Genomic DNA, 45,376 nt, shown 5'->3' with positions numbered 1-45,376 from the left:
ATGCGGCCGAGAGGACTTGAACCTCCACGGGGTTTCCCCCACTAGGCCCTCAACCTAGCGCGTCTGCCGTTCCGCCACGACCGCGCGGAAAAAACAAAAGTGAGCCATGAAGGATTCGAACCTTCGACCCTCTGATTAAAAGTCAGATGCTCTACCAACTGAGCTAATGGCTCGTAAATGGCTGGGCTAGCTGGATTCGAACCAGCGCATGACGGAGTCAAAGTCCGTTGCCTTACCGCTTGGCTATAGCCCATCGAAATAGTTATCTTCTTTTCAAAGACAAATGTTATTTTACCATAATGTCCAATAAAAAACAACTGCTATATAGCAGAAGTTAAAATGGCGGTCCCGACCGGGGTCGAACCGGCGATCTCCTGCGTGACAGGCAGGCATGTTAACCACTACACCACGGGACCATTTGGTTGCGGGGACAGGATTTGAACCTGCGACCTTCGGGTTATGAGCCCGACGAGCTACCGTACTGCTCCACCCCGCGATAATATTATTTATATAATTTATATGGTGGAGGATGACGGGATCGAACCGCCGACCCCCTGCTTGTAAGGCAGGTGCTCTCCCAGCTGAGCTAATCCTCCGAAGTGGTGACCCGTACGGGATTCGAACCCGTGTTACCGCCGTGAAAGGGCGGTGTCTTAACCACTTGACCAACGGGCCAATATGTATGGCAGAGAAGAAGGGATTCGAACCCTCGCACCGCGTTAGCGATCTACTCCCTTAGCAGGGGAGCCCCTTGAGCCACTTGGGTACTTCTCTGTATGGCTCCGCAGGTAGGACTCGAACCTACGACCGATCGGTTAACAGCCGATAGCTCTACCACTGAGCTACTGCGGAATAATGAAGACAATTTGTATCTTATAAAAATTCTCATCGTAAGTCAAGAAGTTTTTTCAGAACATCTTGCGCAAACGTGACATGTTTATAATATACTGGATTGCGTTTTCACTGTCAAGATGTTTTCACTACCAGTTTTAGTTGTCCTTTACACTTTCCACATACATATCTTTGTGTATTTATTTGACGTCTTCTTACATATTGAAAAGAACACCCCATACATTCATACATAGAAACTCTCGTTTCCTCCTCACTAATCATTCGTTTACAAAAACGTGGTGCACCTACTTTCTTTAATAACTCCCGAAAATCTCTATCTCGATGCTTATACCCTTTTCCTGTGATATGTAAGTGATAATGACAAAGTTCATGTTTAACAATCCCGACTAACTCTTCTTTTCCATATACTTCGTAATATCGATAATTCAATTCAATATTATGATTCTTCAATAGATAGCGCCCACCAGTTGTACGTAACCTACTATTAAACATCGCTTTATGTAAAAACAGCATTCCAAAGCATTGTAACGATACCTCTTCCACTAACCGCTGAATTTCTTGCTCATCCATTCTCATTCCTCCTAAACTAAAAAATATTTCCACACTTTTCTCCCTTCTTATACATATAGTAAATAGTACATATACCCATCCTCATTCAAGAAGCGTGATTTCTAAAAATGCAGCATTGCTAGAAATCCACTCACCAACCTCTCATCAAAGTTACTTTAACTAAAAGGAGCTACTTTTTTTGAGAGCAGGATTAAACAAGGAGGGATTCCTATGCCCACGTGGCTAAAGAAACAAATGCAACGTGCATATTTCGAGAAAAACCGGTATCAAATCAAGTTACTAAATGAATGCTGGTTTTATTATAGTAAAATACATCAAAGCTCATAATCAATTAAACTTTCCAGTTCATAAAAAGAGAGCAGTTTCATCTGCTCTCTTTTCTTACTATTCAATCGGTAACATTGATAATGCAACACGACCTTTTTTCGTATCAATATCATCTACCCATACCTTTACAATTTGTCCCACGGATACAATATCTAATGGATGCTTTACAAATTGTTTGCTTAGTTTAGAAATATGTACTAAACCATCTTGCTTCACACCAATATCAACAAAGGCACCGAAATCAACAACATTGCGGATCGTTCCCTCTAATTCCATACCACGCTTTAAATCTTCTAATTTTAAAATCCCCTTTTTCAAAAGTGGCTTTGGCAACTCATCCCTCATATCTCGCTCCGGGCTAATTAAAGCATCCATAATATCAACTAATGTCGGCTCACCAATCTCCGTCTCTTGAGATAATTTAGAAATATCTACTCCTTCGAAACTCTTTTGCAAGTTTGGTTTCCCCACATCATTCTTTGATAACCCTAAGCTCTTCAATAGCAATTCAACATTTTTATATTGTTCTGGATGAATCCCTGTGCGATCTAACGCATTCGCTCCTTCTAATATACGTAAAAACCCGATACATTGTTCATATGTTTTTGCACCTAAACGTGGGATTTTCTTTAATTCAGTACGCTTCGTGAATTTCCCATCTTCCTCACGCTTAGCTACAATGTTTTTCGCAACTGTTTTTGATAATCCCGAAACATATTGCAACAATGCAACTGAAGCTGTATTTACATTAACACCAACTCGGTTAACTGCTGTCTCTACTACAAATGTTAATGATTCATTTAATCTCTTTTGAGATACATCATGTTGATATTGTCCCACCCCAACAGATTTAGGGTCAATTTTCACAAGTTCTGCAAGTGGATCTTGAAGACGTCTCCCAATTGAAACAGCACTTCTTTCTTCAACCTGTAAATTTGGAAACTCCTCGCGAGCTACATCAGATGCTGAGTACACACTAGCACCCGCTTCATTTACAATAATGTAAAATACATCTCGCTCTACATTTTGTAATACATCTACTATAAATTCTTCCGTTTCCCTCGAAGCTGTACCATTTCCAATCGCTATCATTTCAACTTCATATTTATCTATAATTGAAATGATTTTCGTTTTTGCATCCTCATATTTACGAGCAGGCGGATGCGGATAAATAACATCTATGTGAAGAACTTTTCCTGTATCATCTACTACAGCTAATTTACAACCGGTTCTATATGCCGGATCTACCGCTAACACAACTTTCCCTTTCATCGGAGGTTGTAATAATAAATTACGTAAATTCTCAGAGAAAATATGAATCGCTTGTTCTTCGGCCGTTTCCATTAATTCTTTACGAATTTCTCTTTCTATTGAAGGTTGAATTAATCGCTTATATCCATCTTCCATCGCTAATTGTACATAATGCGCACTTTTAGAAGCTTCATCAAGAATCATTTTTTTATGTAAAAACTGAAGAATTTCTTCAATTGGCGTGATAACAGAAACTCTTAATACGTCTTCCTTTTCACCACGATTCATAGCTAGTACACGATGCGGCACTACTTTTTGCAACGGTTCTTCATAGCCATAATACATTTCATATATATTCTTTTCATCTTTTTCTTTATCTTTTACAGATGAAGACATAATCCCTTTTCGGAAAGTAGTATTGCGAATCCAACTACGATATGCCGCATTATCCGAAACAAGTTCCGCAATAATATCTTGCGCACCTTGCAACGCATCTTCTGCAGACGCCACTTCCTTTTCTGCATTAACAAATTCCATAGCCTTCTCTGCTGGATTTTCTTTTTTATATAATAATAGCCACTCAGCTAACGGTTCTAATCCCTTTTCTTTAGCAATTGTAGCTTTCGTTCTTCTTTTTTCTTTATATGGACGATATAAGTCTTCTACTTCTTGAAGTTTTGTTGCAGCAACAATATGACGACGCAACTCTTCGGTTAGTTTACCCTTTTCACCAATAAGACGAAGAACCTCTTCTTTCCTATCTTCTAGTTGCATCATATATTGCCATCTTTCTAAGATTGCACGAATTTGCACCTCATCAAGAGACCCTGTCCATTCTTTTCGGTAACGAGCGATAAATGGAACTGTGTTACCTTCTTCTGTTAATTGAATAACATGACGAACTTGCTTTTCTGTAAAGCCTAATTCTTTCACTAACATTTTCATTAACCCTTGTCGATTATCTACCATTTCCATATCCAACCGTAACCTCCTCTATAATAAAAAAAAGTTGCCCTGTAAAGAGAGCAACTTAAACTGCCGATTTAAAAATCTATTAGTCCTAAACTAATTTGTAACGCTTCATCTACACGACTCATCATCACTTCATCCAAATGAGTGATTTTGTCCGTTAAGCGTTGCTTATCGATTGTTCGAATCTGCTCAAGTAAAATAACAGAATCCCTCTCAAAACCGTACTTTTTCGCATCAATTTCCACATGAGTGGGTAATTTCGCTTTTTGAATCTGTGCAGTAATAGCCGCTACAATCACAGTCGGACTAAAACGATTTCCGATGTCATTTTGAATGACAAGAACCGGACGAACGCCTCCTTGCTCAGAACCAACAACTGGGGAAAGGTCTGCAAAATACACGTCGCCGCGTTTTACAATCAAAATATTACCCCCCGCTAACTAAGCGTTCTACTGTATGAGCTGCTTCATACTCTGCTAAGAAAGCTTCAGATGCAATACCAAGATTAATTTTTCCCATTTCAATGTACCCACGTCGCATTGATTCATGTTGGTAGCGTTTCTTCGTCTTATGTTGACGCAATAACAGTTGTGTTGCCTGGCAAATTAGTTCATGGCGATTCTTATTCTCTTGTTTTCCAATTCCGTCCAATTCCGTTACCATTTGCTTTGGCAACCGAACCACGATTTCAGTAGTTACACTTGATTCGGACACAAAAATACACCTCCACCGTCAACTACACACCCAAATATATATATGACACCTATTGTAATAATACCATTGTATGGAGCCTGTTGCAAAGACTTCCTTATTCCTTGCTTATGTTTTCCAATTCATAAATAAAACATTCATCTTCTTTTACTTTTTATCTCTTTCAAACAAGAAATAAAGCAATCCTTCAGTAATATTTCATTGCAACTTATATTAATAACAAGTATAAAAAGAAGCTCCCCAGCGAAAAAGAGCCTATTCTTTATTAGTGAAACTCCTCCAAATGACGAGATACTGAGTAATATTACCTTCTTCTATATATCGTTCAAATAATTGATTACTTCTACAACTTTACCGTGTCGTATAAATATTCTCGGTACACGGAAGCTTATCGTTGCAATAATTTCATAATTAATAGTCCCGGAATATTCAGCAACCTCGGTAGCACTAATATACTCATCACCTTGTCTCCCAATGAGTGTAACTTTCGTACCAAGTGGCACTTCACAAGGAAGATGTATCATGAATTGATCCATTGTCACTCGCCCTACAATCGGTACTCTTTCACCGTTTACAAGTACCTTAAACCCTTGCAATCTTCTAAGCCAGCCATCTGCATACCCAATCGCAACTGTCGCAATCCATTCTTCGGTTCTCGTTCGGTATGTGACATTATAACTAATCCCATCCCCTTTAATCACTTGCTTAATATGAGCAACTTTCGTATGAAGTGACAACGCCGGTTCCAATTTAAACGGTAAAAAAGGACGTATTTCTACAGATGGGGATAGTCCATACATCGCAATACCAATTCGCACTGCATTAAATGTAATCCCTTGAAATCTTAACGTTGCAGCACTATTGGCTGTATGGACAAATTTAGGATTCACTCCAAATTCTTTCAACCAACGTAACTGCTGCAAAAATGTATTATATTGCTTATCAAAGTAAGAAGTCTCAACCTCATCCGCTGTTGCAAAATGCGTATATACTCCTTCTAACTCTAAAAATGGCGCACCTTCTAAACTCTTTAAGAACCCTTTTAATTCTTTTCGTTCACGTATTCCGATTCTCCCCATACCACTATCAAAATTAATATGGAATTTCATTATTGATGAACCATCCCAGAGCTTTATCGCTTCTTCCACCCATTCTTTTTGAAAAACAGTTAATGCTACATCATTTTCAGCAGCTACATTTACATCACGGGGCGGGGAAGGACCTAATACTAAAATCGGTGCAGTAATACCAGCCCTCCGAAGCACTAAAGCTTCATCTAAAAAAGCAACTGCTAATCTTGTTGCTCCTGCTTCTAATGCAGTTTTAGCCACCGGTACATAATCGTGCCCATATGCATTCGCTTTAACTACAGCAAAAATCTCTACATCACTTGGAATGTACTCTTTAATATGTGTAACATTGTTATAGATCGCATCTAAATCCACTTCCACCCACGTGTCACGGTAAAACGGTGCTTCTTCCATAAATACACTTCCTTATACACGATATGCGAAGCTTATTCTTTTATATGCTTCTTTTATGAAATCCACCTTCAAACTAAGAAAAGACGTGGTGCACATATATCACCACGTCTAAGAAGTTTACTTCACCTGCTTCGCTGTAACCGAACGAGCAACCATCAACAACTCATTCGTCTCTAAACCTTTAGACACGAGCATATATTCTACTCCGTTATGTGACCACGTTACAGAGTCTTTCGTCAATGCACCAATCGTGAAACCAAGATCAACCGGCTCTCCACTTACACTTACCGCCGATGAGGCCTCTGCAACTTTTGACTTTTCTTGTATTAAAGTAAAGGATTTCTTACTTCCAGTGTATGTGAGTATTGCACGCTTGCCACTGTCTGTCTTCAACTCTTCTTCCTCTTTCAAAGTCATACCTTGCGGTGTATCACGTGGATACAAAATAGCAAACGGTTTGTCTTCTTTCGCTGCCGTCTGAACATCCACTTGTGCTCTAGACATATTTTGTTTCGTATCAAATGCACCTTTATCAAACTTTGCATCAAACTTTACTTTAGTGAAATCTACTTTTACAAGGACATTTTGATCATTATCCATCAGTTTCACAGAAACTGGTGTTAAATCACTTTTATTCAGCTTAATTTCTTGTTTCGGCAACATATTTTGATGTTGATAATTTGTTTTTGTTTTAAACACATAATACTTATCTGTTTTCTCGAAAGAGAGATTTTTCTTATCTTGCAAAATATCTCTTACAAGTGATTCATATAAATAAGCCTGGCTACTATTTTGCGGCCAATCACTTTGAAAACGGAAACTCTTATTAAGTGCCGGTGTTAATACAAATACACCTTCATCATTCCTTAAAATAATTTGACTCTGATCCTTTTTCGCATTCTGCAAATTCACACGATAATACGAAGGTTCTTTATGCCAAATTTCTACATTGTACTCTTGAGGTTCATTTCCTGTTTTAATAGATAATTTCGCTTCAGCTTGATAACTCTTCATACTTTTAACTTTCGTTTCTAAATCTCTCACAACATCTTCCTGTTTCTTTTCCATACAACCCGCCAACACAAAAACGGTCAATAAACCGACAAGAACTAAAAACAGACTCCTTTTCATCACTTCAGCCCCTTTGCCCCTATAAATGAATGGAAGATATGCCTTCCTTATCGCTACCTCAAATATATGAGACAAAGATATAAAATATGCAGACTAGCGTGACGAGCTTTCCAAAACAACTTGAGCAACGGCAAATTCTTTACTATGACTAATTGATAAATGAACAATATGCTCTGTATTTGTAATGATAATCGGCTTACCTCTATCATCATTCCTTACTTCAATATCTAAAAAACTCACTTCTTTCCCGATACCGGTCCCTACCGCTTTAGAATACGCCTCTTTTGCTGCAAATCTTCCAGCTACAAATTCTGTAAGACGACTTCCTTTCAGCCCCTCAGCAACACCACGTTCTCTTTCAGTTAAAATACGTTCCATAAATTTAAGCTTTCCATCTAGCATTTTTTCAATTCGATTTAACTCAATAATATCGATTCCAATCCCTACAATCATTTCAAAATCCCCTTCTTCTATTTAGCTTTCTTCATTCATATTGTAAGAATAACAGAGAATCTTTCTGATGCAAAAGGAGTGATACTAAAAACATGCTAATACCATCCACTCGCATTTCCTTACAACCGATTATCATTTCTTTACTTCTTATACAATTAGTCATGATTATATTGAGCGACTTTTCCCTCTTTCACCTGGCAGCCTACAATGAATATATCGCTAAAGGAGAATGGTGGCGTGTCATAACTTCCTTACTTGTACACGTAGACTTACAACATTTCCTTTCTAATAGTATTTGTTTATTCGTATTTGGTTCTTCCATCGAAAAACAACTAGGACACTTTTCTTTCATCATTATTTTTTTCCTTTCTGGCATTCTCGGGAATATTTCTTCTTATATTATTATGCCTCTTGAATATATTCACGCCGGAGCATCTGGTGGTATTTTCGGATTACTAGGCGCCCAATTATTTTTATTGTATAGTCGATATCGTTCTTCAAAACCAAGAGACATCGCTATTTTTTCAATAATGATACTTATATTACTACTATTTACTTTCTTTAATCCCTCTGCCAATCCTATAAGCCATTTAACAGGACTGATCATCGGCGGCATGTGCACCCCTTTTTTAACAAAAAAAAACGATGGCGCAGAGCTTATTTAATATAGAAGCTCGCACCATCGATAATTTCCACATCTGTTTGTTTACTTAACTCTCTCATTAGTTGAAATAAAGACTCGTCCTTTTTCTTCGCCTCAATCATACAATCAATTCGCGGAACACTCCCCTTTATCTTTTTCAAAAAAGATAAGAAAGTATCTACATCAATAAAATCTGCATGTGCTCTCGGGTTTTTTCCATCTCTAGGACTGGAGATGTGCATTTTAACCGGTAACAAAGACGATTCCCACGTATGTACAACACGCGCCCAATCTTCATGCCAATCTTCCTGGTCATTATTCATCATATGATGGTGCAAATCAAACACGACTGGAATGTCTAATTTCTCACCTAAATACAATGTTTCTTCTAAAGAAAAGGTCGTGTCATCATTTTCTAATATAATCATCTCTTGAATACCTCTTGGAACAGTTGACCAATTTTCTATAAAGCGTTCTAATGCAAGCTCCTTATCTTTATAACCTCCTCCCACATGTAATACACATCGTTGCTTATGTTCAATTCCCATACCCTTTAACAATTTTTTGTGCATCTGCAATGTCTTTACAGATTGTTTGAGAATACTCTCCTCAGGTGAATTTAGTACAACAAAGTGATCTGGATGGAAGTCAATTCGCATATTCATACGAATTGCATATTCACCTAATTCTTTCAGATTTTCTTTTAACGGACGAATATAGTTCCAATCTAACAACTCCTCATGATTCGCTAAAGGAATAAGCTTGGAACTAAGTCGAAAGAAAGATATATCATGCCCTTTATTATGTTTTAATAACCGTAAGCAATTTTCCAAATTCGAATTAGCGATTCTTTCAAGTTTACGAATCGCAGCCTCTCGATCATCAATCCGCTGAAACTGTGCATACGTCATCGTTTGAGATGGAGAAGCATTCTTCAAATGTACACTCATCGCAACATACCCAAGTCTTACAAGCATATAGCACCTCATTTCTATACGAGTTACTATGTAGTATGCACAATTACAGAAATAAAAAAAGAGAATGCCAGCAAAGGGCATTCTCTTTTTTATTAAGCTTGTGGACGGCTATGATGTTTTCTTTCGCCGCGTCCATTTGAAGATCCAGGGCGACCTTCACCTTTACGACCACGGTTGCCATCACGGCTACCAGCATCACGGCTACCGCCATCACGATTACGATCACGGTTACGACCATCGCCACTTCCGCTTCCACGTCCATCACGATTGCGATCACGGTTACGACCATCGCCACCGCCGCGTCCATCACGACTACGATTACGGTTACCATCACGGTATCCACTTCCGTTACCACCGCGTTTTTTAGAACCGCCACCGCCACCTCTTGAAACAACTGGTGGTTCTGATGTTAAAGCGATCGGAGTTGTATCCGGCTCTTTTGTCATCATTTTTAAAGCAGCAGCTACTACTGTTACAGAATCATTCTCTTCTAACATTTCTTCTGCAATACGCTTGTAGTATGATAAGTTATCATTTTCAATTGTGCTTTGAAGTTTTTCAGCGATTAAACGTTGTTGACCTTCTAACGCCTCGTCAAGTGTCGGTGCGTCCATACGATCAACTTTACGTTTTGTTGTACGCTCGATATTTTTTAATTGTCCTGATTCACGTGGTGTTACAAATAACATTGCAATACCTTTTTTACCGGCACGGCCAGTACGACCGATACGGTGAACGTATGATTCTGGATCTTGTGGGATATCGAAGTTGTATACGTGTGTTACGCCTGAAATATCAAGACCACGTGCAGCAACGTCTGTTGCAACAAGAACTTCAATAGTACCTTCTTTAAATTTACGTAATACAGACATACGCTTCGCTTGTGTTAAGTCACCGTGAATACCTTCTGCTGCATAACCACGTAAGTTTAATGCTTCTGATAATTCATCAACACGACGCTTTGTACGACCGAATATGATTGCAAGCTCTGGAGATTGAATATCTAGTAAGCGTGTTAACACGTCAAACTTTTTCTTTTCTTGCACTTCTAAATAGAACTGCTGAATGTTTGGCATTGTTACTTCTTTTGCTTTTACTTTAATGTGTTGAGGCTCAGTCATGAAACGCTCAGCAATACGACGGATTGGATCTGGCATTGTCGCTGAGAATAATAATGTTTGATGTGTTTCTGGCACATCTGTTAAAATCGCTTCAATATCTTCAATGAAGCCCATGTTTAACATTTCATCCGCTTCGTCAAGAACAACAGTCTCTACGTTTTGTAAGCGAAGTGTTTTACGGTTGATATGATCTAAAATACGACCCGGCGTACCTACAATAATGTGTGGGTGTTTTTTTAGAGCACGAATTTGGCGGTTAATATCTTGACCACCATAAATTGGTAGAATACGAACACGTTTATGTTTACCAATTTTGTATAGCTCTTCTCCAACTTGAATTGCTAATTCACGCGTTGGCGCGATAACAATACCTTGAACTGCTTCTTTATTTGTATCCACTTTATCTAATAGTGGTAATCCGAATGCTGCTGTTTTCCCTGTACCTGTTTGCGCTTGCCCAATAATATCCTTACCTTGCAATGCATGTGGAATTGTTTCAGCTTGAATCGGCGTAGCCTCTTCAAAGCCCATACTTTCAACAGATTGTAGTAAAGACTCACTTAATCCTAGTTCTCGAAATGTTGTCAATGTTACTTCTCCTTTTCTATCCTATACTTATCATTTAAAAAAAGGCGTTTTCCGAACTTGCGGAAAAGCCATTTTCCTGAATACTTACGTATATAACCGGGCGTATATTCTTCACGAAAATACTTCTAAACGTTATTACACTTTATCAATTATAAGTTTTGTAGGTGTAAAAAGCAAACCCCAACTGTTACCTTATTTCATATTCAGAGCTTTTTTCTTTACTTTTATTTTTTTATCGTTTACTGTAAGCGCTTATTATAAGTTTCCACTATTTTCGTGGCTATCATCCCTATTTATATACACCAATTATTTCAACATCGTAATTACTTCTTCTAATTTCATGCCGCGAGATGCTTTTACTAATACAACATCTTTCGTACCGACTACTGCTTGCAACTCTTTTATTAACTCTTCTTTACTATCATACGCTTTTACACGGTCTTTAGGGAAATTAATTTTTGCACCTTCAGCAATTTGAGCCCCTAATTTACCATATGTGAATACATATGAAATTTTTGCTGGATCAATTAATTTACCTACTTCATAATGAAATTGCACTTCTTGATTTCCAAGTTCTAACATATCACCAAGCACAACAATTTTTTTAGCAAATCCATCTAAACCATTCATTAGGTGGAACGCAGCTTCCATAGCTGTTGGACTAGCATTATAAGCATCATTGATAATTGTTAAACCACTATCTGTTTTTACAATTTCCATACGCATACCTGTCATTTGAAGTGTTACTAAACCTTGTTTCATTTCTTCCCACGTTACACCAAAATGTTTTGCAATTGCCATTGAAGCAAGCGTATTATATACATTATGCTTTCCTAGTACTGGCAAATAGAATGACGAAGTTTCATCCCTGTTCATCTTAAAGTGTGTCCCAGTAGCCTGCAATGTTACAGTAGTTGGATAGTAATCATTTGCTCTCGCATCACCAAATGTAACTGTTTCAGCTGCTAAATTCATTTCTGGAACACGATTCGTTAATAGCGGCTCATCTCCATTATATACGAACACGCCACCCTTTTGTAAACCTGTAACAATTTCTAACTTCGCTTCAGCAATCGCCTCACGAGAGCCTAAATCCATTAAGTGCGCCTCACCAATGTTCGTGATAATAGCTGCATTAGGGCGAGCTAACTTAGATAGAAATTCAATTTCTCCTCGGCTTGACATGCCCATTTCTAATACAGCTACTTCTGTATTTTCCTCTAAATTTAAAATAGTAAGAGGTAAACCGATGTGGTTGTTGAAATTACCTTCTGTTTTTTGAACTTTAAATTTAGTCGCAAGAATACTTGTTACAATATCTTTCGTAGATGTTTTACCATTACTACCCGTTACACCAATAACTTTTACATCCAATTGATCACGATAGTTTTTCGCTAACATTTGCAATGCTGCTAGTGTATCTTCTACAAAAATAACCGGAAGATTTTCAGGTGGGTTTTCTACATCTTTCATCCATAATGTAGCAATCGCCCCATTTTCAACAGCTTTGTCTACAAAAGCATGTCCATCGAAACGTTCACCTTGAATTGGAACATATAAATTTCCATTTTCAATTTTCCTCGTATCAATAGACACTCCTTGTATAGTAATTCCCTCATACCGCTCTGCTAATCCAGTACCATTTATCATCTGCTCTACTTGTTTTAACGTTCGATTTATCATGAAAACACTCCTTACATAGAGGAAGCACTATTCCTTCGAATAGTGCTTCCTCCTTTTTTGTTAGATTGTATATTTAATTTTTTGTTTTTCTTCGTGACGCTCAATCGCTAAGCGAATTAGCTCTTCAATTAATTCCGGATACGGTAAACCTGTATGTTGCCATAATAGAGGGAACATACTAAACGGCGTGAATCCTGGCATTGTGTTTACTTCGTTAATATATACTTCTCCATCTTTCGTTAAGAAGAAATCAGCTCGTGTTAAGCCCGAACCATCTAATGATTGGAATGCGATAATTGCATCTCGCTTAATTATATTAGACTCTTCCTCTGTCATTTCAGCTGGAATAATTAACGCTGTATCACCATCGATGTATTTCGATTTGTAATCATAAAAATCTTTTTTCGGTACAATTTCACCTACAACTGAACATTTCGGCTCATCATTACCTAATACACCAACTTCTACTTCACGACCTACAATATTTTCTTCTACAATAATTTTACGGTCAAATTGGAATGCCTCTTCGAATGCATTCTCAAGCTCTTCACGATCATTACACTTATTAATACCAACACTTGAACCAAGATTTGCTGGTTTTACGAAGCAAGGATATCCTAATACTTCTTCTACTTTTTCATATGCTGTTTCACGATCTTTTTCCCATGCGCTACGAATGAAAGATGCATATTTCGCTTGTTTCAATCCAGCTTCTGCAAAGATATTTTTCATAACAACTTTATCCATACCAGCAGATGATGCTAATACACCGTTACCTACATATGGAATGTTTAGTAATTCTAATAACCCTTGTACTGTTCCATCTTCACCATTCGGTCCATGTAATAATGGGAAAATAACATCAATTGCATCTTCTTGTTTAGAAGTTGCAGTTGGGATAATTTCTGTACTTAATGATACAGGAGAGATTGTATTCTCTTCCCCACTCATTTGTAATGCCTCAACATTTTTTACTTCGCCTTCAATACGCTCTCCACGCATCCATTGGCCTTGTTCTGTAATATAAATTGGATGAATCTCGAATTTATCTTGATTTAATGCTTTAATAGCAGCAAGAGCCGTTTGTAACGAAACTTGATGCTCAGCTGATTTTCCACCGTATAATAAACCTAATTTAATTTTTGTCACTGAAATCACCCTAACCAATTGTTTTCATTTTTCTATTTTAGCACTTTTTATAAAAATAGGTAGTTCCTATTTGAAATAAAATGTAACTTCCACAAATAATTAAAAGACACCACTTATTGGTTTTCTACACTTTTTCTCTTTAATTTCTACACACCTAAACAAAATTAAACTTTAAAGCAAAATTGCTATCTAATCTAGTTATGTACCTAAAATATGTAGAAATCCACTTTGTGTGTATGTCATCTATATTACCCTACCATTTGTGGAGGGTGAAAAAACATTGATTAAAGTTTCATTTTATTAAGAAGACTGTTTTGTAGGCGTATCTTTTTGCCTCTGCTCAACAAGACGATCTAAAGAAACATATACAAAGCCTGCAACTACACACCCTACACTTAAAATTGTAAATAAGTAGTGACCAAGCAAACGATCCAATAGAAAACCACCAAGAAGTGGACCGAATGCACTTCCTGTAATCCACTGCAAACTCGCCGCCCCCATATAGGTTCCTCTCAAATGCTCAGGGGCCAAATTCGCTACAAACGTCATCTGTACAGGCGACATAATCATCTCGCCTAACGTATATATGGCATAAACAAACATTAACGTCATTAAAATAATTGTAGCATTTGTATCATATTCTCCAAACCACTTCGGTAACCATCCTATAAAAAACAAACCAATTCCGAACAAACACGCACCGTATAGCATCGTCTTTCCAACAGGTTTATCTGTCGCCCATTTTGAAATTTGAAATTGAAATAAAACAACTAATAGACCATTTAATGCCATTAAATATGGGTATGGATTGTTGACTCCAAAAATATCCTTCATTTCGTTATCAAAGTGAAGCGGTAACATGCCTTCTGTTTGAGAAAACCCCATAGAAATAATAATCCCCGCTAACAAATAAATCATTAACGCCTTATCTCTCATTAAAATTTTCCAAACTGCTCCGGATTCCTTCTCTTTATTTTTTTCCGTCATATCCGTAATTTTTGGCATTGTTTCTTTAATAAGTACTAACACTAGTAGCGCATAAAACAACATAGCGGATGAAGCAATAATAAACACGAGGTTCTTTGATAAAACAACTACTGATGCTCCCATTATCGGTCCAATTGCAGCACCAATATTGTGTCCCATTCGCAATAAACCATATGCTTCTGTTCTTTTTTCTGGCGCCGTCACATCTGCAACCATCGCTGATGCTGCTGGATGAAATAAAGAATTACTTAACCCTAAAAAAATAGATAAAATAGCGTATGGAATAAATCCTTCGATAAATAAAAAACCGAGCATTAATAACGCATTACTCGCCATTGAAAATATCATAATTGGCTTTCTTCCATATATATCAGCTATTCTTCCGCCTATAAGCGAGCCAAAGCTTGCAGCAATTGGAGAAAGCGCCATAATAATCCCAACTTGTAATAAAGAATCTACCTTATCTTTTAAATATAGTGCAAAAAAAGGCATTAACATCATCATCGCAATTCCGTTCAAAGTCTCACCGATAAATCGAATCCATACGTTACGATCCATCTCTCTTAGCTCACGCCATGTATTTTTCACATTTTCACCCCTTTAGTTCGCCAACAATTATCTTATAATACATTCAGAAAAATGTAAATTTTCAAAATAAAAATCCATCCTAACAGAATTAGAATGGATTTTTCCATTTATAAATTTGCTACATCTTCTTCTTTTTTACTATTATTTAAAACACTACGCTTTCTACTATAGGCGAAATAAACTACTATACCGATAACCATCCAAACACCAAAACTAATCCAAGCTGTCGCTGATAATTGAAGCATCAAATATAAGCAAAAGATAACTGTTAATGCTGGTAAAAATGGTACGAGCGGCGCCTTAAACGCCCTTGGTAAATCAGGATGAGTTCGTCTCATCACAATGACAGCAACAGCTACAAGTGCAAATGCTGACAAAGTTCCCATATTTACAAGATGTGCTAAAACATTTAAATCTATTAATCCTGAAATAAGTGCTGCAATAATACCTGTTGTCCATGTATTTAAAAATGGTGTTTTAAATTTCGGATGAACTTTAGCAAGACGCTTCGGTAACAATCCATCTCTGCTCATTGCATATGAAACACGAACTTGCCCATACATCATAACTAGCATTACAGTTGTAATTCCTGTAATTGCTCCTACTGATATCACTCCCGCCAAACTATCTTGTCCAATAAATTGAAGTGCGAAAGCAACTGGATCTGATATATTCAACTGACCGTATGGAACAATCCCTGTCAAAATAAGTGAAACAACAATGTAAAGAACCGTACAAACTAGTAACGATGCAATAATTCCAATCGGCAAATCGCGTTGTGGGCGCTTCACTTCTTCTGCGGCTGTTGATACAGCATCAAATCCAATGAATGCGAAGAAAACTGTAGCTGCTCCAGCCATTACACCATCTAACCCAAATGGCATAAAAGGTGTCCAATTTTCAGGTTTTACATAATTAAATCCGGCGAAGATAAAAATGAGAACAACTGCTAGTTTAATAAATACCATTATATTATTTACACGTGCACTTTCACGAACACCTCTAGATAAAAGAACCGTCATAACTAGAATAATTAGAACTGCAGGTAAATCAATTATTCCACCCTTTCCAGTACCAGGGGCCGAGGAGAGAATGGTCGGAATATGAATCCCAAATCCCTTTAATAACGATTGAAAATACGCTGACCATCCATTAGCTACAGCAGATGTGGCTAATAAATACTCGAGCATTAAATCCCATCCAATTAAGAATGCAAATACTTCTCCCATCGTCGCATACGTGTACGTGTAAACACTCCCTGAGACAGGAACTGAAGAAGCAAATTCAGCGTAACAAAATGCAGCAAAGGCACAAGCTAATGCAGCTATAGCAAATGATAATATAATAGCTGGTCCAGAATGTTTCGCTGCTACAACGCCAGTAAGAACAAAAATACCAGTTCCAACAATTGCTCCGATTCCAAGCATTGTTAAATCAAGTGCCCCTAACGTTCTCGATAATGTCTTTTGTTTACTTTCTTGCAGTAACGTTGAAATTGGCTTCTTTTGAAAAATTTGCTTCATGCTGTGCTCCTCCACGATTTTAGTTTTCTGAAAATTTAATTTACTTTTTCATTTTACCCACGGCATGTTTTTTAGTCAATACTTTTGTCGAAATAAACAGAAAACTATCGAGATACATACTATACTCTTATCATCCTTTCGATAAAAAGATTCAGACAATCATATCTATATATATTTTCATAACTTTTTTTGGTATTATTATACATGTCGATTCCATAAAAGAGGCATGCTCCCGTAGTGAGCATGCCTCTTTTTACTTATTTTACGGTATATGAACCCTCTTCAATCCAGCTATACATGTACTTTTCATCTTCCGTCTCATGTGCTTGTTTTACAATACGAAGCGGACGGAATGTATCTATCATAACAGCCAGTTCAAGTGTCTCTTTCTTCCCTATACTCGCTTCTGTTTTCCCTGGATGTGGCCCATGCGGGATCCCGCTTGGATGAAGCGTAATAGAACCTTCTTCTACACCTTTTCGGCTCATAAAGTTACCTTCTACATAGTACAGTACTTCATCACTATTCACATTACTATGATAATATGGTGCCGGAATAGATTCTGGATGATAATCGTATAAACGCGGTACGAAAGAGCAAATGACGAAATTATGCCCTTCGAATGTTTGATGTACTGGTGGTGGCTGATGAATACGACCTGTAATTGGCTCAAAATCCTCCACATTAAAGACCCACGGATATAAATAACCATCCCACCCAACAACATCTAACGGATGGTGCCCTAACACATGCTTGTGCATATAACCTCTCGACTTTGTCATTACGACAAACTCACCTTTGTCATCATATGTCTCCAATTTTTCCGGGCCACGAATATCCCTTTCACAAAACGGACTATGTTCTAACAATTGCCCATATTCATTGCGATAGCGACTTGGTGTTGTAATTTGGCTATTTGCCTCTACAACAAGAAACTTAGTCTCTCCCTCATCTGGAATAACACGATAAATCGTTCCAATTGGAATTGTTACATAATCACCTTTTCTATAGTGAATCGTTCCAAACATCGTTTCAATTTTTCCTGTTCCATAATGAACAAATAACATTTCATCGCCATCACCATTACGGTAAAAATAATCCATTTTTTCTGTTGGACTCACTACTCCAATTAATAAATCCTCATTCCCAAGCATAAAGTTTCTTCCGCTTACTGCATCACCAGTTTTTTTATTTTCTTTCGTACGGAAGTGGCGATGAGCAAGAAGGGCATCCTCTTCATACTGTAACTGACAAGAATGCGATAATGCCGCGTGCCCTACTTCTGTTGGCATATAATGATGATACAAAATAGACTGGGTACCAGAGAAACCTTTTGTCCCCATTACCTGCTCACGATAAAGCGATCCATCTTTTTTACGAAATTGTACATGTCGTTTATGAGGTAGCTCCCCCATGTGACGATAAAACATGCCCATCACCTGCTTTCATGTCTTTTTTGACCGTATTACGTAACGTACCTAAACCAGTAATCGACAGCTCTACAACATCTCCATCTTGTAGCCACTCTTCTGTACCAAGTTCTAAAATACATCCTGTTCCTACTGTCCCAGAACCAATCACATCTCCTGGATATAACGTAACGTCTTCCGAAGCACGTTCAATCATTTCAGCAAATGTATAGTAAATATCTTGGAAGTTTCCCTTTGATAATATCTTTCCATTTACATGAGCAGTCATCTCTAAATCATAACGATCACCGTTACGATAAACGTCTAATTCCTCTTTCGTAACGAGATACGCTCCTAATGAAGTTGCAAAATCTTTTCCTTTCGCTGGACCGAGTCCCACTTTCATTTCTGTTACTTGTAAGTCCCTTGCGCTCCAGTCGTTCATAATGCAGTAACCAAAAATATATTCCTCTGCTTGTTCACGAGAAATGTTTCGTCCTTCTTTCCCAATTACGCAAGCAATCTCTAACTCATAATCAAGCTTTTTAGACTTCTTCGGACCAATAACAAAATCATCTGGTCCAATAACAGCACGGTGGTTCGTAAAATAAAAAACCGGGATATCATACCATTCAGGTACAACATCTAACCCTCTTCGTCCGCGAGCTGTTTTTACATGCTGCTCAAATGCATAAAAATCTCGAATGCTACTCGGATTAGGAATTGCCGCTGCAAATTGAACTTCCTCTAAGGAATATATACCCTTTGCAGGATTCTTAATATTACGCAATACTTCTACATACTCATCTGCTTTCTCTAAAAAGGCGAACATAGAAGAAGGTAATTGTCCATCACTCGCAAGATTCATATCGATTACTTTGTCACCTTCAAGCCATCCAGCTCGCATTTCTTTCGATGGGAGACGAAATGTAACAAATTTCATCGTGATTCCTCCCTATGAAAATGAAATTTCCACCAACAAAGGAACTCTTGCTGGTGGATACAAATTTTATAAATTTCCGCGACGCTCTTGTTCTCTTTCAATTGATTCGAATAACGCTTTAAAGTTCCCTTCGCCAAATCCACGAGAACCTTTACGTTGGATGATTTCAATAAATAGAGTTGGACGATCTACAATTGGTTTCGTAAAGATTTGTAATAAATAACCTTCTTCGTCACGGTCTACTAGAATCTTCAATTCTTTTAATCTATCAATTTCTTCATCAATTTTTCCAACACGTGCAGTTAACTCATCGTAATACGTATCTGGCGTATCTAAAAACTCCACGCCATTCGCACGAAGCACTTCAATTGTTTTTACAATGTCACTTGTTAATAAAGCAAGATGCTGTACACCCGCTCCGTTATAGAACTCTAGATATTCTTGAATTTGTGACTTTCTTTTTCCGTCTGCTGGTTCATTAATTGGAAACTTAATACGGCTTCCATTCGTCATAACTTTTGACATTAATGCCGAATACTCTGTGCTAATATCGTCATCATCGAAGTGAATCATTTGTTTAAATCCCATGACGTTCTCATAATAACTAACCCATTCTTCCATTTTCTCAACGTTACCAACGACATGGTCTACAGCAATTAAACCGGATTCTTCAAATGGAATATTGAACTCTACCTTTTGAAATCCTGGCATGAATGTTCCTTTATAATTTTTACGCTCTACAAGCGTATGAATTGTATCACCATACGTACCAATAACCGCTTTCTTCAAGGTACCTTCCTCATCTGTTAACTCTTCAGGAGGAGCAATCGCAACAGCGCCACGTTTTACAGCTTCAGAGTATGCTTTATCAACATCATCAACAAGTAAAGCCACATCCTTCACTCCATCACCATGAGTCTTTACAAAATCTGCAATACGACTATCACTACTTAAAGCTCCAGACACAACAAAACGCATATTTTTTTGCACAAGAACATAAGATACCTTTTCACGGTTTCCTGTTTCTAATCCAGAATAAGCTACAATTTTGAATCCAAACGCTCTCGCAAGATAATAACTTGATTGCTTTGCATTCCCTACGTAAAATTCCAAATGATCTACATCACGTACCGGAAAAAAGTCCTCCATTTGTGCAGCTAGCGTATCCATAGATTTTTGTTTCATAATATCTTCATCCCCCTGTAAATAGATTAAATGGTCCATACTTAAAACCAACCGAAAACGCTTCCAACATCAATTAATAGAAATTAGTTAGCAAGCTAACAATTTCCGACCTTTAAAATTTTCTATCTTTTCTGTCAAATTCCTCTTTTTTTCTTACATATAAAATTCGACTTTTTTCTCTTTAAAGTAAGGGGAAAATATTAATACTTGAAGGTATATATGAGAGGAAAACAAAAAAGACTCCAACATATTAACTACTTACTAATACGTTAGAGTCTTTATTTTTTTTGAATGATTGTATTTATATTTTTCATACTAATATATTTGCAAGGAATAGAATAAATGATGTTAATATTACCGCTCCGCCTAATGATCCTAATAAATCTGTTTTTGTTACTTGTAACACTTGTTCACTGTTCATATTCCTCATTCTCCTTTCATTTTGTACAATTTAAAACTTTTATTATACTAATACGCTTGATAGAAATACGATTAATGCTGTTAATACTACTGCTCCGCTTGCTGATCCTAAGAAATCACCTTTTGTTACTTGTAATACTTGCTCTTTCATATCTTTCATTCTCCCTTCATTTATCTTTTGTTACAAAACTTCTATTATACTAATACGCTTGATAGAAATACGATTAATGCTGTTAATACTACCGCTCCACTTGCTGATCCTACGAAGTCACCTTTTGTTACTTGTAATACTTGCTCTTTCATATCTTTCATTCTCCCTTCATTTATCTTTTGTTACAAAACTTCTATTATACTAATACGCTTGATAGAAATACGATTAATGCTGTTAATACTACCGCTCCACTTGCTGATCCTACGAAGTCACCTTTTGTCACTTGTAATACTTGCTCGTTGTTCATAATTTTCATTCTCCCTTCTCTTATTTTTGTTACAAAACTTCTATTATACTAATACGCTTGATAGAAATACGATTAATGCTGTTAATACTACTGCTCCGCTTGCTGATCCTACGAAGTCACCTTTTGTTACGTTTAATACTTGCTCGTTGTTCATATCATTCATTCTCCTTTTTTATAAGTTATCTATATGTAATTACTAAGAAATGATTAGTTCATAGTTTTCATGTTAACGTTACATTGAAATTAATCACGTAACGTTTGTAACACTAATGTAACATAACTATTATTACGTTGCAATATAATTACGTAAATTTTATTACACTTTTTTTACGTTTTTTTAAATAAACACTCAAAAACCTTGTTTTAATGCGTTTTCTACTACAATCACATTTGTAACACTAGTGTAACATTAAGGTCATAAAGCGAAATATAATATTATTCATCTCTATTTTGTTAAAAACCAAAGTGAAACTTTAATCAACGAGAGTTCCATTCCCTACTAATTATTCCCCTCACCAATCGCACTTTTACTAGAAATTAATGCGGGATAAAATACTATCTTTCCAAGATAAGTTTATATGTTTCCTCTATATAACTATGTATAATGGAAACAAAGAGGTGGTCATTTTGAAATTAATCGCAATAGATATGGATGGTACACTACTATCATCTAATCTTGAAATCTCCAAAGAGAACTTACAAGCTATCCAAACCGCAAAAGAGGCTGGTCATATTGTAATGATTTGTTCTGGCCGCGCGAAAGAGGATGCTTTGAAATTATTGGAAGAATATAAACTATCTCTTCCAGTTGGAGCAAGCAATGGGGCAATTGTTTATGTGGACGGAAAAGTAATTAACTCGCGTTGTTTACAAAATGATAAAGTATACAAGCTTGCAAAATTACTAGAATCTGAAGGTTTTCCATATAAGTTGTACACAAATAAAGGGGTTTATTCTCCTTATACATGGCAAGGTCAAGTTATGCAGGCATTCGAAGAAAATAAACATACACTAGATGTTACACTTGAGGAACTTGAAAGAATTACAGAAAAACAAAAGAAATCTAACTTAATTACTGATTTCCAAAAAATAGAAGATGTCGTAAATAATCCAGAATTAGAAATATCTAAATTCTTCATTTTAACATTTAATGCTGCTCATCGTTCACAGCTATTACAAACTTTACAAGAAGATACGGACATTTCAGTTACGGCATCAGCTCCTACTAATGTAGAAATTATGGATAAGCATGGCCATAAAGGCAATGGTTTGCAAGAAATGGCAGCTTATTTCAATATACCAATTGAAGATACTGTTGCAATCGGTGACAACTTTAATGATGTGCCAATGCTACAAGTAGCCGGCTTATCAGTTGCAATGGGAAATGCTGAAGAAGACGTAAAAAAATTATGTGACGTTGTTACATTAACAAATAATGAAAACGGTGTTGCTCATGCAATTGAGCAATTTGTATTAAAACAAACTTCATCTAGTAAATAAAGTGAAACTTTAATCAGAGGTGGGGTTCCTCTGATTATTAGTTGAACCAATCGGGCTTTTACGGGCAGTTAATCTCCCACCTAACTTCCCCGCATGTGTCGAATTTTCAGGTGGGAGTCTTACTGCCCGTTAATGCGGGGTAAAAAAAGGACTCTTTCACATTTTGAAAGAGTCCTTTTCTTTTACACATGATGACAAGCAACAAAATGATCTTCACCCACATTACGGAATTCTGGTACATTCGTTTTACAAATATCTGTAGCAACGGGGCAACGTGTATGAAAACGGCAACCTGATGGTGGATTTGCAGGACTTGGAATATCCCCTTCTAGAATAATCCGTTCTCGCTTAACCGTTGGATCCGGTATTGGCACTGCTGATAACAATGCTTTTGTATATGGATGAAGCGGATTCGCAAATAACTCATCACGTGGTGCTGTTTCCACAATAGTTCCTAAATACATAATTCCAATTTTCGTACATAAGTGCTCCACAACACTTAAATCATGTGAAATGAATAAATAGGATAATCCCTTTTTCTCCTGTAATTCACTAAACAAATTAATGATTTGCGCTTGAATAGATACATCTAATGCCGCAACAGGCTCATCAGCTACAATAAATTCTGGATCTAATACCATCGCCCTTGCAATAACGATACGTTGACGTTGCCCACCGGAAAACTCATGAGGGTACCGGTCAATATGATACGGCGCTAAACCACATAACTCCAATACTTCTATCACCTTTGCACGGACATTTTCTTTCGTCGCTAGTCCGTGAGCCAACATTGGCTCACCAAGCGCTTCTCCAATTCTCATTCTTGGATTTAATGAGCTAAATGGATCTTGAAAGACGAGCTGCATATTAGGACGATGCTTTCTCAGCTCTTCTTTTGATAAAGCATGAACATCTTGACCTTTAAATTTCACTTCACCTTCTGTTTTTTGAACGAGACGGAGAATTGTTTTTCCTATCGTCGTTTTCCCACTTCCAGACTCTCCTACAAGGCCAAACACTTCTCCCTTATCAATTGTAAAGCTTACCCCATCTACCGCTTTCACATGTCCAATCGTTCTACTAAATACGCCGCCCTTAATCGGAAAATACGTTTTTAAGTTCTTCACTTCTAATAATGGTTCACTCATTGCCCAGCACGCTCCTCATATAACCAACAAGCTACTTTATGATCCTCATCATGCACATTAAGATTTGGCGCTTCATTTTTGCATATTTCCATGCAATGTTCACAGCGGCCACTAAAGTAGCAAAACTCATCTAAGCCAACTAAATTTGGAACTTGCCCTGGAATAGAATAAAGTTTATCTGTTCGTTTCCCCATTACTGGTTTTGATTTTAGCAGCCCTTGCGTATATGGATGTTTCGGATTTTGAAATATCTCTAGTACCGGTGCCTCTTCAATAACTTTTCCACCATACATAACGACAACATAATCGGCCATTTCTGCTACAACACCTAGATCATGTGTAATTAATAAAATGGACGTTTTAAATTCCTCTTTTACTTGTCTTAGTAAGTCTAATATTTGCGCTTGAATCGTAACGTCTAGAGCTGTTGTCGGTTCATCTGCAATTAATAACTTTGGATTACAACTAAGTGCAATAGCAATCATAATACGTTGTAACATACCACCGCTTAATTCGTGCGGATAAGAATGGACAATTTCATCAGCACGAGCAATACCAACTTTACGAATTAATTCAATTGCTTTTTTGTATGCTTCGTTTTTGCTAAGTAGTTCATGCTCTCTTAACGTCTCAACAATTTGCTCTCCAACAGTAAAGACCGGATTAAGTGATGTCATCGGTTCCTGGAAAATCATCGCGATATCATTTCCTCTTAAACTACGAAGTTCTTTCTCTTTCATTCCTAAAAGACTTTTTCCTTCATAAAGAATATCACCACCAACGATGCCGCCAGATTCAGCAATAAGTCCCATAATAGATAAAGCCGTTACACTTTTCCCGCAACCTGATTCGCCTACTACACAAACTGTTTCACCTTCTCGAACTGAAAAGCTAACATGATTGACAGCCTTTACTGTACCTTCTTCCGTCTGAAAGTGTGTTTGTAAATCCTTTAGCTCTACTACTGCTCTACTCATGCTTTCTCACCTACCGCTTCATCTTTGGATCTAATGCATCACGAAGTGCATCGCCAAGTATATTAATTGATACAACTGTTATAAAGATTGCAAAACCAGGCGGGATCCATAACCACGGACGCTTTTGGAAATCGATTAATGAGTTTGCTGCACTAATCATATTTCCCCACGATGGTGTAGGCGGGACAACGCCAAGTCCTAGGTAACTTAGTGCAGACTCTCCTAAAATAGAACCTGCAACACCTAATGTGGATACAACAATTAATATCGGCAGAACATTTGGGATTAAATGATATACAATTTTCCGGTAATCGTTTATCCCGAGTACATCAGCAGCTTGCATAAACGATTGTTCTCGCAGCGATAAAATTTGACCTCGTACGAGGCGTGCAAGTCCTGGCCAACCTACTAAACTTAAAATGATCATAATGACATAAAGACGATAATCAGATGGTACTTTCCATTCTGATAAAATAGCTCCCATTATAATAAGTAACGGTAATCCTGGCATCGACATTAAAATATCCGCGAGACGCATTATAATATTATCGACGATACCACGGTAGAAACCTGCAATCGCTCCTAATAAAGCACCTAGTATAACGGATAACACCATTGAGGCTAAGCCAATTGTTAATGAAATCCGTCCTGCTTGCATAAGCCTCGTTAAAATGTCTCTTCCTAATTGATCTGTGCCAAGCCAATGAGAAAAACTAGGTGGTTTGTTAATTAACGTAACTTGTATTTTTCCTGATGCATACGGTGAAAAGAATGGACCAATAAAACAAAATAAAAACATAAAAACTAATGCGTAAAATCCTATAAGTGCCATTTTATTTTTCTTTATCCTTTTAAAAGCTTGCCTCCACGGCGATGATCCATTCCTTCTTTTCTTTTTTTCTTTTTTTTCCGTAGTTGTTGTAACAGTTTCCATCTCTTTCCCCCCCTTACTTCAACCGAATACGTGGATCAACAACTGCATATACAATATCCGCTAAAAAGTTTGAAAAAATTGTCAAACACGAAAGAAACATCGTAAATGCCATTAATACCGTATAATCACGAAAATTAAGTGCTTCTAATTGAATATTACCGATACCTGGCCAGTTGAAAATTTGTTCTATAATAATTGCCCCTGAAAACAACCCTGGTAATTCAAATGCAAGCAATGTAATAGCCGGCAAAATTGCATTTTTTAATGCATGTTTATAAATAACGGTCTTCTCCTTTAACCCTTTTGCTCTAGCCGTTCGAATGTAATCTTGCCGTACAACCTCTAACATACTCGTTCTAAAATAACGAGTTAATGAGCCAACTCCAAGAAGAGTTAAAATAAATACGGGTAAAACCATATGCTTTGCAACTTCTATTCCGTAAGCAAGCCCAGTTGAATTACTCCCAACATCAATCATCCCGCCTATCGGTAACAGCTTAAAGTCAACCGCAAACACTTTAATTAAAAACAAACCGATAAAGAATGAAGGAAATGACATCGCTGCAAATACACCAATTGTTACAAGCTTATCGAATAAAGAATGTTGCTTTGTCGCTGAAAATACACCGATAATAAGTGCAATTAGCCAAATAAAGAACAATGCAATAATCGCAACAATAAACGAATTCCATATAAATTTATTTAATAATGACGTTACAGATTCTTGATATTGAAGAGAAAAACCAAAGTCCCCCTGCAATGCATTACCTAGCCAGTGAAAATATCGCTCAACAATTGGTTTATTCAATCCATACAATTCCCTAAGTTCAGCTGCTCTTTCCGGTGTAATCTTCGGGTTTGAATCAATATAATCTCCTGGAAGAAGTGCGAACAGGAAGAAGATAATAATCGATGTCCCCAACAGTGTAGGAATCATTTGTAACAGCCTACGAATGATATATGTTTTCACCCTTTTTCTCTCCAATCTTATGCTTAAAATAGAAGAACATTTTTTCAAAGCGGCACACTACTTGCCGAATGAAAAAATGTCTTCTACTTATACATTCTTCTCGTTATTTTTCGATAGATAGAGCTGGTAAGTTTGCACTAATACTATTGTATTTTTCAGGGTCAATTCCTTTTATATTCCCGTTATAACCAGTAATTGTTCTACGATAGTTTAATAGAATTACTGGTGGATCATCACTTAATTCTTTATACAGTTCTTTATAGATTGGTTTACGTTTTTCAATATCTACCGTTTCAATACCCTTTTGAATTAACTCATCTACTTTTGTATTTTTATAACCAAGACTCTTCTCATTGACACCCGACAAATATTCACCAGCTGTTTCACTCGGATCACTTGTAATTGGTGTCGAAACAGAAGCTAAATCATAATCACCTTTGTTTACCTTCGAAAGCATAGTATTAAAGTCCATAAATTCAGGGTTAAATTCTACACCTATTTCTTTATAATTCTCTTTTGCAATCGGAATTAATAAATCGCTATCTTTAGCCGAACTTGGGCCGAAATAAGAAAGCTTTAATTTTTGACCATCTTTTTCACGAATTCCATCCGAACCAACTTTCCATCCTGCTTCATCTAATAATTTTTTCGCTTTTTCTTTGTCGTATTCATATTTATTAACTCCTTCTTCCGTATAAGCCCAAGAAGTTGGATGAATTGGTACATTAGCTACCGTACCGTATCCTTTCAATGCTGTATCAACATATTTTTTACGATCTAATCCGTAAATAAGTGCTTGACGAACCTTTTTATCCTTTAAGTACGGCTTATTATTATTCATATAAATATAGCTAAATGACGCTGCTGTTTCGATTTGGATATTTGCAAATTCTAAAGCCTTAGCCTGTTCAAGAACTTCGTCACCAGTACCTAGGCCAGTGTAGTCAACCTCACCTGTTTGGAATAATTGAAGCTTCGTATCACCAGAAGTAATTTTATAAATGAAGTTTGGAATTTTTGGTTTACCCGCATAATAATTTTCATTTGCTACAAATCGCACTTCTTGCCCTGGGATATACTTTTCAAATTTATATGGACCCGCAGCTATCGGTTTTTCATATAACGCTTTTAAGTAATCTAAGCTTGTATTTTGTTTGTAATCTTTTCCATAATAAGCTTTTGATAATACCTCTCCACCTAAGGCTGTTAGTGCCTGTGAATTAACTTTTTTAGTTGTAATTTTAATTGTCTGTGGATCAACAACTTGAATTCCTTCAATAGAAGTTGCTTTTCCTTCTTTATATTCTTTACCACCTTTAACAGCATATTGAGAAATGTCTTTGTCACCCTCATATGCCTTATCATGTAAAAGCGTCAATGTGAACGCTACATCATCTGCTGTTAATGGTGAACCATCGCTAAATTTCAAATCTTTACGTAAATGGAATGTATATGTTAACTGATCAGAGGAAATATCCCACTTCTCAGCTAATTCTGGAGTTGGTTTTCCTTGTTTATCTGTAGATACAAGGGATGCAAAAATAACTGAAGTGACGTTTCCATCCCAACCATTTTGTTGGAAATATGGTAAAAATACGCCGCCTGGTTTACTAATGCCAACTACTAACGTATCTTTTCTATTCTTCGCTTTATCTGGTACTTTCGTCTTATCTGTCGCAGCAATATTTTCAACTTTTATATTTTTTAAATCTTGCTGTTTTACTGGTTCTGTAGAAGCCGTATCCTCCTGTCCCCCACAAGCAGATAACACAAGCGAACTACTCAGTAATACCGAAAATACACCAGCCCATTTTTTTGTCTTTTTCTTCATTGTCCCCACCCTAACTTTTTTTTAATAATTACACCTTATGAACTGCTTGCCTAATGTATGCCTCCCACAGCAACATTTTATAGCCAATCGGAAAAGTCGGTTTTGGTTATAAAAAAATAGTTGTTTTTGAGGGGTAACAATCTTATTCCGACCTTTCCGGTAGACTTTATGGTTATTAGCTTATATCTTTCAGTATATTTTGTCAATTATTTCTATATAAATATTTCGATAATTCTTTCGAAATTATTGAGCAATATTCAATTTAGGTAAACTTAACAAAATACCATTATAATTATCTTCTTGTAATCCTTGAATTCGTGCATTATGTGCAGACACGACTTTACTATTGTTTAAGAAAATAACAGGTGGATCTTCACTTAACTCTTGATATAGTTTTTTATAGATTTCTTTTCGTTTTTCAATATCCAATGTTTCTAATGCCTGCTTAGCTAATTCATCTACTTTCGGATTATGATATCCATCATAATTACGCTTACTTGTCGAAACAAACTCCTCAATTGTTCCGCTCGGATCATCAATCATCGGTGTGGAGACCATCGCTAAATCATAATCTCCTTTAATTACCTTGGAAATCATCGTATTAAAGTCCATGTATTCAGGATTGAAATCTACCCCAATCTTTTTATAATCCTCCTTCATAACGGGGATCATCACATCATTGATTTTACTTGCAGAAGAAGCAAAATAACTTACCTTCAATTTTTGGCCATCTTTTTCACGAATACCATCTGATCCAGCTTTCCACCCAGCTTCATCGAGCAATTTCTTCGCCTTTTCTAAATTATATTCGTATTTATTGATTCCTTCTTCTGTATACGCCCACGAAACTGGTGTAATTGGTACATTAACGAGTGAAGCGTATCCTTGGAAATATGTATCAATGACCTTTTGACGCTCTAATCCATAAATAAACGCTTGGCGTACACGTTTATCTTTAAAGTATGACTTCTTATAATTCATTTTAATGTAACCGTATGAACTTCCCGTATACACATTAACATTAGCAAAGCCTAACTCTTTTAATTGTTCAATCGTCTCCGCATTTGTCGTGAAGCCATCATAATCTACTTCGCCCGCTTGAAATTGTTGCAGCTTCGTATCACCTTTTGTAATTTTATAAATAAAGTGCTCAATCTTCGGTTTACCTTCAAAATAATTTTCATTTGCTACAAAACGAACCTCTTGACCTGGAATATATTTATCTAGTTTATAAGCTCCTGCTCCCATCGGTTTTCCATATAACTCTTTTAAATACTCTAAATTCCCTTGCTTATATTCTTTACCGTAATAAGCTTTTGATATAACTTCTCCACCAATTAACGATAATGTTTGGGCATTTACCTTTTCAGTTGTAATCGTAATTGTTTTCGGATCGATGACTTGAATCCCCTCAATAGATGTAGCCTTTCCTTCTTTATATGCTTGCCCACCCTTTATTGCTGTTTGGCTTATGTCCGTTGCACCACTATAAGTTGGATCATGTAGTAAAGTTAATGTAAATGCTACGTCATCCGCTGTTAACGGTGAACTATCACTAAACTTTAAATCATCTTTCAAATGAAACGTATATGTAAGCTGATCCTCCGAAATATCCCATTTCTTCGCTAGAATTGGAATTGGTTTCCCCTCCTTATCCAATCCAACGAGAGGAGCAAAGATAGCTTGTGTTATATTACCATCCCACCCATTTTCCATAAAATGCGGAAGGAATATCCCGCCAGGGCTCGGCATTCCCACTACAAAGGTATCCTTTCTTTCTTTTGCCTTTGCTGGACTTTTTGCTTTGTCACTCGCTTTAATAAACTCATCTTTTACTTTCGGCATCTTTGTTGCTTCATTTGTACTTGTCTCTTCTTGAGCACATCCTGCTAATAAAACCGATGTACTAAGAAACGTAAAAAGTAACCCTTTAAAAACCTTTCGCATAATTCTCACCCTTACTTTCCTGTTTTTTTATTAAGTGGTAACATAACGCCAATTCTGTAATTATCTTTACTTTACCTATAAAAATAGTATGAATTAATTTCAAGATTATTCCTTTTCACTAGTTATGTCAATCCTTGCTAATTGATGTCTTTCAAAAAATAAAAAACACCTTCTATTACCTAATAGTCCCGCATAGAATAATAACAATTAACTACCAAGAAGGGGGCGAAAATATGGACAACCTATTCCAATATGTCCTGCACTATGTATTATTAACAATCATAATAGTCGGGGCGTTATTACTATTCCCTTTCTTCCCAAAGTTCGTCCTCTTTTTAGCTTTTTTTATTATGCTCGGGATCGCTATTATAATTTCAACAAGGGAAGATACCACACAAAAAGAAAGCAGAGTTCAGCGCGTAAAGCTGTAACTCTGCTTTCTTTTTTCAGTCATAACGTATTCTTGTTAAACCAATTACGAAAAATACTCCTGCAAATAAAATGAGTATACCAATATATCCTCCTATATCAGCTAATGTACCTCCCCTTACAATTAACTCAGTAAAGCCACGCATCGCCCACGTTTGCGGAACAAAATTTGCCGCCGCTTGCATCCATGAAGGCTCAATTTCAATTGGCCAATAAAGACCACCAATCATACACGTTGAAATTACAACGATATTCCCTAGTGCGGACTGCTGTTCTGTTGTTTTCACGATACTTGCCAATAATAAAGCTAGACCAATAACCGCTAATAGCAATACTGAAACGAGTGTAATAACCCCTAATAAATTTCCCCACTGCACATCAAATAATGAATGCGTTAATATCATTAAAACACCAAATTGAATCCACCCTATTAAAAAGAAGGAAAGGATATATCCTGCTAGTATTTGAACTTTTGAAACTGGTGCCCCTAATAAACGAGACCAAACACCAAGTTGTCTAGTTTTCAAAATAGTTCCCGTCGCACTTAACATGACAATCATGACGAATAGAATTGAAAAACCTGCCGCTCGCCCTGTAACGTTATTTAACTTTTGATCATCGTGTAAAATCAATTCTTTTTGAATCGAAACAGGATCTATTTTTGTATAAATTGTTTCATACATCGTTTCCCACGAAGTGTTACTTTTCTTCTCAAAATCTCTTGCTGCACTAACTTCTATCTCCATCTTTTTTAATGCACTTGCTAATACTTGCTCTACAGAAGTTCCACCCGTAAAATCAGCACTGGCTTGAAATTGGATATTTTCTACTTTTCCATCTAGCATACTCTTTTGAAAATCTTTCGGAATGATGATTATACCAGATGCTTTCTTATCTTCGATCCTCTGTGTCCCTTCCCTATACGTTACCTTTTCTATAGAAATTAAATCACTTTTCTTTATTTCCTCATAATACTTGCCAGATAATACAGAACCATCTTTATCTACTAAACTAATATTTACTTTCTCATTCCCACTTCCGCCTAAAAGTCCACCGAATATGAGTGTAAAAATAATAGGCATTCCAAACATGAGTATATAACTTTGTGGCTTAATTAAAATTTGTTTTAATTCTAGCCAACAAAGCGCCCAAACTTTCTTCATCATTTCCCCTCCTATCTCGTACGTAAACGTAACGTTCCAATCATAACGGAGATAATTCCTGCACTACATAAACTTAAAATGACAGGGAATAGCACATCCCAAGATGTTCCCGACATAATATTTAAAAAGCTCGTAAGTGCCCATTTATTCGGAGCAATATTTGCAACTGTTTGAAGTGTATCGGGAAATACGTAAATCGGTAACATTGATCCTCCTAATATAGCTAGTATTTGAATACCGATTCCCCCCATTAAGTCTGCCGTTTTTTCCTCACGAATAAAAGCGGCGATTAACATAGATAAACCAGAAACACAAATTGTATAAGAAATTCCCAACACTACTATTTGAGACACATCTGCGCCCCATTCCACATGAAACATAAAGTGTGTAGCAACTATAAATATTCCAAATTGTATACAGGCAAATAGTAATGTACCTAAAAACTTCCCGAATAAAATTGAAAATGAGCTCGTCGGTGTACTGAACAAACGCGCCAACGTTTCAGTTCGTTGCTCTGTTACAACTGACTTTGCACCTACTGTTATGTTATATAGTAAAAACATGACTAACATTGCTGCTGCATAATATTGCATCGCTGCAACTGTTTTTTTTCCTACCGTTCCTTTTTGGATGTTACCCACACTTGCAGTTGCTATCGTCTGTAGACTTCCACTTACCTCTTTTGCAACTTGTGCTACATCACTCTGCTGAGATTTTGCTAATTCTGTTACAACACTTTTAGTAGATACTGCGACTGTTTGAACACGTTCTGAAAAAGAGCGGATCATTGACTCAGCAATTTTTGCTTGTATATCTTTTGATGGGTCTATAAGCACCTTTGGTTCTTTTAATTTTCCATCTTGTACTTGTTCGCTCCATTTATTTGGGATGGCAATTCCTACATCTATTTTCTTTTCCTTTAACATATCTTCAAGCTCTTCCCGAGAGTTAACTACCTTTACTTTCACATCATCTTTTATTTCTTTAGATTGCAATACATCTTTTTGAAAGACATCTGCAAACTCATCCGTTCCCTCTTGATAATAGCCAATTACTGTTTTCGGTAGTCCACCACTCTCAAATACATTACTTAATGCTGAACCTAAAATGGCCGTTAATACAATTGGCATAATTAACATCATCATAAATCCGCGCCGATCAATTAAACGGATTTTTAAATCTTTCCATGCAATAATGAAACTTCTCATCTCGTACTAACCCCCTTAATCACGAAGTGAACGTCCTGTTAATTGTAAAAAAAGTGCCTCTAAATTCGGTTCTTTTACTTCCAGTTTTAAAATTTGAGCTTTGTTTTCAACAACTTCTGAAACAACTATGCCAATTGCCTCGCCACCATTTAGTCCAATATCAATCGTGCTACTATCTTCGTCAAAAATAATCCGCTCAACAACAGGTAGTGCCTTCAACTTTTGTAGCAGTTCCGTACTGTAGCGATTTAATTGCAATTTCACCATAAACCCATCTGTTAGACGATTACATAGCTCTCTTTTCGTTCCTAGTGCAATTACCTTTCCATGATCAACGATGGCAATTCGCTCACATAAATACTCAACTTCTTCCATGTAATGACTCGTATAAATGACCGTCATACCTTTTTCATTTAACTTTTTAACAGTCTCTAAAATATGATTTCTCGACTGCGGATCAATCCCGACTGTCGGTTCATCCATAATTAATAACTCTGGTTCGTGCATAAGTGCTGCACCAATATTAATACGCCTTTTCATTCCACCTGAAAATGTTTCAATTTTATCTTTTCCCCGATCCTGTAAACCGACGTAAGCTAACACTTCCTCTGCCCGCTCTTTTGCAACTTTTCCATTTAAACCGTACATCTTTCCCCAGAAGATTAAATTTTCCTTTGCTGAAAGTGTCGGATACAGCGCAATGTCTTGCGGGACAATACCGATTTTCTTTTTCGCTTCTAATGGATACTCTTTTACAGATTTCCCACCAACTTTTATATCACCACTATCGTATGGAATTAACCCGCAAATCATTGATATCGTCGTTGATTTCCCCGCTCCGTTTGGTCCAAGCAATCCAAATGTTTCACCTTTTTTCACTTCAAAAGAAACATTCTTTACGATTTCCTTCTTGCCAAATGATTTCGTAATATGATCTATGACTAACATATTGATTCAGCCCCTTTGTATTCATCTACACTTTCATTGTAGAAAAATTTCTTCTTCTCTCCATCACCCTTAAGATAGAAATACAAAATAAAAAAGCAGCAAATTCTGCTGCTTTTTCACACTTATATATGCCAAAAGTCATGTGTACATCGTGACGCCATACCTTACTGCGTATATTGCTGCTTGTGTTCGATCTCTCAGTTCTAGCTTACTAATCAAATTAGAAACATGATTCTTAACAGTTCCCTCTGTAATAAATAGCTTTTCGGCAATCTCTTTATTATTTAACCCCAGTCCAATTGCTCTTAAAACATCTACTTCTCGCTCAGTTAATTGTTTTAGTTGTTCTGGTGGGTTACACTCTACTGCCACTTTCGTCTTTTTTAATTCCTCTATAATTTGCGCTGTTATATCCTGAGGAAGCACAACCCCGCCACTATACACCGTTAAAATTGCTTGCGCGATTGCATCTGTCTCCATATCCTTCAATAAATAACCACTCGCTCCTTGCTCTAATGCCTCAAAAATAAGCTCACTATCACTAAAAGTTGTTAACATAAGAACCTTTATATAAGGAAACTTTTCTCTAACTAAACGAGTTCCTTCAACACCATTCATACGAGGCATCCGAATATCCATCAAAATAATTTCAGGCTGTAATTGTTTCACCTTTTGTACGACTTCATCCCCATCACTAGCCGTCCCTACCACTTCCAGTTCCGGACGTAAATTTAATATCATTGCCAATCCATCACGAATCAGTGATTGATCATCAACAATCATAATTCGAATCATAACGCTCCCCCTATTACCCATGTTTTTTCTCGGAGTGGAAATTCGATTTTTAGGCGAAAACCTTTTTCTATTTCACTCTCAAATTGAATGATTCCACCATGCTCCTCTACACGTTCTTTCATATTAAGTAAGCCAAATCCAGGGCTTACTTCATTGACTCCCATACCATTATCCAAAATACATAACTTAACTTGTTCCACTGAACAAACTAAACTCACTTCACATAAACTAGCTTTTCCGTGACGTTTTGCATTCGTTAAAGACTCTTGCATAATACGAAGCAACGTAGGCTGTAGTGACAACGGAATCAAAACCGGATCTCCTTGTAATTGAAAAGATACTTGTACTTTCGTCACTTTAGAATATCCATGTAACATTTCACGCATATTCTCTATTATGTTCCCTAGTTTACTTTCCTCTTTTAAGGCATGCACAGAAGCTCTCACTTCTTGAAGTGATTTTCTAGCTAACCCATGGCATGTATGTAAAACCTCTTCTGTAGCGTCCGATTTTTGTTTCCATAAAACCTCCGCCAGTTGTAACTGAACAAGTAATGCCGTCATATTATGACCAACAGTATCATGAATTTCTCGGGCAATATCATTTCGCTCCCGAACAGCTGTCAATTCTTCTACCTCTTTTGCATATAGACGTAATTGCTCATGTGCTTCTTTTAAAGCTGTATGAGATAATGCTAATTCCCCATATTGCTCATCTACCATTTGCCGAGCAGCTGTAAGTTTTTTTATTAAGTTTCCAGCTAAAGCACTGAAAATGATAAACATAAAGTTAATTGCATTACTCTCCAATTCCAGACTCTCTGTATGTTGATACGTATGTAGTATATTTATAAACCAACAAAGAAAGAAAAAAGCGATAAAAAAATAAGTCATCCTTTTACGCCAATCATGAATAAATAATCCTACCGCATCAATTCCAAATATAATTAAATACAAACATGTCTCGGGAAATAAAAACCCTAATAACGCTGTGACAATACCGTTTGTGAGCAAGGTATAAAAAACAAGTTTCCTACTCCCTTTTGCTTTTACAAGCAAAATATGATTCACAATATAAATAAAAAGTGCAATACCGACAAAAATTTGTAAATTTTCTGTTTCACGTGAAACATGATTTGCGTAAACTAAGCAAATCATGACGATTGTAGCAATCCGCGCATATCCTAACATAAAATTCTCCCCACGTTTTAGTGACCTAAAGTTCATTCTATTATCACAGCAGCAAGAAAATTATACCAATTTTTCTGCTTTCATTATACTAAAAAGAGCAAGCCCTCCCCCAAAATATGAGGAAACAACTTGCTCTTTTTCATTCTATTTTCTTTACTCCACAATATTCTCTAACTCATTATATAACTCCGCTCGTAAAAACTCTTTTTTCGTTTTTTCTTCATATAATTGTTCAAGCATTTCAACATCAACTACATTTTCCATTTTACATTCGAGTGCATATATATCTTCTTCTATATGCATTAACTCATTTTCAACTGCCTCTAAATCCCTAGACTTCTTCTTTTTTATAGGCATTACTTCTAACGCTTTATTCCCTTGCTGTTGCTGCTTCTGTTTTACTACCTGTTTCTCAATTCTTTCTTCCCACTTTTGACGAGCCCATGCATAGTTCCCTGCAAACTCAAATAATTTGTGCTCATCAATCCAATATGTCTTTTCAAACAATTTATTTAAGAAATAACGATCATGTGAAACAGCTAAAATCGTCCCATTATATTGTTCAAGGGCCTCCTCTAAAACCTCCCTTGATTCAATATCAAGATGATTCGTCGGTTCATCTAAAATAAGAAAGTTAACATCTTGATACATAAGTTGCGCGAGCCTTAACCTCATTTTTTCTCCACCGCTAAGTTGCGTTACTTTCTTAAAAACAGCTGGACCATAAAATAAGAAACGAGCTAATATATGTCTTGCTTCTCCCTCTGTTACAGCCACGCAATCTCTGAAAGCTTCCAATACATTGTTCTTCATATTCCCGTACGCATGTTGCGATAAATAACCAATTTTCACACTACTACCAATCCGAATTTCTCCAGCATCTTGCTGCATTTCTTTTAGTAATAGTTTTAATAACGTAGTCTTTCCTGTACCATTACGTCCAACGATAGCTGCGCGCTCCTGAAAACGAATATGCAAATTTACTTTCTCGAATAAAGACCGTTCATCAAATCCTTTACTCACTTCTTTCATTACAACAACATCTTTCCCGCTTCTCTCTTGCCCTTCAAACTGAAGTCCCATCTGTTTTCTATCCAAAATGGGTCTCTTTAGTTTCTCTATGCGCTCTAATGCACGTTCCATATTTCTGGCTCTCTTATGCAATCCTTCATTCGGCGGATTCGCTTGATTTGCCCATTCACGTAGACGCTTAATTGCTTCTTTCATTTTCTTTATTTTCTTTTGCTGTTCTTGATACGCTTGAAATTCTTGAAGCAGCCTTTCTTCCTTTTCCTCAACAAACTGTGAATAGTTCGTATGATATACGTGAATTTCTCCATCTTCTAAATCAAAAATTTTCGTTACAACTTCATCAAGGAAATAGCGATCATGCGAAATGACCATAACTGTTCCTGTATATTCTTTTAGAAATTGCTCTAACCACTCGACTGCAAATAAGTCCAAATGATTTGTTGGTTCATCTAACAAAAGTAGATCTGGTTTCTGCAATAGCATATACGCAAGGCTTACTTTTGTTTGTTCTCCACCACTTAACTCCATAAATGATCTTGGAAATAGTTCCGTCACCTGTAGACCATTTGCTACCTTCATAATATTCGCTTCTATTTCATAACCACCGAGAAACGCGTACCTTTCTTGAATTACTCCGTATCTCTCCATCAATTTTTGTAAAGCAGATGATTCCTGTTCTTCCGCCATATTTTTTTCTAAAGCATGCATTTCTATCTCCAACTCTTTTTCCTTTTTAAAAGCGGAGCTTAATACATCATATACATTCATTTCATTATTAAATTTTGGAATTTGTGCTACATGACCGATGCATGTACCTTTCTTCATATGAATGGCTCCTGCATCCAAACTCTCCATTCCTGTTAGAAGCTGAAAGATAGTTGTCTTCCCACTACCGTTACGACCAACTAATCCAATACGTTCTCCATTCTTTATTTCAAGCGATATATTTTCAAATATGATGTTTCCACCAAAAGATTTCTTTACATTATTTACACTACAAATTGTCATTTTCCGTACTCCTTTCAATATAAAAAACCATGGGAAAGAAACATTCCCCATGGTTTTTGTCATAGAAAAAGGAAGCCAAATAGCTCCCTTTTCACACGTTTATCAAAAATGGGTGAAGAGACTTCTATCGTTCAATAGCTACTATGCAATTGTTAAAAAAGGGCATACGTATCCCGTTAACAACTGCATCATGAAAAATCGCACGACAAATATAGATATAATCTAAAAATTTTGCGCGCGTAGCTAAAGAACATTTCATCTCATTCACTCCTTTCGTACGGAATTTAATACTTACTTCTTTATTATACTTCCCCGATTTATGTTTGAATAGTCATTTTTCTGAAAATAATGAAGATAGACTAAACATTTCAATAAGTGACATCAAATCTTACAAAACTGTTATGTTCACGTAATGGAAAGCGATAGTACGAAAAGATGCCTCCCTATACAATAAAGATATAAACAAGAGAGACAAAAACAAGGAGGAAACAATCATGATGAAAGAAATCGTAAAAGCAATCTTTGAGGTATTAGTGAACGGACAAGCAGTTGTAAAAGAACTAAACGAACTATAAAAGGGAGGAAAGAACTATGATGAACATGGTAAAAATGATTTTACATGCTTTAGTTGATGCGAAAGCAGTTAGCCAAGAATTAAACCAACAATAAAAAGGGGTATATGAATATGAAGAAAGCCATTATTGTAATCGCAAGTACAGCAATTGCCTTATACACAATAAAAAATAGAAAAAAGAAACAAAATGAAAATGCTCTATATTATCCATACACACTATTAAAGAAAAAATAAAAGACAAGGTACCCTATTGCAATGAGGATATCTTGTCTTTTATTTTTCCCTATTCCCTTTAAAGGATTTCCTTCTCCTTTTCCCGAATGTATTAAGCGGGATTTTTACATATATTTTAAAGGGGCATATACAAATGGATACACAACAACTATATTTTTTAAACGATATCGGTAAACAAAAACCAGAAAGCATTCGGAACAGAAGCGCTGCATGTCCTTTTTGTGACAGAGAAAATTTAACGGATATTTTAGCAACTGAGGGCTCTATTATTTGGTTAAAAAATAAATTTCCTACATTAAAGGATACCTTTCAAACCGTGCTAATCGAAACAGATAATTGCGAAGACCATATCGCAACATATACAGAAGAACATATGAGAAAACTAATTCGCTTCTCTATTCTCCATTGGTTAAACTTACAGGAAAATGAAGAATTCACTTCTGTGATTTTATACAAAAATCATGGTCCATTTTCAGGCGGAAGTTTGCATCATGCACATATGCAAATTATCGGAATGAAACATGTAGACTATCTTGAAAATATTGAGGAAGCAAATTTCCAAGGGGTAATTGTTCAAAAAAATGAACGCATTGAACTCAATATTTCAGAGCGTCCTATTATCGGCTTTACTGAATTTAATATCATCATTGAAGATATTGCATTTATAGATGAAATGGCCAATTATATTCAGCAAACTGTACGTTACATACTGACAGATTTCCATAAAGGATGTAGTAGTTATAACTTATTCTTCTATTACTTAAACAGGAAAATCATTTGTAAAGTTGTTCCTAGGTTTGTCGTTTCACCGTTGTATGTAGGATATAAAATACCGCAAGTTTCTACAAAACTAGAAGATGTGAAAATACAACTAGCGCAGTATTTCACGAAAGAAAAGGATGAAATTGTTCATAAAAAAACAGAGTAGGTATAGAAAACCTACTCTTTGATTACACCTTTATTTCGATAGTATACATCCTCTAATCCGATGTTATACTTCATATTGTTATCCGTCCACTCTGGTCCTAAATTCCCTGGCCATCCAGATGTATTCGCTATATATTTCAGTAATGCAAAATCAGTCAAACCTTTTTGCACCCCGCGCTTATAACCTTTCATTAAATGCGGCATTGCAATTTGCGCATTTGTACGTGGATCTTTCAGCTCTTCATCAGTTAAATGATCTGGCGCAAGCCCACCACCGCGGTGTAATTGAAACAATCCGAATGAAGTTCCGTTATCTCCAACACTTCTTGGATTTAACCTACTTTCATGTTCGGCAATTGTAAGAGGTATCCATTCCGGAAGGTTTACTTTCTTTGCTTCCTCTATAATGATTTGTTTCATCTGTTTTGCTTCTTCTGAATCAACATAGCTTGTTTCATTCATTAGCTTACCCATTCCTTCAGACTTTCCTTGGAAATATAAATACACTCCAAGAACAACTAAAAATCCTACAAAGAATTTCTTCACTACCTCTACCTCTTTCTCCGCTGAAATTTGTCCCCTTTCAGCCTTCCTTTTACAATTACCAACACTCTATCATTCTCTTACCTTTCAATCATAGCAAATTACTATACATATTATCATCATGCTTTAGACCGACTTTGCGAAAAAACATATGGTAAATACGTGCAAAAATGTAACTTACATGGACTATAACTTATTTATTGTATATAATTGTAAATTGAATTCTATATATAGAATAGGAGCATAAATAAATGAAAAGAACTCTACTAATCTTTTTCAGCATTTTACTACTCATTCCTATACATACCTCTGCACAAACATCATCAAAATCAAAAGTACTCGTTTTGTATAGTACAGAAGACAACAAAATTACAAACAATGTACAAATCCTTAATACTCAGTTAGGGCACTTTACAAAAGATATAACAGTAAAAAGCTTAAAGGAAGTAAAGGAAAGTACTGAATCATCTTCTTATACACATATTGTTTATATCGGAGAGAAAAAAGAAGATTTTTCTATTGCAGCAAAACAATTTCTAGAAAACTTCTCAGGTCCCATATTAGTTTTAGGACAAAATGTTGAACAATTATCTAATCGTTTTTCTTTCATTACCCTGAAAGAAACCGATATACGAATTCACACTATAGAATATCCGACTAACCAGTTAAAAAATGAATTACATGAAGAACGCTTAATGAAGAAAATTGAAACAAAAGGAACAACTCTTGCTTACGCCTTGAGTGCTGATGGAACTCATCCGTTAATCATTCAGCAAGGAACATCCTATTATGTTGCAACTCCAAACCTTTTCGATTGGATGTCTCATTACGTCGGTGAAATGTTATTTTCTTATTTCGGACAAAAACCTGAAACAAATAAAACTTCAGCTTATTTACGTCTTGAAGACGTTCATCCAGCTGTAGATGTAAAGCAATTAAAAGAAATCGCTGAATTACTAAAAGAGAAAAAGCTCCCTTATATGATTACCGTTATCCCTGTTTACAACGATCCAGACACAGGAAAAACAGTACATTTAAAGGATAACTCTGAATTAATCGATGTTTTACACTTTATGCAAGATAATGGTGGCTCTATCGTTATGCATGGTTACACACATCAGTTTTATGATAGTGAAACTGGCGAAGGTTTTGAATTTTGGGATGTAAAAACAGATCAACCAATTCGCCAACCAAACCATGAAAAATCAAAAACAAAAAAAGATTTTCAGTCTCCAGAAGACTATAATAAATACGTAAAAAACGGGAAAGCCTTCGAAGAAAAATATATTAAAGATCATATTGAAAAAGGGATTACAGAGCTTGTAGAAGCTAAATTATATCCAGTTGCCTTTGAAGCTCCGCACTATACAATGTCTCAAAAAGGATATGAAATACTATCACAATATTTTTCAACTTATGTAGGACAAATACAACTAAACGATACAACTTGGAAATCAATGCACTCACCAGCTTATATAAGTACACCGTCATTTTTGCATGGGATGAAATTAATTCCTGAAACTGTTGGCTTTATTGAAGAAGGGAAGCCACAAGCTATAGCAAAAATGAAAGAACGTGCTTTATCTATCACTAAACTATCTGATGGAATTATCGGTGCATTTTATCATCCTTACTTGGGCGTTGAACCATTAAAAGAAGTATTAAAAGAACTAGAAAGTATTCCAAACATAGAGTGGATTGATTTACAAAAAGACATGAATGAAGTAAAAATGAAAGATATTCATATTACTACTAATAAAGAAGGCATTCACGTTGAAAAACCAACAAGTGCGAATGACATAATTGATTATATAAAACAATATGGGTTCTTCCTTATAATTGGGTTCATTATAATTGTCTTTCTTTTATTATTAAGACGTGCGAAAAAATTAGAGTCATAAAAAAAACACCAAGCGAGATGCTTGGTGTTTTTTTATGACTCACTAACTTTATAAAATCGCACCGTATTCGCATATATTTGCTCAGTAACTTTCTCTACTGATATTTTTTTTATTATACTAATTTCTTGTAATACATCTTTTATCATATAAGGATGTGTCATCGTATCCTTCTGAAATTCCCACGGCCCATCTGTTTCTACCATCATATATTCAAGCGGATAATACGAAACTATTTTTCTAATTTTCTCCTTATGTAAAACATCCGGTGTGATAGAAATATAATAACCGTTCCTCATCATCCGTTTCATTGTCTCTTCACTTCCTTTAAACCAATGAAAGTGTGCACGCGAAACTTTATATTCTTCAAGTAAACCACATACAGTGTCAGTATCTTCATAAACCGCATGCAATATAATTGGTAAATCGTATTTACTAGCTAGTTCCACAAACTTTTTTAACACCGCTATGTATGGATCAATAGCAATATTTTCATCTTCTTTCCTTAAATAATATGGGAGTCCCACTTCACCAATCGCAACAATTTCATCTACATGATCTTCAATTAATTTATAAATTTTCTCACATTCCTCTTTATGAATCGGCTGCTCCGGATGAAAACCTATTGCTGGATGTACAAAAGGATATCGCTTTGCTAAAGATAAAGTTTCTAGACATGATTGATAATTCATAGATACTGCAATAAGCCCTTGTATCTCTTTACTGTTTTCCACATCTATAAATAATCTACTTTTCTCTTCATTCTCATATTGATCAACATGTATATGGCTATCAATCAATTTCATCTTTATGCCCCCATAAAAAAAACAAGAAAGGGTCTTCCTTCTTGTTTTATCATCTATATTAGTTAACAATTAAATTTGTTATTATATCAAATAATCCAATACATACTACGGCAACAGTAAAGTAGCTACAGAAATCTTTAATTGGAAACTTCACTACTTCTTCTTTACGCATCCCAGTTTTCTCCCTTCTTAATATATCCCTAATTATTTTTTATCTATTTGTATCTATTATGCAAAAAATATGACAAATTTACTATCGAATTAACTTACGTAAACCTTACAATGTTGTAAGGTTTGAAAAAAGGCCTCATCTTAAGCTAAGATGAGGGCTATTCAAAGTTAGTTGGTTTTTCGTTCTTCATTAACATTGCGAATCAGAAAGTAATAAAATGAGACTTTCTAGTTACACTATATTAAATTTACTATCTTTTAACTATCGAATTGCATTACAGGAGTCTTACATATTTGTAAGCTATGTGTAATGTAATTCGATAGTTCCCCTTACCTATACTTTGTACAATAAGGTTAGAAAGTAAGCCAAATAAGAAGAATACTCACATAACCAAATTACATTGCTAGTAGCCGACTCTTCTTATACCTTTCACTCATGCTACTACAATGTACCCCCTTCCCCCTTATATAATAAGAAAAGCCTTAGTCCATATGGACTAAGGCTTTTTCACGAATCTAAAATACCCCTACCTAGTATTTTTATTTTCGACAAAAAATAGGCGGGGGTATAATCCGCTATCTCATCGTTAAAAGTTTACTCTTCGCATTAATAGGAATATTTCCAGCTTCAATTTCTTCAATTGCCTCGCCGTAGCGTCCTTTTGCGTACACCTTTAATGCTTCATCTCTCTTTAACATATGCTTAACAGTCTTCTTTATTTTTTGTTCTCTTCCACGTTCATCAAATGCAATAAATTCATATTCATACCATTCATCACCGACATGCTGACCAATAGCATCCACAATTGTATAGTATTCTTTCGTCGTATAAAGCGGATTATATTTATCAATAACCGGTCCAAGTTTCGTAGGTAGTAATACTACTACTATCACTACCATGGCTATTACAGTAGTAATTATTTTTTTCTTCATAATACTGATCTTCCTCCTCTACAGGATACTTATACATCCATTCTAAAGAGCAGGAATTTAATCTACCATTCAATCCCATTACATTACCCTTACATTTTTGTAAGAATAAAGTGAAACTTTAATCAGCCCTCACCAATCGGGCGTTTACGGGCAGTTGATCTCCCACCTAACTTCTTTGCTCCAGCTGAATTTTGAGGTGAGAGTTCTACTGCCCGTTAATGCGGGATAAAAAAAAGATGAACGAATTTTCTCGTTCACCTTTTAGCTTGCTTTAAAGCCACCGCCAAGTACATCACGCACATCGTGAATGACAACGAAGGCATCTTCATCAACTCTACTAATAACTTGCTTTAACTTAACAAGCTCTTGTTTATTAATAACGATATATAAAACTTCTTTATTTTTACCAGTATATCCGCCGCGTCCCTCTAATACAGTGACACCGCGTGTCATGTTTTTTGTAATAGTTTCACGTATTAAATCCGGTTGATTTGAAATGATTGTAACAGCTGTTTTTGTATCCATACCTTCCACGATGAAATCAATTACTTTCGCTCCGACAAATACAGCTACAAGTGTATACATTGCCTTTTCTTGTCCTATTATAAATACAGAACCCGCAATTACAACGATATCAATAATAAGTACGCCTTTACCAACGCTCCAACCTAAATATTGATTTGCTAGTCGAGCTAAAATTGCCGATCCTCCTGATGTACCTCCAGCTTTGAACATACAGCCTAATCCGATACCTACAAATACACCAGCAAATAAAGCTGCTAGTA

General features: G+C 36.2%; 45 protein-coding genes and 9 tRNA genes (1 of these 54 cut by a window edge). 7 read left to right on the top strand and 47 right to left on the bottom strand.

Annotated elements, in window-relative coordinates; all coding sequences use genetic code 11:
• Position 1: 1 nt before the first annotated feature.
• The 10 genes from MHH59_RS01450 to MHH59_RS01405 form a co-directional block, all read right to left on the bottom strand.
• Positions 2-84: transfer RNA gene (locus tag MHH59_RS01450), tRNA-Leu, on the bottom strand.
• A gap of 16 nt (positions 85-100) precedes the next feature.
• A tRNA-Lys gene (locus MHH59_RS01445) sits at positions 101-173 on the bottom strand.
• A 5-nt stretch (positions 174-178) separates the two neighbouring features.
• Positions 179-253: transfer RNA gene (locus MHH59_RS01440), tRNA-Gln, on the bottom strand.
• 87 nt (positions 254-340) lie between these two features.
• A tRNA-Asp gene (locus MHH59_RS01435) sits at positions 341-416 on the bottom strand.
• A gap of 3 nt (positions 417-419) precedes the next feature.
• Positions 420-496, bottom strand: a tRNA-Met gene (locus tag MHH59_RS01430).
• Between the two features lie 24 nt (positions 497-520).
• Positions 521-596, bottom strand: a tRNA-Val gene (locus tag MHH59_RS01425).
• Positions 597-600: 4 nt separating this feature from the next.
• Positions 601-675, bottom strand: a tRNA-Glu gene (locus MHH59_RS01420).
• An 8-nt stretch (positions 676-683) separates the two neighbouring features.
• Positions 684-774: transfer RNA gene (locus MHH59_RS01415), tRNA-Ser, on the bottom strand.
• Between the two features lie 3 nt (positions 775-777).
• Positions 778-852, bottom strand: a tRNA-Asn gene (locus tag MHH59_RS01410).
• 114 nt (positions 853-966) lie between these two features.
• A complete protein-coding gene (locus tag MHH59_RS01405) occupies positions 967-1,422 on the bottom strand; it encodes a SprT family protein (protein WP_340850762.1) in 456 nt (151 codons plus the stop codon).
• A gap of 210 nt (positions 1,423-1,632) precedes the next feature.
• Between MHH59_RS01405 and cmpA the strand changes: the two genes are divergently transcribed.
• The gene (gene cmpA, locus MHH59_RS01400; RefSeq protein WP_001143642.1) at positions 1,633-1,749 is read left to right on the top strand and encodes a cortex morphogenetic protein CmpA; all 117 of its coding nucleotides are present in this window, start codon (positions 1,633-1,635) and stop codon (positions 1,747-1,749) included.
• A gap of 57 nt (positions 1,750-1,806) precedes the next feature.
• Here the strand turns inward: cmpA and MHH59_RS01395 are convergent, their stop codons facing one another.
• The 6 genes from MHH59_RS01395 to acpS form a co-directional block, all read right to left on the bottom strand.
• Complete coding sequence (locus MHH59_RS01395) at positions 1,807-3,975, bottom strand: Tex family protein (protein ID WP_340852893.1); 2,169 nt, start codon at positions 3,973-3,975, stop codon at positions 1,807-1,809.
• Positions 3,976-4,043: 68 nt separating this feature from the next.
• Positions 4,044-4,394 (bottom strand): type II toxin-antitoxin system endoribonuclease NdoA, encoded by a 351-nt coding sequence (gene ndoA, locus MHH59_RS01390; protein ID WP_000635965.1) that lies wholly within the window; start codon positions 4,392-4,394, stop codon positions 4,044-4,046.
• A 4-nt stretch (positions 4,395-4,398) separates the two neighbouring features.
• On the bottom strand, positions 4,399-4,686 hold the full coding sequence (locus MHH59_RS01385; RefSeq protein ID WP_000004570.1) for an antitoxin EndoAI: 288 nt from the start codon (positions 4,684-4,686) through the stop codon (positions 4,399-4,401).
• A gap of 311 nt (positions 4,687-4,997) precedes the next feature.
• Positions 4,998-6,167, bottom strand: a complete 1,170-nt coding sequence (alr, locus tag MHH59_RS01380; RefSeq protein WP_340850761.1) for an alanine racemase — start codon at positions 6,165-6,167, stop codon at positions 4,998-5,000.
• Between the two features lie 117 nt (positions 6,168-6,284).
• A complete protein-coding gene (locus MHH59_RS01375; protein WP_002124820.1) occupies positions 6,285-7,235 on the bottom strand; it encodes a LolA family protein in 951 nt (316 codons plus the stop codon).
• Positions 7,236-7,391: 156 nt separating this feature from the next.
• Entirely contained in the window at positions 7,392-7,751 is a 360-nt protein-coding gene (gene acpS / locus MHH59_RS01370; protein ID WP_002009969.1) for a holo-ACP synthase, read from the bottom strand.
• 92 nt (positions 7,752-7,843) lie between these two features.
• Between acpS and MHH59_RS01365 the strand changes: the two genes are divergently transcribed.
• The gene (locus MHH59_RS01365) at positions 7,844-8,416 is read left to right on the top strand and encodes a rhomboid family intramembrane serine protease (protein ID WP_002167128.1); all 573 of its coding nucleotides are present in this window, start codon (positions 7,844-7,846) and stop codon (positions 8,414-8,416) included.
• Here MHH59_RS01365 and uvsE read toward each other — a convergent pair.
• The 14 genes from uvsE to MHH59_RS01295 form a co-directional block, all read right to left on the bottom strand.
• On the bottom strand, positions 8,409-9,371 hold the full coding sequence (gene uvsE / locus MHH59_RS01360) for a UV DNA damage repair endonuclease UvsE (protein ID WP_002009966.1): 963 nt from the start codon (positions 9,369-9,371) through the stop codon (positions 8,409-8,411). The two genes, MHH59_RS01365 and uvsE, sit on opposite strands and share 8 nt — an antisense overlap.
• A gap of 92 nt (positions 9,372-9,463) precedes the next feature.
• A complete protein-coding gene (locus MHH59_RS01355) occupies positions 9,464-11,080 on the bottom strand; it encodes a DEAD/DEAH box helicase (RefSeq protein WP_002063522.1) in 1,617 nt (538 codons plus the stop codon).
• 306 nt (positions 11,081-11,386) lie between these two features.
• A complete protein-coding gene (gene murF, locus MHH59_RS01350) occupies positions 11,387-12,763 on the bottom strand; it encodes a UDP-N-acetylmuramoyl-tripeptide--D-alanyl-D-alanine ligase (protein WP_002124813.1) in 1,377 nt (458 codons plus the stop codon).
• A 60-nt stretch (positions 12,764-12,823) separates the two neighbouring features.
• Positions 12,824-13,912, bottom strand: coding sequence for a D-alanine--D-alanine ligase (locus MHH59_RS01345; protein ID WP_016126473.1), 1,089 nt, complete (start codon positions 13,910-13,912; stop codon positions 12,824-12,826).
• A gap of 300 nt (positions 13,913-14,212) precedes the next feature.
• The gene (locus tag MHH59_RS01340) at positions 14,213-15,487 is read right to left on the bottom strand and encodes an MDR family MFS transporter (RefSeq protein ID WP_002124811.1); all 1,275 of its coding nucleotides are present in this window, start codon (positions 15,485-15,487) and stop codon (positions 14,213-14,215) included.
• A 107-nt stretch (positions 15,488-15,594) separates the two neighbouring features.
• Positions 15,595-17,010, bottom strand: a complete 1,416-nt coding sequence (locus tag MHH59_RS01335; RefSeq protein ID WP_002124809.1) for an amino acid permease — start codon at positions 17,008-17,010, stop codon at positions 15,595-15,597.
• Between the two features lie 257 nt (positions 17,011-17,267).
• Positions 17,268-18,440 (bottom strand): homogentisate 1,2-dioxygenase, encoded by a 1,173-nt coding sequence (locus MHH59_RS01330; RefSeq protein WP_002169298.1) that lies wholly within the window; start codon positions 18,438-18,440, stop codon positions 17,268-17,270.
• Positions 18,406-19,362: a fumarylacetoacetate hydrolase family protein gene (locus MHH59_RS01325; protein ID WP_033730978.1), complete on the bottom strand. Its 957-nt coding sequence runs from the start codon at positions 19,360-19,362 to the stop codon at positions 18,406-18,408. Before MHH59_RS01325 ends, MHH59_RS01330 begins: the two co-directional genes overlap by 35 nt.
• A 66-nt stretch (positions 19,363-19,428) precedes the next feature.
• Positions 19,429-20,547, bottom strand: coding sequence for a 4-hydroxyphenylpyruvate dioxygenase (gene hppD, locus MHH59_RS01320; protein ID WP_002124802.1), 1,119 nt, complete (start codon positions 20,545-20,547; stop codon positions 19,429-19,431).
• Between the two features lie 310 nt (positions 20,548-20,857).
• Positions 20,858-20,968, bottom strand: a complete 111-nt coding sequence (locus MHH59_RS01315; protein ID WP_001083697.1) for a DUF3948 family protein — start codon at positions 20,966-20,968, stop codon at positions 20,858-20,860.
• Positions 20,969-21,010: 42 nt separating this feature from the next.
• A complete protein-coding gene (locus MHH59_RS01310; RefSeq protein WP_002029425.1) occupies positions 21,011-21,127 on the bottom strand; it encodes a DUF3948 family protein in 117 nt (38 codons plus the stop codon).
• A 35-nt stretch (positions 21,128-21,162) separates the two neighbouring features.
• Positions 21,163-21,279 carry a DUF3948 family protein gene (locus MHH59_RS01305; RefSeq protein WP_000654250.1) on the bottom strand — a complete coding sequence of 39 codons (117 nt, stop codon included), beginning with the start codon at positions 21,277-21,279 and terminating at the stop codon, positions 21,163-21,165.
• A 35-nt stretch (positions 21,280-21,314) separates the two neighbouring features.
• A complete protein-coding gene (locus MHH59_RS01300; protein ID WP_000700010.1) occupies positions 21,315-21,434 on the bottom strand; it encodes a DUF3948 family protein in 120 nt (39 codons plus the stop codon).
• A 34-nt stretch (positions 21,435-21,468) separates the two neighbouring features.
• Positions 21,469-21,579: a DUF3948 family protein gene (locus tag MHH59_RS01295; protein WP_001058533.1), complete on the bottom strand. Its 111-nt coding sequence runs from the start codon at positions 21,577-21,579 to the stop codon at positions 21,469-21,471.
• A 473-nt stretch (positions 21,580-22,052) separates the two neighbouring features.
• On the opposite strand from MHH59_RS01295, the gene MHH59_RS01290 reads away from it, so the two are divergent.
• Positions 22,053-22,925 carry a Cof-type HAD-IIB family hydrolase gene (locus tag MHH59_RS01290; protein ID WP_078178058.1) on the top strand — a complete coding sequence of 291 codons (873 nt, stop codon included), beginning with the start codon at positions 22,053-22,055 and terminating at the stop codon, positions 22,923-22,925.
• A gap of 182 nt (positions 22,926-23,107) precedes the next feature.
• Here MHH59_RS01290 and MHH59_RS01285 read toward each other — a convergent pair whose 3' ends face one another.
• From MHH59_RS01285 to MHH59_RS01260, 6 genes are all read right to left on the bottom strand, one after another.
• Complete coding sequence (locus MHH59_RS01285) at positions 23,108-24,073, bottom strand: ABC transporter ATP-binding protein (RefSeq protein ID WP_002124795.1); 966 nt, start codon at positions 24,071-24,073, stop codon at positions 23,108-23,110.
• Positions 24,070-25,050: an ABC transporter ATP-binding protein gene (locus MHH59_RS01280; protein WP_002091396.1), complete on the bottom strand. Its 981-nt coding sequence runs from the start codon at positions 25,048-25,050 to the stop codon at positions 24,070-24,072. The genes MHH59_RS01285 and MHH59_RS01280 overlap by 4 nt, the downstream gene beginning before the upstream one ends.
• A 10-nt stretch (positions 25,051-25,060) precedes the next feature.
• Positions 25,061-25,984: an oligopeptide ABC transporter permease gene (gene opp4C, locus MHH59_RS01275; RefSeq protein WP_002124793.1), complete on the bottom strand. Its 924-nt coding sequence runs from the start codon at positions 25,982-25,984 to the stop codon at positions 25,061-25,063.
• 13 nt (positions 25,985-25,997) lie between these two features.
• Positions 25,998-26,954 (bottom strand): ABC transporter permease, encoded by a 957-nt coding sequence (locus MHH59_RS01270; protein ID WP_033730959.1) that lies wholly within the window; start codon positions 26,952-26,954, stop codon positions 25,998-26,000.
• A gap of 103 nt (positions 26,955-27,057) precedes the next feature.
• Positions 27,058-28,785, bottom strand: coding sequence for an ABC transporter substrate-binding protein (locus tag MHH59_RS01265; protein ID WP_002169302.1), 1,728 nt, complete (start codon positions 28,783-28,785; stop codon positions 27,058-27,060).
• 243 nt (positions 28,786-29,028) lie between these two features.
• Entirely contained in the window at positions 29,029-30,732 is a 1,704-nt protein-coding gene (locus MHH59_RS01260) for an ABC transporter substrate-binding protein (RefSeq protein ID WP_002124791.1), read from the bottom strand.
• Positions 30,733-30,965: 233 nt separating this feature from the next.
• Between MHH59_RS01260 and MHH59_RS01255 the strand changes: the two genes are divergently transcribed.
• Entirely contained in the window at positions 30,966-31,163 is a 198-nt protein-coding gene (locus MHH59_RS01255; protein WP_002115459.1) for a hypothetical protein, read from the top strand.
• Positions 31,164-31,178: 15 nt separating this feature from the next.
• Here the strand turns inward: MHH59_RS01255 and MHH59_RS01250 are convergent, their stop codons facing one another.
• The 7 genes from MHH59_RS01250 to MHH59_RS01220 form a co-directional block, all read right to left on the bottom strand.
• Positions 31,179-32,324: an ABC transporter permease gene (locus MHH59_RS01250; RefSeq protein ID WP_002169304.1), complete on the bottom strand. Its 1,146-nt coding sequence runs from the start codon at positions 32,322-32,324 to the stop codon at positions 31,179-31,181.
• 11 nt (positions 32,325-32,335) lie between these two features.
• A complete protein-coding gene (locus MHH59_RS01245) occupies positions 32,336-33,532 on the bottom strand; it encodes an ABC transporter permease (RefSeq protein WP_340850759.1) in 1,197 nt (398 codons plus the stop codon).
• Between the two features lie 15 nt (positions 33,533-33,547).
• Positions 33,548-34,480, bottom strand: a complete 933-nt coding sequence (locus MHH59_RS01240; protein WP_000960163.1) for an ABC transporter ATP-binding protein — start codon at positions 34,478-34,480, stop codon at positions 33,548-33,550.
• Positions 34,481-34,618: 138 nt separating this feature from the next.
• Positions 34,619-35,275, bottom strand: coding sequence for a response regulator (locus MHH59_RS01235; protein ID WP_033730961.1), 657 nt, complete (start codon positions 35,273-35,275; stop codon positions 34,619-34,621).
• Positions 35,272-36,465 (bottom strand): sensor histidine kinase, encoded by a 1,194-nt coding sequence (locus tag MHH59_RS01230; protein WP_000902013.1) that lies wholly within the window; start codon positions 36,463-36,465, stop codon positions 35,272-35,274. The genes MHH59_RS01235 and MHH59_RS01230 overlap by 4 nt, the downstream gene beginning before the upstream one ends.
• A gap of 153 nt (positions 36,466-36,618) precedes the next feature.
• Entirely contained in the window at positions 36,619-38,505 is a 1,887-nt protein-coding gene (abc-f, locus tag MHH59_RS01225) for a ribosomal protection-like ABC-F family protein (RefSeq protein ID WP_002124786.1), read from the bottom strand.
• A gap of 124 nt (positions 38,506-38,629) precedes the next feature.
• Positions 38,630-38,764 (bottom strand): RAxF-45 family protein, encoded by a 135-nt coding sequence (locus MHH59_RS01220; RefSeq protein ID WP_000650295.1) that lies wholly within the window; start codon positions 38,762-38,764, stop codon positions 38,630-38,632.
• A 420-nt stretch (positions 38,765-39,184) separates the two neighbouring features.
• On the opposite strand from MHH59_RS01220, the gene MHH59_RS01215 reads away from it, so the two are divergent.
• Together MHH59_RS01215 and MHH59_RS01210 are read left to right on the top strand one after the other, a co-directional pair.
• Positions 39,185-39,313, top strand: a complete 129-nt coding sequence (locus MHH59_RS01215) for a hypothetical protein (RefSeq protein ID WP_002029408.1) — start codon at positions 39,185-39,187, stop codon at positions 39,311-39,313.
• 133 nt (positions 39,314-39,446) lie between these two features.
• Positions 39,447-40,241 carry a DUF4931 domain-containing protein gene (locus MHH59_RS01210; protein ID WP_002187517.1) on the top strand — a complete coding sequence of 265 codons (795 nt, stop codon included), beginning with the start codon at positions 39,447-39,449 and terminating at the stop codon, positions 40,239-40,241.
• A gap of 11 nt (positions 40,242-40,252) precedes the next feature.
• Here the strand turns inward: MHH59_RS01210 and MHH59_RS01205 are convergent, their stop codons facing one another.
• Positions 40,253-40,786 carry a transglycosylase SLT domain-containing protein gene (locus MHH59_RS01205; RefSeq protein ID WP_000713256.1) on the bottom strand — a complete coding sequence of 178 codons (534 nt, stop codon included), beginning with the start codon at positions 40,784-40,786 and terminating at the stop codon, positions 40,253-40,255.
• Positions 40,787-41,034: 248 nt separating this feature from the next.
• Here MHH59_RS01205 and MHH59_RS01200 point away from each other — a divergent pair, with 248 nt between their 5' ends.
• Positions 41,035-42,684, top strand: coding sequence for a DUF2334 domain-containing protein (locus MHH59_RS01200; protein WP_078178054.1), 1,650 nt, complete (start codon positions 41,035-41,037; stop codon positions 42,682-42,684).
• 32 nt (positions 42,685-42,716) lie between these two features.
• Here MHH59_RS01200 and MHH59_RS01195 read toward each other — a convergent pair whose 3' ends face one another.
• The 3 genes from MHH59_RS01195 to MHH59_RS01185 all read right to left on the bottom strand — a co-directional run.
• A complete protein-coding gene (locus tag MHH59_RS01195) occupies positions 42,717-43,487 on the bottom strand; it encodes a TatD family hydrolase (RefSeq protein WP_002009903.1) in 771 nt (256 codons plus the stop codon).
• A gap of 747 nt (positions 43,488-44,234) precedes the next feature.
• Positions 44,235-44,591, bottom strand: a complete 357-nt coding sequence (locus tag MHH59_RS01190) for a YxeA family protein (protein ID WP_002009906.1) — start codon at positions 44,589-44,591, stop codon at positions 44,235-44,237.
• 261 nt (positions 44,592-44,852) lie between these two features.
• A protein-coding gene (locus MHH59_RS01185; protein ID WP_002009911.1) for a YitT family protein crosses the window boundary here: on the bottom strand, positions 44,853-45,376 show its 3' portion. The gene runs 313 nt beyond the window's last position; the window shows 524 of its 837 coding nt (coding positions 314-837); its start codon lies off the right edge, out of view; it ends in the stop codon at positions 44,853-44,855.

The organism is Bacillus sp. FSL E2-0195, from assembly GCF_038003645.1.
In the GTDB taxonomy this organism is placed as follows: Bacteria; Bacillota; Bacilli; order Bacillales; family Bacillaceae_G; genus Bacillus_A; species Bacillus_A mycoides.
Note: the sequence above shows the minus strand (reverse complement) of the source record. Positions and strands in the feature narration are given on the sequence as shown.

Bases quoted from the DNA above. Each gene is read 5' to 3' on its own strand.
- MHH59_RS01405 (WP_340850762.1), bottom strand. From the start codon at position 1,422: ATGGATGAGCAAGAAATTCAGCGGTTAGTGGAAGAGGTATCGTTACAA.
- cmpA (WP_001143642.1), top strand. From the start codon at position 1,633: ATGCCCACGTGGCTAAAGAAACAAATGCAACGTGCATATTTCGAGAAA.
- MHH59_RS01395 (WP_340852893.1), bottom strand. From the start codon at position 3,975: ATGGAAATGGTAGATAATCGACAAGGGTTAATGAAAATGTTAGTGAAA.
- alr (WP_340850761.1), bottom strand. From the start codon at position 6,167: ATGGAAGAAGCACCGTTTTACCGTGACACGTGGGTGGAAGTGGATTTA.
- MHH59_RS01375 (WP_002124820.1), bottom strand. From the start codon at position 7,235: ATGGAAAAGAAACAGGAAGATGTTGTGAGAGATTTAGAAACGAAAGTT.
- acpS (WP_002009969.1), bottom strand. From the start codon at position 7,751: ATGATTGTAGGGATTGGAATCGATATTATTGAGTTAAATCGAATTGAA.
- MHH59_RS01365 (WP_002167128.1), top strand. From the start codon at position 7,844: ATGCTAATACCATCCACTCGCATTTCCTTACAACCGATTATCATTTCT.
- uvsE (WP_002009966.1), bottom strand. From the start codon at position 9,371: ATGCTTGTAAGACTTGGGTATGTTGCGATGAGTGTACATTTGAAGAAT.
- murF (WP_002124813.1), bottom strand. From the start codon at position 12,763: ATGATAAATCGAACGTTAAAACAAGTAGAGCAGATGATAAATGGTACT.
- MHH59_RS01335 (WP_002124809.1), bottom strand. From the start codon at position 17,010: ATGAAGCAAATTTTTCAAAAGAAGCCAATTTCAACGTTACTGCAAGAA.
- MHH59_RS01330 (WP_002169298.1), bottom strand. From the start codon at position 18,440: ATGTTTTATCGTCACATGGGGGAGCTACCTCATAAACGACATGTACAA.
- MHH59_RS01325 (WP_033730978.1), bottom strand. From the start codon at position 19,362: ATGAAATTTGTTACATTTCGTCTCCCATCGAAAGAAATGCGAGCTGGA.
- hppD (WP_002124802.1), bottom strand. From the start codon at position 20,547: ATGAAACAAAAATCTATGGATACGCTAGCTGCACAAATGGAGGACTTT.
- MHH59_RS01315 (WP_001083697.1), bottom strand. From the start codon at position 20,968: ATGAACAGTGAACAAGTGTTACAAGTAACAAAAACAGATTTATTAGGA.
- MHH59_RS01310 (WP_002029425.1), bottom strand. From the start codon at position 21,127: ATGAAAGATATGAAAGAGCAAGTATTACAAGTAACAAAAGGTGATTTC.
- MHH59_RS01305 (WP_000654250.1), bottom strand. From the start codon at position 21,279: ATGAAAGATATGAAAGAGCAAGTATTACAAGTAACAAAAGGTGACTTC.
- MHH59_RS01300 (WP_000700010.1), bottom strand. From the start codon at position 21,434: ATGAAAATTATGAACAACGAGCAAGTATTACAAGTGACAAAAGGTGAC.
- MHH59_RS01295 (WP_001058533.1), bottom strand. From the start codon at position 21,579: ATGAACAACGAGCAAGTATTAAACGTAACAAAAGGTGACTTCGTAGGA.
- MHH59_RS01285 (WP_002124795.1), bottom strand. From the start codon at position 24,073: ATGAGTGAACCATTATTAGAAGTGAAGAACTTAAAAACGTATTTTCCG.
- MHH59_RS01280 (WP_002091396.1), bottom strand. From the start codon at position 25,050: ATGAGTAGAGCAGTAGTAGAGCTAAAGGATTTACAAACACACTTTCAG.
- opp4C (WP_002124793.1), bottom strand. From the start codon at position 25,984: ATGGAAACTGTTACAACAACTACGGAAAAAAAAGAAAAAAAGAAAAGA.
- MHH59_RS01265 (WP_002169302.1), bottom strand. From the start codon at position 28,785: ATGAAGAAAAAGACAAAAAAATGGGCTGGTGTATTTTCGGTATTACTG.
- MHH59_RS01260 (WP_002124791.1), bottom strand. From the start codon at position 30,732: ATGCGAAAGGTTTTTAAAGGGTTACTTTTTACGTTTCTTAGTACATCG.
- MHH59_RS01255 (WP_002115459.1), top strand. From the start codon at position 30,966: ATGGACAACCTATTCCAATATGTCCTGCACTATGTATTATTAACAATC.
- MHH59_RS01250 (WP_002169304.1), bottom strand. From the start codon at position 32,324: ATGAAGAAAGTTTGGGCGCTTTGTTGGCTAGAATTAAAACAAATTTTA.
- MHH59_RS01245 (WP_340850759.1), bottom strand. From the start codon at position 33,532: ATGAGAAGTTTCATTATTGCATGGAAAGATTTAAAAATCCGTTTAATT.
- MHH59_RS01240 (WP_000960163.1), bottom strand. From the start codon at position 34,480: ATGTTAGTCATAGATCATATTACGAAATCATTTGGCAAGAAGGAAATC.
- MHH59_RS01235 (WP_033730961.1), bottom strand. From the start codon at position 35,275: ATGATTCGAATTATGATTGTTGATGATCAATCACTGATTCGTGATGGA.
- MHH59_RS01230 (WP_000902013.1), bottom strand. From the start codon at position 36,465: ATGTTAGGATATGCGCGGATTGCTACAATCGTCATGATTTGCTTAGTT.
- abc-f (WP_002124786.1), bottom strand. From the start codon at position 38,505: ATGACAATTTGTAGTGTAAATAATGTAAAGAAATCTTTTGGTGGAAAC.
- MHH59_RS01220 (WP_000650295.1), bottom strand. From the start codon at position 38,764: ATGAAATGTTCTTTAGCTACGCGCGCAAAATTTTTAGATTATATCTAT.
- MHH59_RS01215 (WP_002029408.1), top strand. From the start codon at position 39,185: ATGAATATGAAGAAAGCCATTATTGTAATCGCAAGTACAGCAATTGCC.
- MHH59_RS01210 (WP_002187517.1), top strand. From the start codon at position 39,447: ATGGATACACAACAACTATATTTTTTAAACGATATCGGTAAACAAAAA.
- MHH59_RS01200 (WP_078178054.1), top strand. From the start codon at position 41,035: ATGAAAAGAACTCTACTAATCTTTTTCAGCATTTTACTACTCATTCCT.
- MHH59_RS01195 (WP_002009903.1), bottom strand. From the start codon at position 43,487: ATGAAATTGATTGATAGCCATATACATGTTGATCAATATGAGAATGAA.
- MHH59_RS01190 (WP_002009906.1), bottom strand. From the start codon at position 44,591: ATGAAGAAAAAAATAATTACTACTGTAATAGCCATGGTAGTGATAGTA.